Below are 55,078 nucleotides of genomic sequence, written 5' to 3' on the forward strand. Positions count from 1 at the left end.
GACATCTCCCCCACAAGGGGGGAGATCAGCCTTCATCGATATTTCTACCAATCTTCAAGGTTGCAAGGTAAGCGAAACCGTCGATGTCGATGTGATCTCCCCCCTTGTGGGGGAGATGGCTGGCAAGCCAGAGGGGGGTGAATACATAATCACTCACCGGTCGCTCACTTCCCAGCGCGGATTGATCCACGGTTCCTGATTGGAGCGCGGCAGGGGATCGCGGCCAAGAATATGGTCCGATGCCTTTTCGCCGGTCATGATCGATGGACCATTCAGGTTGCCGTTGGTGACGCGCGGAAAAATCGAGGAATCGGCGACACGCAGGCCATCGACACCGATCACCCGGCATTGCGGATCGACCACGGCCATCCGATCGCTTGCCGCGCCCATCTTGCAGGTGCCGCAGGGATGGAATGCGCTTTCCGCGTGCTCGCGCAGGAAGTCGTCGATGGCCTCATCGGATTGAACGTGTGCGCCCGGCGAAATCTCGCGGCCGCGATAGGGAGCAAGTGCCGCCTGGCCGAAAATCTCGCGGGTCAGCCGCACCGCATGGCGGAAGTCCGTCCAGTCATCGGGGTGTGACATGTAGTTGAAGACGATCTTCGGCTTTTCCAGCGGATCGGACGAGCGCAGGGTGACGCTGCCGCGCGACTTCGAGCGCATCGGACCCACATGCGCCTGAAAGCCGTGGCCCTTTGCCGCCGCCTTGCCGTCATAACGGATGGCCGCGGGCAGGAAATGGTACTGGATGTCGGGATAGTCGACACCGGGTTTTGAGCGCACGAAGGCGGCGGATTCAAAATGGTTGGTGGCGCCGTCGCCCGTCTTGAAGAACAGCCACTGCGCGCCGATCCTTGCCTTGGAAAACAGTCCGAGTTTCGAATTGAGCGTGATCGGTTTCAGGCTCTCCTGCTGGATGTAGACTTCCATGTGGTCCTGCAGGTTCTGGCCGACACCGGCGCGGTCGGCCACCACGGCGATGCCATGTTCCTTCAGGTGCTGTGCCGGGCCGATGCCCGACAGCATCAAAAGCTTTGGCGAATTGATCGACGACGCCGCCACGATTACCTCACGCCGCGCGCGCACGATTTCCGTCTTGCCGCGCCGGGTGATTTCCACCCCCGTCGCCCTTTGATTCTCGATGACCACACGCCGCGCGAAGCCATTGACGAGACTCACATTCCGCCGCTTCAGCGCCGGGCGCAGATAGGCATTGGCGGTGGACCAGCGGCGGCCATTGTGGATGGTCTGTTCCATGGCGCCGAAGCCCTCCTGCTTGGCGCCGTTATAATCTTCGGTGACTTCGAAACCGGCCTGCTTTCCGGCCTCCACGAAGGCGTGGAACAGCGGATTGTCGCGCCGCCCGCGCTGCACGTGCAGCGGACCGTTGGTGCCGCGCCATCCGGCCTCGCCGCCATGGGAATGTTCCATGCGCTTGAAATAGGGCAGCACATCCGCATAGGACCAGCCAGCCGCGCCGCTTTCCGCCCAATGGTCGAAATCATGGGCGTGGCCGCGCACATAGACCATGCCGTTGATGGAGGAGGAGCCGCCGATCACCTTGCCGCGCGGCGTGACCAGCGTGCGCCCGCCCAAATGCGGTTCCGGCTCGGACGAAAAGCCCCAATCATAGGTGCTCATGTTCATCGGGAAGGAGAGGGCGGCGGGCATCTGGATGAACGGCCCCATATCCGTGCCGCCGAATTCGATGACGATGACCGAATGCTTGCCATCCTCCGACAGGCGGTAGGCCATGGCGGAACCGGCCGAACCCGAACCGATGATGACGAAATCTGCTTCCATAGCTGGCCCCATTATTCGCCGCGCGGAAAGCGCGCCTTGTCTTCCAGAACATTCAGATCCATGTGATTGCGCATGTAGCGCTCCGAGGCCCTTTGCAGCGGCTGGTAATCCCAGGGGTAGTAGGAGCCGTTGCGCAGGGCTTCGTAGACAACCCAGCGCCGGGCCTGGCTCTCGCGCACGGCGGCGTCATAGGCCGTCATGTCCCAGCGCGCCCTGGCGGCAGCCGTGAACCGGGCCAGCAGCGCGGCATGGGCGGGATCACCGGCAAGATTGGTCAGCTCGTGCGGATCCGATTCAAGATCAAACAGTTGCGGCGGATCGATCTCGCAATGCACGAACTTGTACCGGCCCTCGCGCATGCAGACGAGCGGGGCATTGGAGCCCTCAGCCGCATATTCCATCAGCACCGGGCCCTGCCGCTTGCCGCCCGCGATGACGCCGGTCAGATCCTCGCCGTCGGTCCATGGTTTGACGGCGGCAATGTTGATACCGGCAAGTGCTGCAAGGGTCGGGTTGATATCGAGCGTCGATACCGGCTGGGTGACCAATTGCGGCTGGATGCCGCGACCGGCAATCATCAGCGGCACGCGGGCCGACCCCTCGAAAAAGTTCATCTTGAACCACAGGCCGCGCTCGCCCAACATATCGCCATGGTCTGACGTGAAGACGATGATGGTGTCGTCGAGCATCCGCGTAGCCTGCAGAACGTCCAGAATTTCGCCGATCTTGTCATCGACATAGGAAATATTGGCGAGATAGCCCTGGCGTGCCCGGCGGATGTTTTCCGGGGTAATATCGAATTGCGTGTAGTCGCAGGCCTGCATCAGGCGCTGCGCATGCGGGTCCTGCGCGTTGAACGGGATGGCAGGAACGGCAGGCTCGAGTGCAGGGGAATTCTCGTAGAGATCCCAGTATTTGCGCCGCGCCACGTAGGGGTCGTGCGGATGGGTGAAGGAGACGGTGAGGCACCACGGGCGGCTCGCCGCATCGTCTGACGTGCGCGACAGCTGGTAGAGCTTTTGCGTGGCGTGAAACGCCACCTCGTCGTCATATTCCATCTGGTTGCTGGTTTCGGCGACGCCAGCCCCGGTGACGGAGCCGAGATTGTGATACCACCAGTCGATGCGCTCGCCCGGCTTGCGGTAATCCGGCGTCCAGCCGAAATCGGCGGGATAGATGTCGGTGGTCAGGCGTTCCTCGAAGCCGTGCAACTGGTCGGGACCGACAAAATGCATCTTGCCGGAAAGGCCGGTGTAGTAACCGGCGCGGCGCAGGTGATGCGCATAGGTCGGAATATCGGAGGCGAATTCGGCGGCATTGTCATAGACGCGGGTGCGTGACGGCAGCTGGCCGGACATGAAGGAGGCGCGGGCCGGGGCGCAGAGCGGCGAAGCGGTATAGCTATTGGCAAAGCGGGCCGAACGCTGCGCCAGAGCGCGCAGATGCGGGGCATGGATGAAGTCAGCCGGGCCGTCCGGAAACAGGGTTCCGTTCAGCTGGTCGACCATCAGGATGAGAATGTTCGGTCTTGTCATTGGGATGCTCCGGCGGCGGCTAGTTTCGTCGTCACGTAATCTTCCACGAGCGCGATTGCCGAAGCTGCCTCAGGCGCGCCATTGCGCAGCGCATGGCGGATATAGAGCCCGTCGATCATCGCCCCCGTGCCCTCGGCAACCTGCAGTGCGGTGGCCCGGTCGGTCATGCTGCTGAGGGCAAAGGCGAGGTTGGACTGCATGCGCCGGGCATAGACACGCAGGAGGCGGCGGGTCTCGACCGATTGCTGCGCATGCACGTAAAAGGTCAGCCACGCCGCCACGGTCTGCGGCGCGAACTGCGAGGCGGAGAAGTTGACGGCGATGATGGCGGCAACGCGTTGCGCCGGTGTCTGTGCTGTCGCCAGCGCGGCGAGGAGGTCCTGCCCGAGTTCTTTCAGGAGATGGCGCATGGTGGCGAGCATCAGCTGTTCCTTGCCGCCGAAATAATGATGCGCCAGCGCGGGCGAAACACCCGCTTCATGGGCGATCTCCGCGACGGTCACATCAAGCGAGCCGCGCTGGCCGATGGTGCGGATCGCCGCATCGATCAACTCCCGCTTGCGCAGTGGTTCCATTCCGACTTTGGGCATGCTGAAAACCTCGTTCGGAGCAATTATTATTCTTGATTGACTGGTCAATCAATAAAAATCACGACATTTTGGAGCGGTATTTGATGGGAGTGCGAACCACGCGGGGGTGCGGGATGCAACCACCGGCAAGCAATAAACGACTCTCCACGATGCTCCCAGCCGCACGATAATTGCCAAACCGCAGGCCCCGGTATTGCACTGCAACAAAGCCCTTTACCTTGAAACGATGCGGGTTCATGGTTACGTCAACAAGAATGACATTTTGGAGGAATGACATGACAGCCTGTATCGTTGGATGGTCGCATCTGCCTTTCGGAAAACTGGAAGGCGAGAGCGTTGAAAGCCTGATCGTCAAGGCGGCCGTCGCTGCGCTCGATCATGCAGGCATCGGCCCGCAGGACGTGGACGAGATTGTCCTTGGCCACTTCAATGCCGGATTCTCGCCGCAGGATTTCACCGCCAGCCTCGTCCTGCAGGCCAGCGATGCCTTCCGCTTCAAGCCCGCCACGCGCGTGGAAAATGCCTGCGCCACCGGTTCGGCCGCCGTGCATCAGGGCATCAAGACCATTCGCGCCGGTGCTGCCCGTGTTGTATTGGTGGTGGGTGTCGAGAAGATGACATCGACGCCGGGACCCGAGATCGGCAAGAACCTTCTCAAAGCTTCTTACCTGCCGGAAGAGGGCGATATCCCCGCCGGTTTTGCCGGAGTGTTCGGCCAGATCGCGGCTGCCTATTTTCAGAAATATGGCGACCAGTCCGATGCGCTGGCGACAATTGCCGCCAAGAACCACAAGAACGGCGTGAACAACCCTTACGCGCAGATGCGCAAGGATCTGGGCTATGAGTTCTGCCGGCATGAAAGCGAGAAGAACCCCTTCGTTGCCGGTCCGTTGAAGCGGACGGACTGCTCGCTGGTATCGGACGGCGCGGCGGCGCTGGTTCTCACCGACACGCAGACCGCGCTCAAGATGAGGCGCGCCGTGGCCTTCCGTGGCGCTGCCCATGTGCAGGATTTCCTGCCGATCTCCAAGCGCGACATCCTGTTGTTCGAAGGTTGCGCCGAAGGCTGGAAGCGCGCCCTCGATCAGGCTGGCGTCACCATCGACGATCTGTCCTTTGTCGAAACCCACGATTGCTTCACCATCGCCGAACTCATCGAATATGAGGCCATGGGGCTGGCCAAGCCGGGCGAGGGTGCCAAGGTTGCGCTGGAAGGCCAGACGGCCATGGGCGGGCGCCTGCCGGTCAATCCATCCGGTGGTCTCAAGGCCAAGGGCCATCCGATCGGCGCCAGCGGCGTCTCCATGCATGTGCTCTCGTCCATGCAGTTGACGGGCGAAGCCGGCGGCATTCAGGTGCCGGATGCCAAGCTTGCCGGCATTTTCAACATGGGCGGCGCTGCCGTGGCCAACTACGTGTCGATCCTCGAACGCATCAAGTAAATCGCCCGATAGCGGTTTTTCCGAATCCGGGACTTCAAGTTCCGGATTCGCCGTGTCAAAAGCATCCGGCAAATCCATGAATTGAATCATCTTTTCCGGCGGGGGAAAAAGACATGTCGAACGGATGGAAGGAATCGGCATCCGCCTGGATTGCCGAACAGGCGGAAGACGGTGATTACGGCCGCGTTTATGTTCTCGACAAACCGATGCTGGAGCGCGTCAGCGGCCGCGGTTTTAAAAACGCACTCGATGTCGGCTGCGGCGAGGGCCGCTTCTGCCGCATCCTCAAGGACCTTGGAATCAAGCCGGTCGGTATTGACCCGACCGAGGAATTGCTGGCGCAGGCGCAGGCCCGTGATCCCGAAGGAGACTATCGTTTCGGTTATGCGGAGGCATTGGAGTTTCCCGATGCTTCCTTCGATCTGGTTGTAAGCTACCTCTCGCTCATCGATATTCCCTATCTGCGCAAGGCCATCGCTGAAATGGTCAGGGTACTTGCGCCGGGTGGAACCCTGCTGATTGCCAATCTCAACAGCTTCAACACGGCGGGACAGCCGGCAGGCTGGCAGCCCGATATCAATGGCGATCCGCGCTTCTATGTTGATCATTATCTTGAGGAGCGTGTGGACTGGGTGGAGTGGCGCGGTATCCGCATCCAGAACTGGCATCGGCCGCTGAGCACCTACATGTCGCTACTCCTTGGCCACGGTCTCACCCTGCGCCATTTTGCCGAACCGGCACCGTATGGCGGCGATCCTGACAAGGCTGATCGCTACCGCCGGGTGCCCTATTTCCTTGTCATGGAATGGCAGAAGGGCGGCTGAGCGCAAATCTCCGGTTTTCGCCATTGGAAAGGCAAGCGGGGCATCCTATAAGACCATCAATTCCGGCGGGTGCCGGTCGATTTCCCGAGCAATGTAGGGCGTTATGAGCAATCCGGTTCTGGTTGAAGTTTTTCGCGGCGAAACAGTGGAGAGCCGCCATCGCGGCGCGGTTGTTGTCACAGATGGCGACGGCAGGATTGTCTATTCGGTTGGCGATATCGAACGGCCGACCTTTCCCCGTTCGGCAATCAAGGCAATCCAGGCGCTGCCGCTGGTGGAAAGCGGCGCCGCCGATGCCTATGGCTTCGGTAATGAGGAACTGGCCATGGCCTGCGCGTCGCATTCGGGCGAACCGCTGCATGTGAGCAAGGCCGCCGACATGCTCGGCCGTGCCGGTCTCGACCTCTCCGCGCTGGAATGCGGCGCGCATTGGTCATCCGATCAGTCCGTGCTGATCGCGCAGGCCCGCAGCATGCAGGAGCCGACGGCGCTGCACAACAACTGCTCCGGCAAGCATTCCGGATTTCTCTGCACCTGCGTGCATCTCGGCATCGAGACTGCAGGCTATTCGACCCTGGGATCGCCGACGCAGACCATGGTATGCGAAGCCATGGAGAGCGTAACCGGTGCGGTTCATGCACTGGATCGCTGCGGCACCGATGGCTGCTCCATCCCGACCTATGCCATTCCGCTGAAAAGCCTTGCCCATGGCTTTGCCCGCATGGTGACGGGCACCGGCCTGCCGCCGGTGCGGGCCAAGGCTGCAAAGCGTCTGCTCGATGCCACCATGGCAGCCCCATATTATGTTGCAGGCACCAACCGTGCCTGCACGCGGCTGATGGAAATGGCGCCAGGACGCATCTTCGTCAAGACCGGCGCGGAAGGTGTTTTCGTTGCGGCTCTGCCAGAATTCGGCCTCGGCATCGCAATCAAATGCGACGATGGTGCGACACGCGCCTCCGAAGCGATGGTTGCGGCAGTCCTTGCCCGGATTTTCCGCAATGACGCGGAACTGGAATCGAAGCTCGACCGCTTTGCCGACCGCGAAATGCGCAACTGGAACGGCATCACCTATGGCGTTGTCAGTCCGGCCGATATTCTGACGGAAGCCAATATCAACTGAGAATGTTGCGCTCGACGATCAGCCTGTCATAGCCGCTGGCATTCTGTCGGGCGAGATCCTTGGTCACCGCATCCATCCAGCGGTGGCCGAGAATGCCGCCCCGGACGGCTTTTTCAATGATATTGTCGGTGACGATGGCGGAGCCAACGCCATCAACGACACTGACATAAATGCCGGTGCCCGCCTGCCGGATCACATTGCCCGTCGCCGTGAGGTTGCGCATGTAGGGGCCCCAGCCCAGCTTGATGCCATAGAGGGCCGCGTTCTCGATGACGTTGCCCGTCACGGCAATATCCGCTTCGACGCTGATGCCGATGCCGAAACCCGGCGCATCGGCGGGATAGGGCCCGATGGCCGTGAGGTTGCGCACCACATTGCCGCTGCAGGTGCCCATGCGCCCGCCGCCGTCGAAATTGACCATGGAAATGCCGCTGGCTGCGCCATCGACGATGTTGTTGGCAATCACCGCGCCTTCGAAGGCGAACTCGGAATAAAGCGCCATCTCGCCGCTGCCGGTGCAATTGTTGCCGATGATCTGGACGTTGTTTCCGGCATTGGCGCGGACGGCGGAGAAGGCGCAGTTCTTCAGCACATTGTTGGAAACAAGCACGTTGCCGGCACGGAACACATTGATGCCATTGCCGTTTTGGCCGGTGCCGCCGCCATCGGCGCGGATATTCTCGACGCGGTTGCCGCTGACGATGGTCCCGTCCGGTCCCTGCGCATCGCGAAAGATCAGGATGCCGCCATTGCCGCACGCGCCGACATGGTTGGCAGTGATGTCGAGGCCGGTGGATTGCGACGCGAAAATACCCGCATCGCGTGCGCCGCTGATGCGGTTGTTGCGGATACTGCCGCCGCACTGAGAAAGCGCGATGGCGTTTTTGGCCGATGCCGCGACATCGCAATCCTCGATGACGATCCGGGTGACATTGGCAGCATCGACCAGCGCCTTGGCACCGCCGGCAAGCGGCTGGTTCGCGCCATCGATGACAAGTCCGCTGAGGCGGATCTGCGCGCCGCTGCTGGCCTTGAGAAAGGAACCGCCGCCCCCATAAACGAGGCGGGTTGTGCCGGGAATGCCGGCGAGATTGGTCCGTGCGGGCAAATCCACGCCGGTAACAATATAGGTTCCAGGTTGCAGGAAAATCTGGTCGCCGGTCTGGCTCGCCTTCTGCAGGAGGGCAGTGAGCGCCTTGCCCTGATCATCAGGCGATCCCGGATTTAATCCTGCGGAGGTCGCCGCAAAAGTCCGGGCGGGCAGGAGTGCCCCGGCACCAAGACCGGCCATGCCACCGAGAACAAGACGTCTGTCGATCACGGGCTTTACCTCAGGTTCAGCGTTTGGACAGGCCAGGATTGTGCGTCTTCTGGCCAATCGATTGATGGCACTTGCAGCTTGCTCAGGCAAGGCATACCTTCACCCGATGAGCAGAGCTTTCACCAAGGAAGACGACAGCAATTCATCGATTGATCTGGGCGAGCGCCCCGTCAGTCCGCACCGGAATCTGGTGACCGAAAACGGTCTTGCCATGATCGACGCGGAGATCGCTGCCCTGCACGAGGAACTGGCCAAGGGCAATGCCGAAGCCGATCGCGATCTGATCGCGCGGGCATCGCGCGATCTGCGCTACTGGACGTCGCGGCGCGAGACGGCGGAGGTTTCCCATCCCGACCCCGCCAGCTCCGTGGTGCGCTTCGGCATGACGGTGACCATTGCCGACGAGCATGATACCCGCCACAGCTGGGCCATTGTCGGTGAAGATGAGGCCGATGCCAGCCACGGCAAGATTTCGCATGTCTCGCCCATGGCGCAATTGATGTTCGGCAAATCGCTCGGCGATATTTTCGAACTCAACGGCCGCGAATGGGAAATCATTGCGATCGGACTGCCGCAGGTTGAATCGGAATAACCAGAAAAAGCCTTAAACCATTCGCTTACAACGGCTTTTTGGCCGGTTGCCTCAATTGGGCTGGCAAAGCCAGGCTCAGCTTTGCGGATGCATCATCAGCCATTTCCATCTGCCCCAGCCGCAATAGCAGACGGTATTAGGATCAATCCCTTATCCGTTTCTAAAACCTCAAGTTCGTCACCGATTTTAAGATTGTAACGATCAAGAATTTCATCTGGAATAATGAAACCGACTTCGCCTCCGATCTCGATCAAGGTGACCACATACATGATCTGCGCCCCAGTGTTGCGAATGAATTACAACACCTGCAGTCAAGTGAATCAAGATTGCTGATCTCATCACTTCGTCTTACAGCCAGCCCTTCTTGCGGAAGATCAGCAGCGGGATGACCGCCGAGGCGATCATCATGCCGATGGCCATGGGATAGCCCCACATCGTCTTGAGTTCCGGCATGAACTCAAAATTCATGCCGTAGATCGAGGCCACCAGCGTCGGCGGCATGAAAGCGACGGCCGCCACCGAGAAAATCTTGATGATGGCGTTCTGTTCGATGGAAATGAGGCCAACCACCGTGTCGAGCAGGAAGGTGATCTTGTTGGAAAGGAAATCGACATAGGTGCTCAGCGACTGGGTGTCGCGCTCGAGCGACTTGATCCACGCCTTCGTCTCTTTCTTGTAGCTGTTCTGCTCGGTGATCGCGGCCATATACACGAGCAGACGGCTCACCCCGGCAATGCTTTCACGCACCTTGGACAGAAAGGCACCCTGGCCGCCAATCCGCGTGAGACTGTCGCGGAAATTCTTTGTCGTCATCGGCTTGTCATTGTCGGAACGGCGGAAGATCGTGTGGGAATTCTGATCGATATCCGAAGCGACGCCTTCGAGAATGTCGGCAATGCGATCCGTCACGGCTTCGATGATCCCGAGCAGAATGGTCACGCCGCTGCATTTTTCATTGATCAGCCCGTTGCCGGGCTTCGAGGCCCGGCTGACAAAAAGGCTGAAGGCCCGCGGCTCGGCATAGCGCACCGTCACCAGGAACGAACCCGTCAGGATGAACGAGATCGGGCTGATGGCGTGATGCTTGTCCTGGGTGAAATAGAGGATCGGCGCCGTCAGGTATTGTCCGCCATTTTCCGTATAGAAGCGGCTGGACTCCTCGATCTCCACCATATCCTCGCGGGTAGGGATGGCGGTCTTGGTCCAGGTTTCGGTCTGGATATCCTCGTCATGGGTGGGATTGAGCAGGTCGATCCAGACCGTATTGTCAGGCAGGGCATCGCCGGCCTTGGCCGGGCGTGCGGCCAGATGGTCTGCTTCAAGCGTATAAACAACGATCATGTCACAATAAATCCAGCAAGGTATCAATCAGCTTTTCCGCCGCTTCGCCGATGACAGTACCGGGCGGAAAGATGGCCGTCGCACCGGCCTTGAGCACGGCATCGAAATCCTGGGGCGGGATAACACCGCCGACGATGATCAGGATGTCGTCGTGCTCGCGCCGCTTCAGCGCCTCTTTCAGCTCGGGAACAAGGGTGAGATGCCCGGCGGCCAGCGAGGACACGCCGACAATGTCGACATTGCTCTCAATGGCAAGCTCCGCCACTTCATCGGGTGTCTGGAACATGGCACCGACGATCACGTCGAAGCCGAGATCGCCGAACGCGGTTGCAATCACCTTCTGGCCGCGGTCGTGGCCGTCCTGGCCCATCTTGGCAACGAGGATGCGCGGCTTTTCGCCCGTCCGCTTTTCATAGGCGGCAGCCTTGGCCTGTACCCGGTCGATCACTGCGCTCTTGCCGACCTCCTTGCGGTAGACGCCGGAAATGGTGCGGATATCGGCGACATGGCGGCCATAGGCCTTTTCCAGCGCCAGCGATATTTCGCCAACCGTTGCCCGCGCCCGTGCGGCCTTGATGGCAAAGTCGAGCAGGTTGCCGGTACCGGATTTCGCCGCGCTGGTCAGGGCAGCGAGCGCGCTGTCCACGGCGGTCACATCGCGCGTGCCCTTGAGCTGCTGCAGTTTCGACAGCTGGCGGGCGCGCACTTCGGCATTGTCGATTTTCAGCACATCGATTTCGACGTCCTCGGCCGGCCGGTATGAATTGACCCCGATCACCGGCTGCTGGCCGCTGTCGATACGCGCCTGGGTTCGCGCCGCTGCCGCCTCGATGCGCAGCTTGGGAATGCCCTGCTCGATGGCTTTTGCCATGCCGCCGAGCGTTTCGATTTCCTCGATATGGGCGAGCGCGCGGGTGGCGAGATCATGGGTCAGGCGTTCCACATAGGCCGAACCGCCCCAGGGGTCGATGATGCGCGTGGTGCCGGATTCCTTTTGCAGGATCAGCTGGGTGTTGCGGGCGATGCGGGCCGAATGGTCGGTCGGCAGGGCCAGTGCCTCGTCGAAGGAGTTGGTGTGCAGCGACTGGGTGTGGCCCTGGGTCGACGCCATGGCCTCGATCATGGTGCGCATGATGTTGTTGTAGGGGTCCTGCGCGGTGAGCGACCAGCCTGATGTCTGCGAATGGGTGCGCAGAGAGAGCGAGCGTTCGTCCTTCGGATTGAAGTTCTTCTTCAAAAGCACCGCCCAGAGCAGGCGCGCGGCGCGCATCTTGGCCACTTCCATGAAGAAATTCATGCCGATGGCCCAGAAGAACGACAGGCGCGGCGCGAATGTATCGATGTCGAGCCCGGCGGCGACACCGGCCCGGGCATACTCGATGCCGTCAGCAATGGTGTAGGCAAGCTCGAGATCGGCGGTCGCACCGGCTTCCTGCATGTGGTAGCCGGAAATCGAGATCGAGTTGAATTTCGGCATGTTCTTCGATGTGTAGGAAAATATGTCCGAAATGATGCGCATCGAAGGCTGCGGCGGATAGATATAGGTGTTGCGCACCATGAACTCTTTCAGAATGTCGTTCTGAATGGTTCCGGCGAGCCGTTGCTGGTCGACACCCTGTTCTTCGGCGGCAACGATATAAAGCGCCAGAATTGGCAGGACCGCGCCGTTCATGGTCATCGACACGGTCATCTCGCCGAGTGGAATACCGTCGAACAATTGCTGCATGTCGAGAATGGAATCGATGGCAACGCCCGCCATCCCGACATCGCCTGCCACGCGCGGATGATCGCTGTCATAGCCGCGGTGCGTGGCAAGATCGAAGGCGACGGAAAGGCCCTTTTGACCGGCCGCCAGATTGCGCCGGTAAAAGGCATTGGATTCTTCAGCGGTCGAAAACCCCGCATATTGCCGGATGGTCCAGGGCTGCTGGACATACATGGTGGGGTAGGGCCCGCGGATGAACGGCGCGGAGCCTGGAAACGTGTTGAGATGGGCAAGACCCTTCAGCGCCGCATCGCCATAGGCGCGCTTGACGCGGATGCCCTCCGGCGTTTTCCACACCGCCGCATCCGGTTTGCGGGCCGACGATTTGGGTTCTTGCCAGTCGATCTGGGTAAAATCGGGAACTCTCATTCTGCGGAAGCCTGCAATGTTTCATCGATGCGCGGGAAGGTCAGCGGCTCGCAGTGAACCACGCCATCCGTCGGCAGCGGCATGTGGGGGGCATCAAGCACGGTCACCGGCCGCTCGTCCCTGGCAGGGAAAAGTGTCGTTCCGATGATCGCCCGCTTGCCGGAGCGGTATTCTTCACTGCGCGCCTCGCGCGCCGCGATGATGCGCTGTTGGAAGCGGTCTTCGACCAGGCTCTGCAGGATGCCGCCTTCCTTTTCCAGCACCTGGAATTCCTTCCATGCGGCCTCGCACAGCGCGTCGGTCAGGGCTTCGATCGCGCCCGAACCGGCTCCCGGATCGGCGACGAAGGCAAGATTGCTCTCATCGGCCAGCACGAGCTGGGTGTTGCGGGCAAGCCGCCGCGCAAACGGATCGGGCAGGCCGTGGGTGATGGTGTGCGGCAGGATGGCGAGGCTGTCGGCACCGCCCACTGCCGCCGCGAAAGCGGCGATGGTCGTGCGCAGCGTATTGGTCTCGCAATCCTTCCTGGTCATCATCCGCATGGAGGTTTCCGCATGGATGGTTGCGGCCGAAGGCGGGATGCCGCAGGCCTCCTGCAGACGTGCCCACAGACGGCGCAGCGCCCGCAGCTTGGCAATGGACAGGAACTGATCCTGATCGACAGCGATGGAAAAACCGATATGCGGAGCGGCGTAGACAATCGGCTGGCGCGCTTCCTCGAACAGGCGGAAATGCCCCGATGCGATGGATAGCATGGCGCCCAGTTCCTGCGCCTCCGTTGCACCGGCATTGTGATAGACGCGGCCATCGGCCTCCAGCACGATCCCCGGCAGATCGGTGGAGAAGAACCCGGCCAATGACTGGGGCAGGGATGCCTTGAGCGCCGCCAGCGTCATGCGCAGGCGGCCGGTTCCGGCCAGCGTTGCCGCGGGATCGATCCCCAGCGAGAAACTCAATGTCTTCGGATTGATGTTGCGCGGACGCATGTAGTCGACGAACCAGTCGGCGCAGGCGCGGCTGCGCGGATGCACGTCCATGCGCAGGTGGATCATCTCCAGATGCACGCCGCGCAACACCTGATCGACCGCCTCGCGCGTTGACGGCAAACCGTAGCCAAACGCATTGGGCGCCCCTTCGAACACCAGCGAAATACCGGTCGCACCGTTTTCCAGATCTTCCAGAAGCTGCCTGTTGGCGCGTACCGGGTCCGGATCGTCGATGCGCTGGACGATATGCCATGGCTGCGCCGGATTGCGGCGCGGGGTCAGCCGGGCATTTTTGCGGCGTTCATACAGCGGCTCGATGGCGATATTGTCGTCCGTCCGTGAGACGAGGGCCTCATGGAAATCCGCACCCTTCAGGGCTTTCTGGGCCAGTTTGACCCAGTCCTCGCGGTTTGCCGCGGCAAACGCCGTGTCCTTTAGGATAGACGCGTCCATGCTCACTCCCGGTCGAATCAAACCGGCTTTCCGCGAAATGAGATCATTTCGACTGGAAACCGGCGTCACTGTTGGTTTTCGGTGCGCAAAAACGCAATGTGCGTCAGGCCCGATATTTCCTGCCAACTTTAGGGGGTGTTATGCTGCTTCGCAATAAAACAAAACATGTGGCCCTGAGATATTGGGCCCGGAAATCCCGCTTCGGCTCGTCGAGACAGGTCCACGTATCGGCCCATCGAAGTGACGGGCCGGTGAGTCCCTGATTTCCTCGGGATCGATAAGGCCGGCAGCAGCCTTGATCCGGTTACTGATGCGACCGGCCGGGCCCGCCATCGTTGCTGGTCCGGTAGCGGGGAATAAAGACCCTGCGGCCGTCTGACCGGGTCATTCCGGAACGCCCGTTCCAGCCGTGACGATTGCCGCGGTAGTAGTCCCAGCGGCGTCCGCCATAATAGCGACGGCCGTATCCTCGCCCGTAGTAATCCCGGCTATAATAGCCACGTCCATAGCGCGGACCGCCAAAATAGATCGAATCATAGTAGCCGCCATAGCCGCCGTAGTAACCGCCATAGCCGCTATATCCTCGATAATAGGTGCCTTCCACGCACCCCGACAGTGCCAGGCCTGAAAACCCGATCATGGCGGCGACGAAAAGAGACTTGATAGACATCGGATGTACTCCCGAACATCATTCTTGTTTGCTCAAACAAGTTCAGTGCTGAATGGTTCCTTAAATTCTTCTTCCGTTCCAGTACATTTTGTATGACAACACCCGAAGGACAGTCACAATTCGGCTGTGCTGGTAATCTATTGTGTTCGTTGCAGAAAGTTGGCGTGCGGGCGCTTTATGAAATCAGCGCGCCGCGCGCAGAAAAACGTACTCGATCCCGTCGATCTCATCCATTTCCTCGCCGACCTTGGCAAAGCCCAGGCGCTGCACGATCCGAAGCGACGGCGGGTTTTCAGGCGATACGGATGCGGCAAAAAATTGGACGCCGTGGACATCGCGCGCCCAGTCCATCACGGCCTCTGCCGCTTCGGATGCGTAGCCTTGTCCTCTGTCATCGTTGAAGATGAGATAGCCGAACTCGACCGCATGGCGCGCATAGGACTGCAGATAATCGGGGTCTGGCCGGGTGTGAAACCGGATATGGCCGATCATGCGCCGTTCCCCGGTCAATATGATCGCACGCACCGACCATGGCAGATAGTCCGGGTCTTCGTTGAGGCGCATCTGGCCATATTCGAGGGCGCCGGGGTCTTCCAGCAGTTCGTGCGGTATCGCTGTTCCGGTGATGCGGCTGGCCTCGGCGAGATCACCGGCCAGACAGGCGGTAACCGCTTCGGCGGGCATGAGCCGAAGGGTGAGGCGGGGCGTGACGATATCTTCGATAGCGGGTACGGCGCGGTCTGTGATCATGCGCGGCAACCTATCCGCCGGTTTGGCATGCATCAAGCCGGCAGCTCCGGTCAGGAGCGAATGGCCGGTCCTTTGTCCAGTATGGCGCACAGCTGCACGAATTCGGTCGCCTCGATGGGCGTGTCGCCGTTGATGTAAATTCTCGACACGTCCCGAAGCTGGGGAATGGCCATGCACGCCTGATCGACACTTGGATATTTGTGCTCCGTGGAAGCCAGATTGTTGTCGAGGGTGAGTACGATTGTTTCTGCGTCGCGATTGACATCAGATGGATCGATCACGGTCTGCTCCTGGTGCTCATTGACTTGCGAGCACCGATTTTACGGCAAATGGCAGCAATGCCAAGCGCCGAAAAACCGGCGCTGTGGATAACCTGTTAATCATCCTCCTGGTCAAGGGACCTGTCGCAATGCAGGTCCGGCAACCAGGAAAGGGCGGATTGCCGCCACAGTTCCTCCCGGGGAACAAGGCTGTCGCGCTGCGTCATGCAACCGGTACGCAGCATGTAACGGGCTGGATGCGTATCGGTACCGGTGGAGTAGAGTGGAGTCCCGCAGTCCGCGCAAAATCCCTGAATGCGCTGTCTGCCACTATCGGCTGTCTTTACGTAGGTTTTTGGGGTGCCGCCGACAAACCGCAGTGCGCTCGCAGCTGCAGGCACGGAGACCCGGAATGCGGTGCCTGTGAGCTGCTGGCAGTCGGTGCAGTGACAGATCGTGACCGCAGCAGGGTCCACATCCGCTTCGAATCTGATCTTGCCGCAATGGCAGGAGCCATCCACTTTCATTGCGTTTCTCCCGTTCGGGCACGAACCCGGCAGTCTGGAATTTCCAGAGCTAGGCGCCGAGCGCTTCCGGCTTTTTGATCTCAATTTCGACAAAGGCAATCGCATGCGGGGAGCCGTTCATGACATCGTGTTTGATGCCCGACGGGCGCTGGTAGGACTGGCCTGCCGTCAGCGGCACGTCGGTGACGTCGGTTCCGTTGTGAATGCGCAGGATTCCATCCACCAGCATGACAACGAAATAGGGCCATCCGTGCTCATGCCAGCCGGTGACCGCGCCCGGCTGAAAATCCCAGCGGGTAATGCGCACGGCATCGTCGTCTTGCTGAACGGTCGGTATGGCAGGCAGATCGCACTGGAAGGCCAATTGTCGTGTTCCCGGTTGCAGTGATGTCTCCGGTTGCCGATCCAATCCTGTCCGCAGCAGGAAAGCAAGTGGCTTCGGCCCGGTGTCAGAGCCCGCGGCTGCAGGTCTCCGCCGTGCGGCCCTGCTGCCATTGCTCGCGCACGGCCGCTGCCGCGTTGAGCGCGGCGAACAGGCACAGGGCCGCGCACAGCAGCGCGACGGCCAGACGAAACGGCTTTTGCGGGGGACTGGCATGCAGCGCAAGGCCGGTGCCGTAAATCAGCAGGGCCGGCACCGCATAGAAGAGCACCTGCAGCGGCCCGTCGCAATCCACGCCGTCGATGCCTTGCGCCTTGTATTCATTGACCGGGAGCCCGCCCGCCAGAATCGCCAGTGGCAATGCCGCGATGAGCAAGAGATACCCCAGCCATTTCAGACGCATGCTTGCCATGAACACGATGATCTCAGGGAGCGCGAAGGGGATCCTGCAGGGAATGGGGCGGTATCTGCCCGGGACCGGCTTGTTTTTTCGAGAACAGCGCAAGAGCTCCCAGCAGGGCAAACATAAGAACAAGCACGCCGATCACAAGGCATTTGTGTCTCATCAGGCATCTCCATTGTGACGTCGATGTGACTGTGAAACAGTTTTTTGGCAGCAATCGGGTCGCAGGTCAAATTCCGGGTCTGCGGCGTGGGCCGGATGCCTGGTTCGGGCAGGAAAAAACCCGGCAGGACGACCGTGCCGGGTTTTGCTTCGGGTGGGAATCAGCGGCAGACGCGCACTTTTCTGACAATGATTCGGCCATGGACACGATGCCGTTCCGTGCGCACGAAGCAGTGGCGATTCCACCGGCGATGGTGGCGTCTGTAGCCCGGCCGGTAGTCGACATTCTGGATCAGGCTGCCCGTGGTTCCGGCAGGGCTGGCGGTCTGGGCCGGCGGGACGGAGAGCGGCGCTGCTTCGGACGGAGCATTGAACGCCATCAGGGATGTCAGGGCGATCGCTGTAGCAAGTATCAGGCTTTTCATTTTGAACCTCTGAGCTATTGACGCTAACAACAATACACCCGGGTTGCGCCGTGTTCCCATATTACAAAAATTTTAGGTTGGGCGGTGCGGGAAGACACTGTTGCAACCCTATGGCGAATCGTTGGCTTGCCATCCGGGCAGAGCCTGCTGCTCCTCCTCCGTCAGATCAATCGCAAAGGTGCCAATGGTCCTGTTGCCCTTGGCAAAGGCGAGGACCGACAGCAGGCTTGTCACCAGGGCAGGGTCTTCGGCTTTCGGATAGATGTGCAATGCAAGCGTGGCCATATCGACCCACGCCCGTTCATAGGCGTCCATCAGCCATTCCGGGATCGGCGGATTGCGGTCATTGTTGAGGCGGGCGGCTTCAATGGCGGCAACAAGGGCAAAGGCGTTCCAGTCCTTGAGCTTGAGCTGCCAGGCAATCCGCACGATTTCCGGGACGGCGGCATAGGCGGCGGTGTCCACATCGCCCCGGTGGTGCAGGTTTTCCCACAACTCGTCCCAGGCAAGGGTAAAATCACCCTGCTCAAGCGCCTGCAGCGCATCCGCCGGGTTGTAGAGGTCGCGATAGCCGCTGAGAAGCGTGTACCAGCGCTCATCGGTCCAGGCCAACAAACTCATGACTGCCCCCTGCATGTTCTCACCCGGCCAATCAACCGCGTTGTCACGGGGAAAGCAAGAACGTCTGCTAATCCTGATAAATATAGGATGCGCACATATCGCTGTTGCTGGACGGCGCCTTGCCGCCGGTAAACACGGCCACTTCCGTCAGCCCTTCCCCAGCACCCCAGGTGGCGACATAGGAAACATCGCCGGAACCGCACAGCTTGTTGCCGTTTTCCAGTTCGGGATCCGCAGGGGTTTCGACCTTGTAGACCGATGCGTTGACGCTCTTTCCGTCGACAATGAAGTGGTCGCCGAGCAATGACGAAAAAGCCAGCGCCTCGCCATTGGCAAAGGTGATGCTGAAATCATCCATCGTGATGTCGCCTGTGATGCTCTGGGCGGTGTTGCTGTAGGCCGTGTACGTGTCTCCCTCGGCCCACGCTTGGCCGCCCTGGGCGGCGACAACGAGAAAAGTGGCGGGCACGAGACAACGTAAGGTGTATTTCAAGCGCAGCCCTCCGGTCGAACCTGTTGGGATGGGCGGCGATACTGCCGCACCCCTTTTGGACGATTTTGCCATGATCATCATGATACTGATCTCATGAGGCTTTTCGCTGCCGCGCGCAAGTGCGAACGGCTGTCATCGAGCGCTTTAAAATTCCCTTTCGCGTCTTACTGCCCCGGGGCAGGTGGCTCCCGAAGGCACGACTAAAACCGCCATTTGCCGGGTTATCGCATCGGCAAACGGCTGAGAAACCTGTCAAACTGCCCGGTCACACGGCCGGGCAGGAACGGTCAGCGGCGGATGGCCCGCCCGACACCGACTAGAATGCAGGCACCGATGAATCCGGCGATGAGATAGCCGATCCAGCCGGTCAGAACGATGCCGAACACCGATAGAATGGCATTGGCAAGAACCGCGCCGACGATACCCAGAATGATATTCATGATGATGCCGGTATCGCTCTTCATGAACATCTCGGCCAGCCAGCCGGCCAATCCGCCGATAATGATGGCTGCAATCCAGCCCACGCCTGCAGTTCCCATATCAATACCCTCCGTTGTGAACATTCACGATCATTCAAACGGCCTCATCCGCCGTTTGTTCCGCGCGGCACGATCTATTTCCATTGTTTGGCCGGACGCCAGCCGTCTTCGTCATCCCGTTCACGCAGCCAGCGCCTGATTTCGCGGCAGCTGCGCGGGCGGCCGTCGCTGACCCTGCCATCGGTGCAGGGATCGTAGCGCTCCCGGCGTTGCCGGTAGCGGTCGCGGCGCTCGAGCATGCGCATGATTTCGCGGCAACTGCGCGGTTTGCCGTCGCTGTAGCGGCCATCTGTGCAGGGGTCTGTGTCATATTGGACGAAGCGAGTTAGCGGCTGACCGGTACCGCGCAACGGGTTGATGGCTGGCGGTTCAGCCGCCATGGCCGGGGCCATGCTTGCCAGCAGGGCGGCCGAGAGCAGGATATGGCAGAGGCGTCGCATGGTGGTTCTCCAGAACCGATGCGATGGAATGTGGGGAGAAGCACCGGTCCGCAACAGCAATCGGCGCGTACCATTGCCATAGCATTGCAAGATTGTCGCGGAGGCGACTTATTTGCCCGGTTTGCGGCGGGCGTGCCACCCGCACGCCGTTGCGCCTGGAAATGCTATCAGGGCACCAGATAATGCTGGTCCCATTCGTTCTTGGGGATTTTTTCGCCGATCCGGTATTTGAAGGCGACGATTTCCATATTGTCGTCATTCGTCGTGCATTTGAATGCCAGGTGATACCATTCGCCCCGGCTGCGAAAGGCGGCGCCGCGCGATTTGATCGCATGCGGGTCGACTTTCGGGTCGGCAAAGGCATAGGCCAGCACCTTGTCGGGATTGTAGCCGTTCTGGTCCTTGCGGATGCGCTCCATCGCTTCGACATCGCAGCGCTGTTCCAGCCGGGTCTGCGGATCGAGTTTTTCAAGGCCGGCTTCCATTCTCGTGTCCATGGCAACCGCCGATTGCAGGGACAGGGCAAGAATGGCGAACAGCAGCATTGGCTTTTTCATGGATGGGATCAGCCTTCTCTATCTGCCGTGGGCCAGCCCTTGGCAGCGATGTTGAGGAATCAGGCCGTGCGGCCTGTTTGTCGAATCGCGGGGAGAGGAAATTTGCCCAAAGTGGCGGGAAAGTCAAAACGGGATGGTTCAAGACCGTTGCTGCAACCGGCACACGGGTTGGGTATGGGCGTTTTGCGCGGTATCATTGCACGGTCTGACCAAGGGGAGACACATCAGATGAGCGATGACGAGCAGGCAATACGCGCAGTGGTGGATACCTGGCTTGCCGCCAGCCAGGCAGGAGATACCGCGACGGTTCTCAGCCTGATGACGGACGATGTGGTGTTTACGGTTCCCGGCCGGGAACCGTTCGGCAAGGAGATGTTTGCGGCGGCGTCCGAGAGCCTGAAAGAGATGCGCATGGAAGGCGCGAGTGAAATTGTCGAGCTTCAGATCCTCGGGCAATGGGCCTTCATCCGCAACCATATCCGCATTGCCATCACGCCTCCGGGTGGAAAGGTGCAGCGGCGTTCAGGATACACGCTGACATTGCTGCGCAAGGAAGCGGATGGCAAATGGCGGCTGGCGCGCGATGCCAACATGGTGACGCAAGAGAGCTGACGGCGGTTATGCCCGCCGTGCCGTCACGATCCAGGTGCCCGTGCCGATGAAGACGCCGTCCGGTGTCGCATAATCGGCAAGCTCGCGCCGGATGGCTTCCCAGGCGGCCTCCGCCCTGTCTGGAAACTGCCTGATATGTTCACCGACAAAGCCGATCTTGAGAATGCTCAGCACTTCGTCGATATCGCCGCCGCCGGTCCTCAGATCCAGCGGAGTGGCCTCGATGTCCGAAAAGCCGGCCGCAGTCAGGACAAAGTGAATACGCTCCGGCCTTGCCAGTGAAAATGCACCCGGGCCCTGGCCGGGCAGGTCGGGAGCAGGGAGGTGCCGGCTTGCGACCCGGATCGGCATTTCGAACCATTCCACCTCGCGCCGGTCGCGCCAGCAGGCGAAGGCGAGCCGCCCGCCCGGCTTCAGCGTCTTGGCCAGATTGCTGAAGGCCGCGGCCGGATCGTCAAAGAACATCACGCCGAAGCGCGAGAACAGGCCGTCAAACCGGGCCGGGCCGAAGTCATGCGTCTGCGCGTTGGCCTCGATGAAATGCACATTGCCGAGGCGTTCGGCAGACGCCTCCGCGCGGCCCGCGGCCAGCATTGACGGGGAGAGGTCGGCACCCCTAACGCTGCCATCCGGCCCCGCGGCACGGGCCAGCGCCAGCGATGTGCGACCGCAACCGCAGCCGACGTCAAGGAAGGTCTCGCCCTGCCGCGGTGCCAGCGCCTTGATCGCCGCGTCGCCGATCGGGCCGAGCATCCGTTCCAGTGCATCCTGCAGGACGATCCAGTTGTGCGACCGGCTGTCGTCCCAAACGCCCGGTGTGCCTGTCTCCTGTTGGCTCTTATGGGGATCTGACATGGGAATCCTTGCGGTTGCCCGATCATTCATCCGCGCCGAGATCGAGATCGGCAAGTTCCTTTTCGCCAGCGCTGCGGGCTTCCTGTTCGGTCCTGTACGGGCCGATCTGCGGGCCTGCGTCACCGTCGATCACCAGAACATAATACCAGCTTGTATCATTCTTCTGACTGACGGCGACATGGCAGATCTGTTCGTTGCTCATGGGGATTCTCCCGCCTCGGGCGCATGGATCTCGTAAGCCACATGGCGGCGCAGCGGATGCCCTTCGGGCAAACCGGGGTGATCGAATTCACCCATCTTGTGCATGCCGAGCCGCTGCATCAGGCCCCAGGAGGCGGTATTGGCGGGTGTGGTGAAGCTGACAATGCGGTCAAGCTGCAAGGTCTGGAAGCCGTAGGCGAGCACGGCCTCAGCGGCTTCCCGGGCCAATCCCTTGCCCTGCCACGGCGTGGAAAGCCGCCAGCCGATTTCAACCGCTGGTGTAAAGAATGCCGTCCAGGGAATATGGACAAGCCCGCACATGCCGATCAGCGCCCCGCTCCGGCGGTCTTCCAGCGCCCAGAAGCCCCAGCCATTTTCGGCAAAATGGGCATCGATGCGGTCAAGCATGGCGTCGGAACCCGTGCGTGTCAGCGGGGTCAGATAGCGCTGGACGGCGGGCTCGCTGTTGAGTGCAAAGAACGGCGCGCGATCTTCCGCCCGCCATTGGCGCAGGTAAAGCCGGGGAGTGTCGGGTTGCATGGCGCAATTATGGGAGTGAAGTCATGAGCCGTCAAGGCAAGGGGAACGCCCGCAGGTTTCGGGTGGCGCGGGGCGGGCGTGAAAGCCATGGATGGCCGCGCTGGCGTGTCTGTCACGCCAGCCCTGTTGAAATCCGAGAGGCGATACAATGAACAGTCTGAATGGAAAAACCGCCATTGTCACCGGCGCAAGCTCCGGCATCGGCTACGAAACGGCCAAGCTCTTCGCGCGGGAAGGCGCCCGCGTGGTCGTGGCTGCCCGGCGCGGGAACGAACTGGACAAATTGGTGGCGGAGATTGCCGGCGAGGGCGGCGAGGCCGTGGCGCTCGCGGGCAGCGTCGGCGATGCCGCCTATGCCAAAGCGCTGGTGGAGCTGGCTGAAGAAAAATTCGGCGGATTGGACATTGCCTTCAACAATGCCGGGATCAATGGCGAGATGGGGCCGACGCCGGATGTTTCGCTCGGCGGCTGGCAGGAGACGATCGATATCAATCTGACATCGGCGTTTCTGGCGGCAAAGTATCAATTGCCCGCGATGCAAAGGCGGGGCGGCGGATCGCTGATCTTCACGTCGACCTTTGTCGGTCACACCGCTGGCATGCCCGGCACTGCCGCCTACGCCGCCAGCAAGGCGGGGCTCATCGGCCTGATGCAGACACTGGCGGTGGAATTCGGGCCGCAAGGCATCCGTGTCAATGCGCTGTTGCCCGGCGGCACCGATACGACCATGGCGGAAGCCTGGATCGACACACCTGAAAAGCGCGCCTTTGTCGAGGGAATGCATGCGCTCAAGCGGCTGGCAAAACCGGCGGAAATCGCCCGTTCCGTGCTTTATCTCGCCTCCGATGCCTCCAGCTTTACCACGGGCACGGCTATGCTGGTGGATGGCGGCGTATCGATCAACCGGACGTGAGGCTGGCCGGGCAGGCGCCGCGCGGCTTGCCGGCGCCTGCATGGCTCACGGACATTTCTGGGTACATTTACCTATTCCATTGACACCCCATCTCGTTCAATAAATGTAAGCATGCTGATGGTGAGTGTGCGATCTGTTGAAACTGGTCCCCCAAAGACGAAGGTGCGCAGACCGCATATGGAACGACTGTTGGCAGAGGCTCGGTGCTCTCCATGGTAGTGACATGCAATGGCCGGTGTCGAGCCTCACAACCTCTCCGTTTGTCTTCCCTTGCCGGGCCGCACCCCGGTGATGGGAGGCGGCCCGTTCTCATTGTATCAGGACGCGATGGCTTCGGCGGTCTTGTCACCGATCGCCCGTTCCCGTTCCGCAATCATGTCCCGCGCCTTGTCCACGGCAGGGCCGACATAGGCGATGGGATAACAGGCCTTGGCTTCCCGGATTCGGGGCGAAACGAACTGCAGCACGCCCGGCTCAAGAAACGCATTCTTGTTGCCAAGGTCGAGATAGCTCTCGGCCATCGCTCCCTCCGCCCAGAGCACGTCGTGCTTTTCCAATTCGATATGAAAGTAATCGATCGGCGCCTGGGAAAATTTCTGCGTCACGGTGGTATCATTGATCAGGAGTTTGGCCGGGATCAGGACACCGCCGATGAATATGCAGTGGTCCGGTGACACCAGGAGATCCCGGTGCGGCACGTTTTCCGAAATCGCCCCGGCGCAGAAGCGGATGGGCAGGTCGTTGCGCGGCTTGTCGAGGGTTTTCGGATCGATCGTCCGCTTGCCGACCCAGGTGATTTCCGCAACCTCCTTGACGAGGCTGATCACCAGGTCACCGACTTTCAGCTTCTCGACGGGTACCTCGCCTTCCGGAGTTGCGATCATCGTGCCGCGGACGAAGCATGGTGTGATGAAGGTGAGTGTATCGTCTGTATTGTTGAAGGTGTAGGTGGCACCGGCCGGAATGACATAGGTGGCCAGTGTCCCCAGTCCGAGCAGTCCGCCATGGAACGTGACGATGTTTCCGGACTGCGAAACACTGGTGGCCCCGTTCACGGTGACACGGTCGCCCGCGCTCGCATTGATGATGGTGGGCGTCGGACTGAGCAGGGACAGCCCGATTCCCGGCGGGGTGTAGACGAAATGGCCTGATCCGGTCGATCCGGCAAAATCCACGGTTGTCGTCTGCAGAACATCGATGCCGATGAGTGCCGAATTGAGATTCAGCGTGCTGCCGGCACCGATGATATAGTGGAACGTCGAGCCCGCGCCGACGGCCGCCAGCTGTGCTTCGACGGTGAGCGTGGCGCCATTGATGACATTGAATGTGGTGTTGGAAAGACCGCTGACACCGGCAAAGGACGTCACGTCAGCATTGACGCCATCAACAATCAGCGTCGCGCTCGACACCAGCCCGAGGGCAACCGTATCACCGGTGTGGAAATTGCTGGAATTGATGGTTGTCGTGGTGTTGTTGATAAGGTTCAAATTGATCAAAGCCATGGAAAACCCTTCTTGAATGCATGACATCCCTAGGATTTCCGGTCGGCCGATTGGGTTGTTCAAAGTATCGGACGCACGTCCAGCAAGAATAACCGTTACCGTTATCTACCGTTTGCAAAGACCGCCTCCCTGCTAACGAAGCCGACGGATACTTTTACCTCTTGATGTAAAACCCATCCCGGTATTCAGCATCGGCTACATTGCGGCTTCATTACTACAAATTGTCTTGGCGTCTTATTGCTCGGACAGGTTGTGACCGCCTTGGCCGGTTAACGTCATTCCATGCAAGAAATCGGCACGGGTGCGAAAGGCAGGCACCTTCGCTCTGGCCGCCGCATCGCATTTACGGGTCGTTAAGCATGCAGGCTTATTCTTGTAGTCTTGGAGGGCGTATATTCCATGTTGGATGTGAAGGCTGATCCGATGATAAGCGACAATGACAACGACAGCATCTGGACGGATTTCGTATGCCGCACCTGTGCCCTGGCAATCTTCATGATTGGCGTTGCGATACCCGTTGCGTTCAAGCTGTTCCTGTAGCCGGTCGTTTCATTGCCGATTTGTAATTTGACCCGCGGCGCGCCGGGGATCACCATGGCAGCGCTGGTTTGTCGTGGGGCCAGCATGGGGCTCGATGGCTGCCAGTCCTTCGAAATTAGCTGTTGTCGAGCCTCCTCCCATCTCCTTGATATATGGAAGCCGCAGTGTGGCGGGCACCCCGTGCCGTTAAGGTTACTCACAATAGAGCTATTCTAAAAACAACCGGAAACACGCATAACGAGCATCGCTCATAAATTGTCATGAGACGCTGTGAGGATAGTATGGCTGTGCGTGCTAAAATTACTTACGTCGATCCGCAAAACTACAAGAACAAGATATTTGTCCGGGCGCAGGGGCGCAGTGAAATGGCGCACGCCCATCTTCAGGCCACCATCCGACGCTTGCGCCGGCGGATGCGGATGAAGATGCTGGTTATCAACAGGTAGCCACCGCATCGAGTGCCGCCCGCAGGCGTGCCGTGGCAGGTTCCGCCTCACGGGATGTCAGCGCTGAAAAACCCAGGAGCAGCCCCTGGCGCGGCGCCGCTGAGATATGCATGGGCGAAACCGGCATCACCTTGACCCCTCGATCGGCACAGGCCGATGCAACCGCCTGATCTGCCTGCCACGTTCCGGTGCTGCGGCCGACGAGATGAATGCCCTGATGCGGGACCGTGACCGTCAGATGATCGGCAACCTGCTCCTGCAGCAGGGCCACCAGCAGGTCGCGCGATTTGCGGTAACTCTCCCGCAGCCGCCGCAGATGGCTGGAAAAATAGCCCTCCGCCAGGAAATCAGCCAGGACACTCTGCTGGAACGGGGGCGGGAAGCGGTCCAGGAACGGGCGTATGGCTGCAAAAGCCGGCACGAGGTCATGCGGCACAACCGCATAGCCGACACGGAAACTCGGAAGAAGCGCCTTGCTGAACGTGCCGAGGTAAATGACGCGTTCGTTTTCATCCAGCCCCTGGAGCGAGGCCAGGGGCCGGCCATCATACCGGAATTCGCTGTCGTAATCGTCCTCGATGATCCAGCTGTGATTGTCGCGCGCCCAATTGAGCAAGGCGAGGCGGCGCGGCAATGACATGGCTGCGCCTGCCGGGTATTGATGCGACGGCGTCACGTAGACTGCGCGCACCTGGCCGGATATCGGGGGCAGCAGCGCTGTCTGCAGGCCGTTTTCGTCGACGTCTATACCGGCAAGTTCAGCACCGTGCAGCGCAAACGCGTGACGCGCGCCGGGATAGCACGGGTCTTCCATCAGAACCCGGTCACCCGGCGTGACCAGGGTGCGGGCCACCAGATCGATGGCCTGCTGTGTGCCCGAGGTGATGAAGATCTGGCTGGCGTCGCAGCGGACGCTGCGCGAAGCCGTCAGATACGCCACGATGGCTTCACGCAGTTCTTCCTGGCCCTGAACATGGCGGTAGTGGTCACGGCTGAAACTCAGATGACGGGCCGCAAGCCTGCGCAGCAGCGCGCTCGTCCGTTCGTCGTGCACCACGCGGCCGGTGACGAACGGCATCTGCGCGCTGGTATCGAAGCTGACTGCCCGGGCGAGGGCACTGCGGGCGGCGGCGGAGATGGCGCGCTCCGCCGGTTCCTCGGTGTGCGGTGCTTTCGGCTTCTGCTGCTGCGCCGGAATGCTGGCCGCAACGAACGTGCCCGCACCGTGCACGCCGCGGGCATACCCCTCGGTGATGAGGATGTCATAGGCTTCTGCAATCACGCCGCGTGAAAGCCCCCATTCCATGCTGGCAAGGCGCGTTGACGGCAGGCGCGATGCGGGGCGGATCTGACCGGTCAGAATAGCCCTGCGCAGCGACAGGTACAACTGGCGCACCACGGGGGAGGCCGCGTCCCTGTCAATGAACGGCTGGAACGAATGCACGGGGCTTTCACGCCGGCGCATTTTGCGGGCAACGGCCATGTTCTCTCCCAAGTGGTCCACGCGGGCAGCGTGAAGTGGACCTGTATTTTATACAGGATTGCAGATTTTATGAAGCCACTTATTCCTCCTCCTGCGAGTCAAGACCATGCGCTTCACCACTGCGATTTTTCTGTTCCTGGGCACCTTGCTGACCTCCGCCGGTTACGGCGCCACGTTCCTGCTCAACGATTATTTCCACACGCTCGGCGGTAATGAGGTCGATACGGGCCTGGCGCTGGCGGCGGCCATGGCCGGCACGTTCGTCGGCGTGCCGCTTGTCGGCTGGTTTTCCGGCCGGGCCGGTGCGGCAAATCTGGCGGCCTGCGGCGCCTTGAGCGTGGCAGCGGGTTTTGGTCTCCTAGCGATGCTGACATCCATCACGCCATTGACCGCGGTGGGCGGGTTTCTCATCGGCCTGGGCTGGGGGACTTTCTATCTCGCCGCGCCCATGGCGGTCATTGAAAGAACCGATGATGCGGATCGCGCACTCTGGTTCACCCGGTTCGGCGCGTTCCAGATGGCCGGTATCGGCGGCAGTCCGATTCTGGCGGATTTTGCCATAAGCACGCTGCATTTTTCGACAGTCACGACATTCCTCGTTGTCGGCGGCATCGCCCTTGCCGCCGCAGTCATGCTTGCGGCATTCCAGCGGGCGGCTGTGGCATTGCACCCGGCCAGCGGTTCGCGCCGGTGGCTGCGCGATTTTCCAGCCATCAGCCGCACGGCGGCGATCTATCCCATTATAATGGTGGCCCTTGGCGCTTGTGTCTTCTCCGGCATCCTGACATTTCAGACGGCGCTGGTTGCCGGTACCGCGGCACGGGCAAGCACGTTCTTTGCCATTTATGCGGTTACCGTCGTCCTTTCACGCTGGCTGCTTGCACCGCTGGTCAACCGGGCACCCAGGGAAACCAGCGCGCAAATCCTCCTGTTCATCATGGTTCTTGGCATCCTTGCCATGTTTGCCGTCCCGGCGAGTGCTGTGTTTCACATGCTGGCCGCAGTTCTGCTCGGGATCGGCTACGGGCTTGTCTACTCGATCATTCAGACGCAGGCCGTCAATGACTCGCCTGTCGAGCATCGCCCTGCCGCACTGACTTGGTTCGTCCTGTCCTATTTTGTCGGGGTATTCGGCTTCCCTGCGGTCGGCGGCTGGGTGCTGGTCCATGCGGGTAAGAGCGGGCTTTTGCTGCTGATCCTGGCGTGCGGCCTGGCAGAGCTGGCGATTGCCGTGTGGACGGCAAAACGTGCCTACCGGTCCAACCAGGCTTCCATGCCCCGCGCCGCGGCGCGGCCGGTGGCAAAGCAGGCGGTCAGGAGGTAACCGCCGGTCGGTGCCTCCCAGTCCAGCATCTCCCCGGCGGCGAAAACGCCCGGCAGCGCCTTCAGCATGTATCCGTCATCAATGGCGTCCAGGCGAATACCGCCCGCCGAGGAAATGGCTTCGGCAATGGGGCGCGGGCGCAAGACAGCCAGCGGCAGGGATTTGATCAGCCGCGCCAGCCTTTCCGGATCGGCGAGAGCTGCGGGCGGTGCGAATGCGCGCAGCAGGGCGATTTTGACGCCGTCAATGCCCGCGCCCTTGCGCAGGCGATTGGCGAAGCTGGCCTTGCTGTCCTGCCGTGCCAGGTCCCTTGCCAGCCTTTCCACGCTCCGGCCCGGTGCAAGGTCGAGCATGAGGGCAGCCCTGTCTTCGCTTTCGAGCCGGTCGCGCAGACTGGCCGCATGGGTATAGACCAGACTGCCTTCGATCCCGTTCCGGGTGATGACGAACTCGCCGGGAAATGTACCCGCGCCTGACGTCGCCGTGACCGATTTCACCGGCTGACCGGCAAAGCGCTCCTTGAACCCATCGTCCCACGCGACGTCAAAACCGCAATTGGCCGGACGAAAAGCAGCGATGTCCACGCCTTTCCCGCTCAGCCATGCCGTCCATCCGCCATCGGAACCGAGCCGGGGCCAGCTTGCACCGCCGAGCGCCAGCAGGGCAGCATCGCAGTCGATGATGTTGGGGCCGTCTGGCATGTCGAAGACAAAGCCGTTTTCGGCAAAACCCGCCCAGCGGTGCCGGGTCAGGATACGGACACCGCGTGCCTCCAGCCGCCGCAGCCAGGCCCGCAGCAGCGGCGAGGCCTTCATGGCCGTCGGGAAAACCCGGCCCGATGACCCGGTGAATGTTTCCGTGCCAAGATCTGCTGCCCAGCGCTGCACATCGGCCGGTGTGAACCCGTCCAGTGCCGGGCGCAACCGTGCCGTTGCGGTGCCGTAACGGGTGACAAAGCGGTCATAGTCTTCCGAATGGGTGATGTTGAGGCCGGATTTTCCCGCCAGCAGGAATTTTCGGCTGACGGTCGGCATGGCGTCATAGACGGTCACGGCATGCCCGGTGCCGGACAGCGCGTCCGCCGCCATGAGGCCTGCGGGGCCGCCGCCGATAATCGCTATTTTCTTACCCTGCATGTGTCTATCCGGCACCCGAAACGCTGCGCCCACTCATGGCCTGCGCGCGCCGCAAGTGCAAGGCCATCCGCTCCGGGAACCCGGCTCTGTCGCGCCATTGTAATAAAACAGTTGCAAGTCACGTTAACAGTTTCACGCATATGGGCTTTACGGCTTCCATAAAAAATCGCTACAAGGGTGCGTCGTGCGCTATGCGCGGCACTCGATACATCTGCCCTACGGAGGTTCATTATGGCCACAGGCACAGTTAAATGGTTCAATTCTACAAAGGGCTTCGGCTTCATTCAGCCTGAAGATGGCGGCGCAGATGTATTCGTACATATCTCTGCAGTTGAGCGCGCAGGTCTGCGTGATCTCAATGACGGCCAGAAAATCAATTACGAACTGGTGCGCGACAAGAAGTCGGGCAAGATGTCGGCGGATCAGCTGAGCGCTGCTTAAGGCATCGCCAGCGGGAGCCCGTGACGGCGCTCCGCAATGACAGACCAGAATGAAACAGGCCGGACGAAAGTCCGGCCTGTTTTCGTTTAGAGCGCCGGAAAAGAGCCGCCAAACCAAGAAAAACAACCGCACTCTGGCGCTTTTGGCCATGTTGAGGCATCCTGTCAGGCGAGACTTTGATCGTAGCAGGGGAGGACGCGAATGCGCTGCTTTACGGTACTTGGACCCTCGCAGACCGGAAAATCCACGCTCGTGGAAAAACTCGGCGCGCTGGAGGGCGCGCCCAAAAAGTCGGTCTCGCCCTACGGGCTCAATCTGACGGAATTCACCTTCGGCAAAGAAACATGGTGCGCGCTGGACACGCCGGGCGGCAATGAAGCCGTGGCCCATGCGCAGGATGCATTGATGGCAAGCGATGCCTGTATCCTGTGCGTGTCGCCCGTGCCGGAAGAGGCGGTGCTCGCCGCCCCGTACCTCAGGGTCATAGAGGCGTCGGGAACGCCCTGCATCGTCTTTGTCAATCGCATCGACGAGCCACGGGGGCGGATTCGCGATGTCATTGCCTCGCTGCAGGGCTATTGCAGCCATTCCCTTGTTCTGCGGCAGATTCCCATCCGCGAAGGCGACAAGATCGTCGGGACATGCGACCTGATTTCGGAACGGGCCTGGCGCTATCGCGAAGGCCAGACATCGGCTCTGATCGCCATTCCGGAAAGCGAGCGCGAACGGGAACACGAGGCGCGCGCCGAACTGCTTGAACATCTCTCAGAATTCGATGACTGGCTGCTGGAAGAGCTGATCGAAGACCGCGAGCCGCCCAGTGACGCCGTCTTCGCCATCTCGTCGCGCGTGTTGCGGGAAAACAAGATCATTCCGGTCCTGCTGGGCGCCGCCAGCCACAGCAATGGCATGCTGCGGCTGATGAAAGCCCTGCGCCATGAAGCGCCGCCCGTCGATGCCCTGCGCAAGCGTCTTGCCGCGTCCAACAGCACGCCGGAAAACGCGCTGGCAGCCGTCGGCTTTCATGCCTATCACCGCCAGAACATCGGCAAGACCGTGCTGGTGCGCGCGCTGAAGGAGGGTCTCAAGCAGGGCGCGCTTCTGGGCGGCGGGCGTCTTGGCCCGGTGCAGGACCCCGGAACCGGGCGTCCCACGGCGTCGGGAACCGCAGCGCCTGGCGATGTGTTCAGTACAGTCAAGTCGGATCACCTGCCGGTGCCGTCTCTGCTGACAGTAGATGCAGCCATGGCGGCGCCGGAGTGGACGACACCGCCCACACCCATGCTGGAGCGCATCCTCGTGCCCGAAAGCGAGCGGGACGAAACAAAGCTTTCCGAAACTTTGGCGAAACTGGTGGAAACGGATCGCGGGCTCAAGGTGGCGCAGGAAGAGGGCACCGGTGCCCAGCTTGTCAGCGTGCAGGGGCCAGTGCATCTGCGTGACCTGTGCAAAACCCTGGCGGAGGTCTTCCACGTCAATGTCACCGACCGCATGCCAAGCCCGGTCTACCGCGAGACGATTTCAAAACCCGCCGATGTTCACTACCGCCACCGCAAGCAGACCGGCGGCGCGGGGCAGTTTGCCGACGTGAAACTGAGCGTGCATCCCAACGGGCGCGGCGAGGGCTTTTCCTTCGGCGAAACGGTAAAAGGTGGAGCAGTGCCGCGCAACTACATCCCCGCGGTGGAAGCAGGCTCGCGCGAGGCCATGGAACGGGGGCCCTTGGGCCTTCCGGTCATCGATGTCGGCGTGATGCTGACCGATGGCCAGCACCATTCGGTCGACAGTTCGGAATTTGCCTTCCGCGCTGCGGCCAAGATGGGTGTCCGGCAGGCGCTGTCGGAAGCCTCGGCCGTGCTCATGCAGCCGGTCTTCCGCATCGAGATTCACATACCATCGGTCTACTCAGGCAATCTCGTGCCCATTGTATCCGCCTTCAAGGGGCAGGTTCTGGGCTTTGACCGGGATGACAACACCAAGGGCTGGGACGTTTTCCGGGCGATGATTCCCGGCAGTTCGCTGGACGAGCTGGGGCGGGCCTTGCGCTCGGCCACGCAGGGCATCGGCAGCTTTTCCAAGACCTTTGATCATTTCGAGGAGCTTTACGGCAAGGAGGCCGACGCCATCGTCACCGCGCAGGCTGCGCACGCCCATTGAGCGGGCGCCGGGCCGTCCCGATGGGACAGCCCGGCGTGCAATCAGGATTGTGTGCCGCTGACGGAAGCAAAGAACGCTTCCGGGCTTTCCACCTCGACGAGACGCCGTTTCTCGATCAGCCAGAACCGGTTACCGACCGCCCGAACAAAGCTGCGGTCATGCGAGACCAGCAGGCAGCTGGCCTCATGCGCCATCAGTTCGGACTCCAGCGCTTCCTGCCCGTCAATATCCAGATGGTTGGTCGGTTCATCCAGCAGGAAGAAGTTCGGATTGGCCAGCCGCAGCACCAGCATGCCCAGCCGCGCCTTCTGCCCGCCCGACAGCACGCTGTTGGGCTTGTTCTGGATATCGATGCCAAGTCCGGCCCCGGCCAGAAGGGTGCGCGTGCGCTGGTCGCCGATATCGAACCGCCGGCTGATCGTGTCGAACGGCGTGTCACGGTCCGGCAGGTCGGCCAGCGCCTGGTCGCCATAACCAAGCACCAGCGACGGTGTCGCCTTGACGGTGTCCGGCGATGCCAGCGGATCGGTGATGGCATGCCGGATCATGCCGACGAGACGCGACTTGCCCGTGCCGTTGGCACCCAGAAGCACGATGCGGTCGCCCTGGCATATCCATTTCCTGCCGGTTTTGAACAGCGGCGTACCATCCGGCGTCTCGACGGACGCATCATCGAGCGTCACCAGCACCTTGGCGTGCGTGCCGCTGTTGGCAAGGCGGATCGCCCCGGCCGACCGTTCCTGATGGGCGGGCCGCGCCGCGTCCTCCAGCTTTTCCGCCCGCTGTTTCAACTGCTTCGTTTTCACAACCAGGAGGTCGCTGCCGGAATTGATGCCGATATTGTTGAGCTTGGCCGCCTGCTGGCGCAGCTGTTGCGCCACCTTCATATCCCGCTCGTAACGCCGCGCTTCCGCCGCGTCGATCTCGTCCAGCGCCACCCGGGCCCGCGTGTAGGGCAGGGCGAAGGCATGCGAATTCTCCGGCCGCAGGAACAGGGTTCTGTTGGTCGTCGCGTCAAGAAAAGCCCGGTCGTGGCTGCAGATCACCACCGGCACATCGCGGGGAAGATTGTTCAGCCAGTCTTCCAGCTGCGCAATCTTGGCAAGGTCGAGATGGTTGGTCGGCTCGTCCAGCAGCAGCACGTCGGGGTCGGTCACCCAGACGCGGGCAATCAGCGCAAGCCGCTGCCAGCCGCCGCTGAGCTGGCCGACGGTGCGCTCGCGCAAGACATCCGGCACGTCGAGCGAGGCGAGCACGACATCGACGCGCCAGCTTTCGGTCTCCTGCTGCTCGGCGGACAAGGCCTGCAGGACCATGTCGTAGAAGGTGGTGCTAAGAAGAGCATCCGGTATGGCCTGCTCGACATAGCCGATGCGCAGGCCGCGCGTGCGGGTGATGTCGCCGGTGGTCGAATCGAGCGTTCCCGCGAGACAGCGCAACAGGGTGGACTTGCCGCGGCCATTGGCGGCAACGATGCCGAGCCGGTCACCCGCGCCCACGACAAAACTCAGCTTGGTGAAAAGCGGGGCCCCAAGGGTGACGCCGAGGTTTCTTACATTGATCAGTGCCATTTTATTCTCTGGTCTGCCGGGCCATGTGCTGCGACGCAGTTCTCTGCTGCTGTCGTCTGGTGCACGAAACGGTGGGATAACCGCGTTGGCTCGGTGGGTTGTGAAGAGACGCAAGGCCGCTCAAAAAGCGAGCAGACGCTGCGTGACCACGAAGGGCAGACCTGGAATGGGTATGGAAGATGTTTCCGGTCAGCCCTGCAAACGTATCTGCAGGGCGTTGACGGGGCCACGCTGGCGATGATGCCGGAAGAACGTATTCATGCGCAGCCCTCCTTTCCTGAATTGAGCTAACTGCTCATTAACATCGGTTGCAACAAATGTCTATTGCCTAGGCATAAAACATTAGAGCGGTTTGCGACCATATTGAATCGTTCTGCCGGAGGGAATTTGGTTCAAGGTCGAGGGGTTTGGCGAGACCGATGCCTTTCCATCGGGCGAAGCCGAAGCCCGATGGCATTGGGCCAAATTCACCCGGCCCTTCGGGTTTCCGGCTGGCGGACACCCACTTTGTCAGGCAGCGTCGTCCGATGGATAAACATCGGCCTCGCTACCTTCCGCGTGGATTGTCTCGCCATCCGGGAAACAGAACTGATCCAATATGGCCGCAAACCGCTCTAACGCGTGGCGATGCGCGATGATGATGGCAGGTGTTCCACCACGACAAGGCGCGAGACTTCGCCGCGCTGGAACGCTTTGAGGAAGCGGCGATAATCCTTGAAAACCACGCATCCGTTCGAATCGCCGCGCGGTCCCAGCATGTAGGTATGGGCGAGCAGGCCGTTGCGGCCGAAGGCATTGCGGCCGTCGACCGGCGTCAGGCGGATGGCCGCGACGCCGTGGAAAAGCTGTTCGCGCATGGTCAGATTATAGGTGTGCGGCGGTGTCGGCCCGCGGTTCGATTCGCGCGTGTAGCGGGGATTGTCCAGCATGTGGCCCATGCCCGAATGCGCTTCAAGCCGCTCGCCATTGGGCAGATAAACCGTGCGCGCCGAGATATCATAGACAGCGACGCCATTGCGCGAGCCGCCGAATAGCGATCCGAACAGGCTTTTCGATTTGGGCATGGCTTCGACGGCCGCATCATCCGGGCGGATGGAAGCCATCTTCACGTCAGGCCGCTGTTTTGCCGGAGCGGTAGGGGCTGGCGGAAAGGTTCCGGCTGCCACCTTCGGCCGTTTCGAAGGCAGGGGAACATCAACCGTGTCCTGCGCGTCATCGGATGAGGCCGCGTCGTCCGGTGCCACGCTGGCGGTCTTTCTGTCCGGTGCATCTTCCGGCACGGGTACGGCGACTTCAAGGTCCGGCGCGAGCGGCCCCATCATCGGGTTGCTTTCGGTTGCCGAGGGCGCGTAGCTGGCGAGGATCGGTATTTCCGGTTCGTGGCGGCGCTTGTCCACGAGATCGGGCTGGGCGTTGAACGGATTGTCCGAGGCCGTGGCCAGCGCGGCGCCCGCAGCGGCGATTTCCAGTTTTTCCCGGTCGGGGGCAATGGCAGGCAGCGGTATGGAACCAACCGGCTTGCTGTCGAGCGTGGACCGGCCGTTTGCCGCCAGCGCCAGGGCGCTGTTGGCCATTGCGGCGCGGATTGCGTTCTGCACCTCGGCGTCGACCGGGCCGGACGGCGTATTGAGAAGCGCGGTGACGTCGGATTCGGACAATGGCGCCGTGTCGAGCATCACGAGAGCGGAGGCGGGTTCTGCGAAGGCTTCGTCATGGCTGACGACGACGCGGTCCGCCGTATCGGCATTTTTTGCCTCCGCCAGTGCGCCGTGGGGAATGCGGTGCCGCAATTCGGGATTGAGCGCCGCCAGTGCGGCGCTGTTCGGCCTGCGGACCTTCAGGGTGCCGGGATCGACAAGCGCAATCGTGTCGAGCGCGTGGGAGCCATGGTGCAGCACCGCCGGGCTTGCGGCGAAGGAAGCCACCATTTTTTGGGTCGTGCTGATGGTCGCCAGAACCCATACGGTGGCGGCTATGCCGACGCCGATGGCCAGCGCGCTGACAAGCCCGCCGCGCGGTTTGCCCACGCGAAAGGCTGAAGGGTTAAAGGAACCAGCCTGCCTGAATGTATCGGTCGCGAACGCCATCGTACTCTTTTTCCAAACGCTTACTCAAACCTGCGACTTGCCCCGAAGGGGTTCGCCACGGCCAATACCAACCATCAGGCACGGAACACGCGTGTCTGGCGTCAATTGCCGACTGCCTGGGAGCATGAAGAATCTTGGTTACTAATTTCTTTATGTATCGGGGTCTTGTTGATCACGAATTGCCACAGTGCCGAAAAGAACATTGTTGATAATGCGCGTCCGGAACCATATCCGCGCGCTGCCCGCATCGATCGCGTCTTGCGCAAATGATGGCGGAGCCTATTAATGAAACCCTCGGGTTTCATCTTTCCTCAAAAGTTAATTTCGAGAGGACATATCCATGGAAAAAGGTTCAAAAAGGGCCATATTGTGGCTACTTGCGATTCCCTACATCGGACTTCTCTGGGTTCCCTTCTATAATTCCCGCGAACCGGAACTGCTCGGCTTCCCCTTTTTCTACTGGTATCAGCTGGCTTTCGTGCCGTTGACCGCCCTTGTCACCTGGATCGTCTACCGGAGTGTACGCTATGACGACTAATCTTGATCCGGTTGCCGTTTCGGTTTTTGTCTTCTTTTTCGCTCTCGTCACGGTGCTCGGGTTCGTTGCTTCCCGCTGGCGCGCGCCCAAGACCATGGCGCACATCGATGAGTGGGGCCTGGGCGGGCGCAATTTCGGCACTTGGATCACCTGGTTTCTCGTCGGCGGCGATTTCTATACTGCCTATACGGTGATCGCGGTTCCGGCGCTGGTCTATGCGGTCGGCGCCTACGGTTTCTTTGCGCTGCCCTACACGATCATCGTCTATCCCTTCGTCTTCATGGTCATGCCGCTCCTGTGGAAACGGGCCAAGGACAATGGCTACGTGACTGCCGGCGATGTGGTATTCGGGCAATACGGCTCGCGCGGGCTGGAGCTGGCAGTGGCGCTCACCGGCGTCATCGCGACGATGCCCTATATCGCCCTGCAGCTGGTCGGCATGGCCGCCGTGCTGCAGGCTCTGGGCTTGACCGGCGAGCTGCCGCTCGCGGTCGCCTTCGTCATCCTCGCGCTTTACACCTATTCGGCGGGGTTGCGCGCGCCCGCGCTCATCGCTTTCGTCAAGGACATCATGATCTATATCGCTGTCATTGCCGCGGTAGCGCTCATCCCGGCGAAACTCGGCGGTTATGCCAATGTGTTCGCATCGGCGGATGCGGCCTTCAAAGCCAAGGGCTCGGGCAGTCTGCTGCTCGGCGGCAACCAGTATGTGGCCTATGCAACCCTCGCGCTCGGCTCGGCGCTGGCGGCCTTCATGTATCCGCATACGCTGACCGGCATCTTTGCCTCCAACAGCGGCAACACCATCCGCAAGAACGCGGTGATGCTGCCGGCCTATACGCTGCTCCTCGGCCTGCTTGCTCTCCTGGGCTATATGGGCCACGCCGCCCATCTCAATGTCTCCAGCCCGAACCAGGTGGTTCCGGCGCTGTTCCAGACCCTGTTCCCCAGCTGGTTCGCCGGTTTTGCCTTCGCCGCCATTGCCATCGGCGCGCTGGTTCCCGCCGCGGTCATGAGCATCGGTGCTTCCAACCTCTTCACCCGCAATTTCTGGAAGGCCTATGTCAATCCGCAGGTGACGGATGCGGGGGAGGCGAAGGTCGCCAAGGTGACATCGCTGATCATCAAGATTGGCGCGTTGCTGGTCATTGCCTTCCTGCCGACGCAGTTTGCATTGGACCTGCAGCTGCTCGGCGGCATCTGGATCCTGCAGACCCTTCCGGCGCTGGTGTTCGGGCTCTATTCAAACTGGTTCCGCGCACTGGGCCTGCTGGCCGGATGGCTCGTCGGCTTTGGCGGCGGCACCTATCTGGTGTGGATCAATGGCTTGAAACCGCTGCAGGCCATCAGCCTCGGCGGCGCGCCATTCACGGTCTATATCGGGCTGCTGGCGCTGGCCGCCAATATTGCCGTGGCGGTGCTGGTCAATCTCGTCACGGTTCCGGCGCGCAAGCCTGCGTGAGCCGCGCGCTCACGGAACTGCCAAATAAAAACGCGCGCCGAAAGGCGCGCGTTTGACATGCTGTTGTAATCGGCCGCGCCGCCCGTTTCAGACGAACTGGCTGAGGCCCGGGATCGAATTGACGACTTCGTCCACCACGTCGCTGCCGGCCTTTTCACGGGCAAAGGCAATGGTTTCCTTGGAAATGCCGGAGATTTCGCTCATGCCGAGGCCAGCGCCCATCAGCTTGGAGCCGAGGCCCATGACGCCGGGCATCAGACCGGACAGGAAGCCGCCGCCGGAATTGGCATCGGCAATGGCCGCATCCGCGCCGGGGATGCTGCTGATCAGGTCGGTTGCCTTGGCCGGACCTTCCTTCTGCAGGAAAGCAAGGATGAGGCCGACGGCCTTCTTTGCGGTTTCCGGATCGGTGCCGACATTGGCGGTAATGCGCGCGATAAGTTCGTCCATGAGCCTAATCTCCCGTCTGTCATGAATTACGTTTACGTAATATGCGGATATCATCGGCCTTGCAAGCCACTGCGTCAATCTGGATCAGCGGGCATGACATTCCTTGCGCGGCGAAATGCTGTTGTGGCACGCGAAGATGACACAAAAACGTCAGCAATTTCAGCGCCGCCTTGCAATCTTATGCATGAGTCCCGGCTGCGAGGCATTGTCCCCCGGGCATCCGGCCTTTATATCGGATGGCAGAAACACCACAGTGAAGAGGATCACCCCCCATGGCCGCTGACGACAGTATCTTCCTTGGTGCGAGCCGCAAACCGGATGACAGCTATCAGCAGGCCGAAGCGCTGCTGCTGAAATATGGCAACCGCCACGGGCTCATCACCGGCGCGACAGGGACGGGCAAGACCGTCTCGCTGCAGGTCCTGGCGGAAGGTTTTTCGCGCGCGGGCGTTCCGGTCTTCTGTGCCGACATCAAAGGCGATCTGTCGGGTATCGGCGCGAAGGGCGAGGAAAAGGATTTTCTGGTCAAGCGGGCGGCGGAGGTCAGGCTCGACCCCTATGCGCTTGAGGCGTCGCCGGTCATTTTCTGGGATATTTTCGGCGAACAGGGCCATCCGATCCGCGCCACCATTTCCGAAATGGGGCCGCTGCTGCTCTCGCGCCTGATGAATCTCACCGAGGCGCAGGAAGGCGTGATGAACATTGCCTTCAAGATTGCCGACGAAGAGGGGCTGCTGCTGCTCGACATGAAGGACCTGCAGGCTCTGCTGGTCAATATCGCCGAGCGTGCCGAGGAAATTTCCGCGCGTTACGGCAATGTCACCAAGCCGTCCGTTGGCGCCATCCAACGTTCCCTCCTGGTGCTTGAGCAGCAGGGCGGGACGAAATTCTTTGGCGAGCCGGCCCTGCGCATCGCCGATATCATGCGCACGAGCACCAATGGCCGCGGCGTGGTCAGCGTGCTGGCCGCCGACAAGCTGATGATGAATCCGCGGCTTTATTCCACTTTCCTGCTCTGGCTCCTGTCGGAGCTGTTCGAGGAACTGCCTGAAATCGGCGATCCGGAAAAGCCGCGCCTCGTCTTCTTCTTCGACGAAGCGCATCTTCTGTTCAATGAGGCACCGAAAGCCCTGCTCAACCGGGTGGAGCAGGTGGTGCGCCTTATCCGTTCCAAAGGTGTCGGGGTCTATTTCATTTCGCAGAATCCGCTTGATGTGCCGGAAACCGTGCTGGCGCAGCTTGGCAACCGCGTTCAGCATGCGCTGCGGGCCTATACGCCGCGCGAGCAGAATGCGGTAAAGACGGCGGCCGATACCTTCCGCCCCAATCCGGATTTCAACACCTTCGCCGCGATTACAAACCTGTCCACCGGCGAAGCGCTGGTGTCGACCCTGGCGGAAAAAGGTGTGCCGTCCGTCGTGCAGCGCACGCTGATCCGCCCGCCGGCGGGACGCATCGGCCCGTTGACCGTGGACGAGCGGCAAAAGCTGATCAACGCCAGCCCGGTCGCCGGCCAGTATGACCAGATGATCGATCGCGAATCCGCCTATGAGGTGCTGCAGAAAAAGGCGGCGCAGGGACAGGCGGAGGCCGGTGCCGCGAAGGAACAGGAAGCCGACAGCACCAGCGGCTGGCGCCTGCCGGATATTCTGGGCGGCGGCAGCAGCACGCCGGGCCCGCGCGGCGGCCAGCCCCGTGCCCGCCAGACGGTGGCGGAAGCAGCGATGAAATCGGTCGTCCGTTCGGTTGGCAGCTCGCTCGGCCGCGCGCTGGTGCGCGGCATTCTGGGAAGCCTGAGCAAGCGCTAGAGCGGGAGCATTTCCTGACTCAGTAAGTTTTTCATCGGCTGCCTGTGCAGCCGATCTGCGGTGGTGCGCCCTTTGCCGTGAGCGGATCATCGCGAATAAAATTGGTATTGTTTTTTAATAATTGGTATTTCTTTTCTGATGGGCTTTGTCTCAGAACTTGCAAAAATGTGCAAAAAAACACCAGTTTTAGCGACTTTCGTCGAATTGCGCTCAATTGTCATTGAGGCCAATCTAATACCAGTCATCGCATTGTTTCGAATGATGACGGGGTTGATTTTCAAGCTTGGCTTCTGTGCAAGGGGGGAGCCTCCGGCAACGAAGCCTCTATTTTGGGGGTATTTCGATGAACAAATTCATATTGAAGGCTGTAAGCCTTGCGCTGGTCTCTTCAGTATTCGCCGGATGTAAAGATGACTCAAAGTCTGTTTCGGATATGCCGAACCCGACTTTTTCTGAGATCAATGACAACCTTGCAACGCTGGACACTGCGTCGCAGGCCAACAAACAAACAATCGAAAAGCAGGGCCAATTGCTCGTTCTGGCTGAACTAGCCCAGAAAGAGCACAATTCTGACATTTCCAAGGAGATTGCCAAGATCAATACCTCGCTCGCAGAATTAAAAACCGAGCTTGGCAAAAAGGATGATTCAGAGACGCGTGACAAAGTGCGCCAGGAGTTGGACAATCTCAAAGGCCTGGTGGAAAAGATGCCGAAAATGGAGCCGGATCAACTGAAGGAAGTTCAGGCTGCATTGAATCAATTGAGCGGAATTACTGCGCAGTTGAAACAGGATGCGTTGCCAAAACAGGATGTATTCGACCGTATTGCCAAGTTGGAGGTCGCAGCTGCCGGGCTGGCGGAAAAGACCGCGGGCCCCTTTTTCTGTGCCGCAGAAGAATCGAACGATATTGCTGCCTCCACGCCCGCATCGCTGATCGATAAAAACCCTGTACCGGCAGTTATACCCCGACTGGCGAAATGGCAGGGCGGCGCAGAGAGATTCAGCCTGACACCTAACAGCCGTATTGTTTTTGAATATTCAAATGGGGAATTTTTGAAGCCAGTTGCAGATAAACTTGCAAAGGATATTGCTGAGATAACGGGTATCACCCTCAAAGTCAGTGCAGATATCAAGATAAAAGATGGCGACATTGCACTTAGCCTGTCGCCGTGTAACACATCCGTGGCCAAGAGACTTGGCAGAGACGGTTATACGCTGTTGATAGACAAAGCCGTGGTTCTGCGTGGCAATCCAGCTAGGGAATCTGTAAACAAAGCCAGCAGTGTTTTTTATGCCTCTCGTACAGTGCTGCAAATGCTCGCGCTCGGCCGCCAAGCAGCCGGGGCACAAGGATCTATTCCCAAAGGTTTTGCCATTGACTATTCACGTTATGCAGAACGCAGCGTCATGCTGGATGTGGGCCGTAAGTTTGCGGACAAGGAATTCTTGAAGAACTACATACGCTTTATGGGTTGGTACAAACTCAACAGACTGCATCTTGGCTTGAGTAACAATGCAACGAAGGCAAACGCCGACGGAACGACAAATGGAGCTTTCCGGTTGAAGAGCGACAATGCAACGTTCAAAGGTTTGATTCCAAAAGATAATCAATATTACACCAGACAGGACTGGAACGAATTGGAGGACGTTGCTGCTGAAAATGGCGTGGAAATCGTTCCAGAGATAAATTCACCCGGGCATTCCGTTCCATTTGCCGCTGATAGGTCAGATCTGGCGTTTGCTGACAAATATAAAATGCAAATGCTCGATCCGACGAAGCCTGAGACTCTCGAATACATGAAAAAGGTATTTGCCGAGTTCTTGCCATGGTTCAAGTCGAATACAATACACATTGGTGGTGACGAGCTCTTTGTAAAATCGGACACGAACATCACTACGAAGCACGCAATTTCTTATCTCAATGAGCTGGGAGGTTATCTGATTTCGCAAGGGAAGGCTGTGAGACTCTGGGGTGATGGAGAATATCGTCCCGAACAAGATAAGCGCTTTATCGTTGAGCGTTGGATTAACTGGACTGATGAAGCGAATGTAAGCTGGAAATCTCACGGTTACAATTGGATTGAATCCTATGGAGACTGGTACATCGTCCCTTTTGGGCCAGAATACTTTAATCCGCAGGGTATTCGCGGCGATACACTTTATGCGAAGTGGAATAATAGTCTTCCAAATAAGATAGCTGAAGCTCCTCTTGGCGGGCAGATTTGCGTCTGGAACGATTATGGAATTGGGAGTGATGCGGAGCCAGCGAAAAATTATGCATGGGAAAAAGAGGTTAATGACCTTCTCAAGGATGCGATTCCTGCCGCGGGCCAAGTATTCTGGCAGGGAAATGCTCAAGATACTGCGGGAGAAATTATACCTTATCCAGTGTTGCGTCAAAGCATAGCAGTTTTACAATACGGCCCAGGCGTTACAATGTTCAGCGGGTCACCAATCCGCGACAAGTGACGACGCTGCTTGGTTTTGAGACGCTGAAGCAGTGAAGGCGCGGCCGGTGCAGCGGAGCGGGTACCGGTCTTTGCGTTAGCGGGCTACTGCCCCATATCTGCCGGTATCTGCCCACAAGACAGCACTTCCGATCAGTCTGGACAAGGCGTGATGAACACCACAGGCAAACCCTTGACGCGGCCGCGCCACATGCGGCGACTGATCGCCGCCTTTCTCGCTGCCGTGCTGGCCATGGCCGGAACCGCTTTTGCCAAGGACAGCGAAGCGGTGATCGGCGGCGTGCCGGTCCATGTGTGGGAACCGGACCAGCGGACAATTGCCCGCCAGCCGGTCATTTTCTTCTCGCATGGGTTCCACGGCTGTTCGACCCAATCCAAATTCCTGATGCGGGCTTTTGCCAAGGCGGGCTATATCGTCTTCGCACCCAATCATCACGACGCGACCTGCAACAATGGCGACCAGAGCATTCTCGACAAGCCGCAGGTCTCCTTGCGCAAACCGCTGCGCTGGACGGAGGCGACGTTCAGGAACCGCGCCGAGGATTTCAGGAAAGTGATTACAGCCCTGAAGGGCGACCGGCAATGGAACAGCCGGATCAACTGGAATGAAATGGGGCTCGCGGGCCATTCCCTCGGCGGCTATACCGTGCTGGGCATGAGCGGCGCCTGGCCCGGCTGGCGTATCGATGGCGTCAAGGCAACGCTTGCCCTGTCGCCCTATGTCGGCCCCTATCTGCACCGGGATTCGCTGCGGCATCTCGAAGCCCCGGTCATGTACCAGGGCGGGACGCGCGATATTTTTGTGACCCCGAAGGTGCGGCGGCCCGGCGGTGGCTACGACCTGTCGAAAGGCCCGAAATATTACGTGGAATTTCTGGGCGCGGGTCATCTGACCTGGACCGACCTCGGCCTGTTCACCCGCACGCGCATCAGCGAAGCCAGCGTCGCCTTCATGGACCGCTATGTCAGAGGCAAGACCGGCGATGCGCCGCTCAGCAGCCTTGCCGGGCGGTTCGGCGTGTCGGATTTTCGCTATGAACCCCGGTGATTCGGCGATCGGAAGACGGGTTCTGCGGTCTCACGAATTGTTTATCGCCCGGTGAACGGTGAAGGCATGGCGCGGGCCGCGTTTCTGTTGCGGGAGGGCAACAGTTCGCCGCCCGCCTTGTTTGTGCCATATTGCCAACGGTCCGCTGCCACATTTTATGTGCGTTTAGAGCTGGTAAACCCGATCCATGCTATCTCACAACCCATCTCCCACCGCTAAATTGGTTCAATGATGCAAAACACGATTTCCCGCCGCGGTTTCCTGACTGCATTGACCGCAACAGCGGCCGCCGGCCTCGCCGGTTGCGCCGCAATCCCGGATATGCCGGTTATCAAGGTCGACGATAACGGCCAGCCGCTTGCACCGCAGGCGGATGTCGATTCGGCTTTCGGCTCCTACGAAGCCATGTATGCGGCGCGCGAGGACGACGGCTATCAGCTGCCCGCGATTCCGATCAAGAGGATGAACAAGCGCTATCTGCGTCAGATCGTGCAGGATCCGACCGGCGAACAGCCCGGCACCATCGTCGTCGATACCCAGAACAAGTTCCTCTATCTGGTGCGCGAAGGCGGTCAGGCGATCCGCTACGGTGTCGGCATCGGCCGCGAAGGCTTTGCCTGGTCCGGCCGCGCGGTCATCCAGTGGAAGCGCCACTGGCCGACCTGGACTCCGCCGGATGAGATGGTCGCCCGCCAGCCGGAGCTGGTGCAGTACAGCGCCCGCAATGGCGGCATGCAGCCCGGCCTGACCAATCCGCTCGGCGCCCGCGCCCTCTATATCTTCCAGAACGGCCAGGACACGCTCTACCGTCTGCATGGCTCACCGGAATGGTGGTCCATCGGCAAGGCGGTTTCGTCGGGCTGCGTGCGCCTGATCAACCAGGACATTATCGATCTCTATGATCGCGTGCCGAACAAGACGCCGATCCTGGTGATGTAATCCATCGCCTCTATCCGCATGGGAAGGCCGGTAACCCCAGGGTTGCCGGCCTTTTCTATGCGTCCAAAGAAAAGCAGACCCGGCAAGGGGTCCGCCAAGGAGCCGTATCCTGAGGGGAGCGGGGGGAAATGATACGGTGCGTTTTCTCACAACATTTGAAGTCCGGAACTGACAAACGGCTCAATGCTGCCGTGTCATAGTGGACCGGCGATATTCCGATGTGCAATTCATCAAAAGTATGAGAAGCCCTGGTTTGACGCGGAAAAGTGCTGGTTATGGCGGTCCGTTTGTCGCAATTTGCGTTCCGCAGTGTCTGAACCATTGACCTTGCGGTCGAATAACCCTTCGATAGGCGACCTATTCTCAGCGACGGAATCACTCTCATGGCAGTCAATACAGCAGCGCAATCAACCACCTGGACCTATGTCGACGGTGACTGGCACGAGGGCAACGTGCCCCTGATCGGGCCGCGCAGCCACGCCATGTGGCTGGGCTCGACGGTTTTTGACGGCGGGCGCTGGTTTGAGGGCGTCTCGCCCGATCTTGACCGCCATTGCGCCCGGGTGAATGCCTCCGCCGCCGCGCTTGGTCTCCAGCCGACCATGAGCGCGGAAGACATCGTCGGGCTCGCCCGCGACGGGTTGAAAAAATTCGATGGCCGGATCGCCGTCTATATCCGGCCGATGTACTGGGCCGAGCACGGCGGCTATATGGGTGTGCCTGCCGATCCCGATTCAACCCGCTTCTGTCTCAGCCTGTACGAATCGCCGATGCAGGAGCCCACGGGCTTCTCCGTCACCGTTTCACCCTTCCGCCGCCCGAGCTTCGAGACCATGCCGACCAACGCCAAGGCCGGTTGCCTCTACCCCAACAATGGCCGCGCCATTCTCGAGGCCAAATCCCGCGGTTTCGACAATGCGCTGGTGCTCGATATGCTGGGCAATGTCGCCGAAACCGGCAGCTCGAACATTTTCATGGTCAAGGACGGGCACATTTTCACGCCCGCGCCCAATGGCACGTTCCTGTCCGGCATCACCCGCGCCCGCACGATCGACGTGCTGGCCGACTACGGTTTCCGCACGACGCAGGCGACGCTGACGGTGCAGGATTTCCTCAACGCCGACGAGATTTTCTCCACGGGGAACCATTCGAAGGTCGTGCCCGTTACCCGTATTGAAGGCCGCGACCTTCAGCCGGGTCCGATCACCAAGAAGGCGAGGGAGCTCTACTGGGAATTCGCCCACTCCACGCCGAAAATTTAACGCTGAAACCGGATCAAACCGAAATATTGATCCATTCCGCATTGCCCCCGGGGAAATACGGACCGAGAGCCTTTCTCGCCTAAATAGAAACAGTTCTGTTTCTCGGATGGCGAGACAATCCACGCGGAAGGTAGCGAGGCCGATGTTTACCCATCGGACGAAGCTGCCTGACAAAGTGGGTGTCCGCCAGCCGGAAACCCGAAGGGCCGGATGAATTTGGTTCAAATCCATCGGGGTTTGACTTCGCCCGATGGGTAAACATCGGTCTCGTCAACCCCCTCGACCTTGAACCAAATTCTTTCCGGCAGAACTATTCTATTTAGGTGAGAAAGGCTCTATGTAAACAGCGCAGGTTTTGTCAGGATTGGCCATCACCCCGCAACGGGGAACACCCGGTGCCAATCCCGATCACAGATTGAATCGAAGAGGAGACTTCCATGGCTTTCGAACTGCCCGCACTGCCGTATGATTACGACGCGCTCGCCCCCTTCATGTCGCGCGAGACGTTGGAATATCATCATGACAAGCACCACAAGGCTTATGTTGACAACGGCAACAAACTGGCTGCCGAAGCCGGTCTTGAAAATCTCTCGCTTGAAGAGATCGTCAAGCAGTCCTATGGCAAGAATGCCGGCCTTTTCAACAATGCCGGCCAGCATTACAACCACCTGCATTTCTGGCATTGGCTGAAAAAGAACGGCGGCGGCAAGAAGCTTCCGGGCGCTCTGGAAAAGGCCATTGACTCGGATCTCGGCGGCTACGACAAGTTCCGCACCGATTTCATCGCTGCCGGTACCACGCAGTTCGGCTCCGGCTGGGCATGGCTCTCCGTCAAGAACGGCAAGCTTGAAATTTCCAAGACACCAAACGGCGAAAACCCGCTGGTTCATGGCGCAACGCCGATCCTCGGCGTCGACGTATGGGAACACTCCTATTACATCGACTACCGCAATGCCCGTCCAAAATACCTCGAAGCTTTTGTCGACAGTCTCATCAACTGGGATTACGTCCTCGAACTCTATGAAAAAGCCAAATAAGCTTTTTCCCGCGTGATGTTGATGAAAGGGCCCCGTCATGGATGGGGCCTTTTTATATTGTCCGCCCGGCCAGCCGGAGCCAGTGTCCCTACAAGCGCCATCACAGAATACGAATAATCCAGCTGTCGTCAAGTCTTATTGCAAATGATTTTCATTTGCATATAGTGGGCATAGCCCTGGCGAACACCGCAAGGAGGTGTCCGCCAAGGCGAGGGCAGGAAAATCTAGTGTCCGACAACCACCGTATCGTCTGGCCCGAGCAGGCGCCCGTCATCGGAGCGCAGCTCCAGCCGCCGCACCGGTTTACCCGTTTCGCGGTCGACCAGTTGAACCTTCGCCTGATAGCTGTCGGAGTAGTATTCTTCACCCCATTGCCGCAGGGCGACAAGCAGCGGGAAGAGATCGCGGCCTTTCTCGGTCAGCACATATTCATTGTAGGCGCTGCCGTCGGCGCAGGGTGCGATTGTGAAAATGTCGTGGGCAACGAGATTGCGCAGCCGCGTCGACAAAATATTCTTGGCCAGGCCAAGACTTCTCTGGAATTCCCCGAAACGCCGCGATCCCTCAAACGCGTCGCGTATTATCAGCAGTGACCACCAGTCCCCTATCGCATCCAGTGGCCTTGCCACCGGGCATGGATCATCCTTGTGGCTCGTTCGCTTGACCATTGTAGTCCCCCTTTTTTTGGTCGCAGAGCAGTGCCCATCTTATCGTTCCCTCTGCGAAGGGTGGTTGCAATGTAAAACCAATGGAGCTATGACGCAACAGGTTTTAATTTGCAACCAAATTCGCAGAGGGACGCGATGAAGCTTGAACAGGACGATAATCTGGTCATTGGCGGTGGACAAGCGGTCTATGCAGATGAAATTGCTGAAAAAACGCCTTTCAGCGGGTCGCAGGCCATAGAATTCTCCCGATCGCTGGCACTTTTGTTTGCCGTTGCCTGCGGACTGGCCGTGGCGAACGTCTATTTTGCCCCGCCGCTGCTCGATGCCATGGCCGATAGTTTTGGCATGAGCCATGCCACCATCGGCATGATCGTCTCGATTTCACAGGTCGGTTACGGGCTTGGCCTGCTGCTGATCGTGCCGCTGGGCGATCTGATCGACCGCCGCCGGCTGATTGCCGGCCAGTCAATCCTCTCCGCACTGGCGCTGTTGGCGGTTTGCTTCGCCCCGACATCCCTGGCCTTGCTGGTGGCGATGGCCGCCATCGGCCTGTTTGCCGTTGTCACGCAGGCGCTCGTTGCCTATGCCGCCAGCCTGGCGAAGCCGCATGAGCGCGGGCAGGTGGTTGGGATCGTCACCAGCGGCATCGTCATCGGTATTCTGCTTGCCCGCACCATTGCCGGCGGCATGGCCGATCTGGCGGGCTGGCGCTCGGTCTATGCCGTCTCCGCCGTGCTGACGCTGATCATTGCGGCGCTGCTGTTCCACTTCCTGCCGCGCAACGAAGTGCGGCGGACGAAAATCGCCTATCCGAAGCTGATCGGATCGGTTTTCCGCCTGTTCGTCGAAGAGCCGGTGCTGCGCATCCGCGCCATCATTGCCATGTTCATCTTCGCCGACATCACCATGCTGCTGACGCCGCTGGTGCTGCCGCTGAGCGCGCCGCCCTTTTCGCTGTCGCATACCGAAATCGGGCTGTTCGGTCTTGCCGGTGCTGCCGGAGCCCTGGCGGCCTCGCGGGCAGGGCGCTGGGCCGACCGGGGTCATGCGCAGCGTACCACGGGCATTGCCCTGGCCATCATGCTCCTGTCGTGGATACCGGTCGCTTTCATGCAGGTGTCGCTGTGGTTCCTGATCATCGGCGTTATCACCATCGATTTCGCCCTGCAGGCCGTGCATGTCTCCAACCAGAGCCTGATCTACCGCGTGCGCCCGGAAGCACAGAGCCGCCTGACGGCGGGCTATATGATCTTCTATTCGATCGGCAGTGCGGCGGGGTCGCTCGGTTCCACGCTGATTTATGCCTATGCGGGCTGGGCGGGCGTGACTCTGGCCGGTGCCGGCATCAGCACCATGGCCCTGATATTCTGGGCGCTGACCCGCCGCCTGACGCCGGCCGGTGCGATGGATCAGCATTGACGATCAGGCCATATGCGGCACGCGGGCATGCATGGCCCCGGCGATGACATCAAAATCCTCCGGATTGATGGCAAGCACGCCGAAGCGGAACTGGTAGCCCCAGTTCTGCCTGCCGCTGGTGAAGCTGAGCCTGTCGAGCAGCGGGCGGATCTCCGCTTCCGTCGCATCGAACCAGCTGATGTTGCGGCGCCATGGCACGAATCCTTCGCCCATGTCGAAGCGGTAAGCATCTTCCGCCTGCACCATGCCGATGGCGGTGAAGGCCTGCAGCCGGTCCTTGCCGCCCAAAATCTCGGTCGGTGAATAATAGATCACACCGTCGCCGGGCTTGATGCGCTTCAGCGGGCCTTCCTTGCCATGGCACACCTGCATGAAGCCGTCCTGCAGGCCGCGGCGGACATGTTCCGCCGAAGCAACCGCGATCCAGTGGCCGTTCATTGCGCTGTTCCCTGTTCCGGGGTAGCGGCAAACATCCGCAACCGGTGGCCGTCCGGATCGAGGGCGACAAAGGTGTAGCCGAAATCCATGTGCACCGGCGCCTGAACGATCGGCAGGCCGCGTGCCGCCCAGTCCTTATGGGTTGCTTCGACATCGCTGTCCGTATCCACGCTGAACACGAGTTCACTGCCCGAACCAATGCTGGCAACGGCGGGTTGAACCTTATCGTGTGCCCAGATGCCGAGCAGCAGGCCGGAATCGAGCGCAAACATGGCGAAATTGACTGTTTCTTCAAGCGGTTCGCGCTTGAGCAGGCCCGCATAGAAAGCACGGCTGGCGGGTGCATTGGCAACATAAAGAATCATGAGATTGGGGTTGGCCATAATGTGTCTCCTCTGCTTGTGACGGGAGCAGCATAGAACGGCATACTGCCAGTTTCTGGCAGTAGCGGTCAGCTTGGCTGGGCTATGCCTTGCGTCTCGCGCCATTCCTTCAAAAGGACCTGCCGCCGCCTGGGATAACGAATGTCCGTTGCGTCGAGCCGCGACAGTCGGTCGGTGCGGAAATGCCGGAAATCCTGGCGCAATTCGCACCAGGCGACGATGACGCGCACCTTGTCGAAAAAACCCAGCGCAAAGGGCCAGATCAGACGGCTGGATGGACTGCCATTGCCGTCGCGGTAGGTGATATCGAGCTTGCGCTCGCTGCGGATTGCTTTGCGCACGGCGGCGAGGTCGATGCCATCGCTTGCCGGTCCCTCTGCGGGACCCACGAGCAGGGCAGAGGTATCGACGCTGTCGCGCAGATCATCCGGCAGCACCGCTGCGATCTTGTTGAGGGCATCGCGCGCCGCCGTGGAAAGCCGGTTGTCCGGCTGTTTGGCCACCCAGCGCGAGCCGAGCACCAGCGCTTCGATCTCCTCCTCGGTAAACATCAGGGGCGGCAACATGAAACCGGGGCGCAGCACATAGCCGATGCCGGGCTCGCCCTCGATATGGGCGCCCTGCGCCTGCAGGGTGGCGATGTCACGATAGAGCGTGCGGATGCTGATGCCGGTCTCCTCCGCCAGCACCTTGCCGCTGACCGGACGGCGATAGCGGCGCATGGTCTGGATCAGGTCGAGAAGGCGCTGGGATCGGGACACGGTTGCTCACCTGCGGGGTTGCATTGTCACATCATGCCATATTTTGGCAGTGGTTGCGAATTCAGAGTCTCGGCCGTTCGTTGATGACGTTCTGCAATCTGGACAGTTGTTTTGAAAGCCAGCAGGTGTTGGCGCATACAAGGCCGGTGATGTGGATCATGTTCTGAAATTCTTTTTGCGGAGAACGGTCGAAAATTGCTGCGTGATGGGCAATGTCATTGCGGAAGCGCCGCATGCTATCCAGACGGGCACGGATATATTCACGGTTTTCTCGTGGACCCGCATGCGGAAATGCAGCCTTGACCCCATCTGCCCACAACTGCTTGTCGTAGGCGGCGGTCATGAGAGAGACCCAAAAGCCCAGTGACAAACCGGCGACAATGTGGTCCTGGCTGAGCATTGCGGCATGCTTCTTTCTCTCCCTTCGCACGGTATCGATCAACTCATCCTTCATTCGCGCCGGAAGAAGATGGATGAACCGGGGATTCTCGTACCAGCGGCTGTGAAATCGTCCGACGACCGGCTTTTGAATGGCGTTACGCGCAGCAACTTCCGCGAATTGCATCGGCAGGTACAAGGATTCGCAAAGACGTGCGTTCCAGATATAGAGTCTGAGTGCCAGATGCCGGTCACCGCCGGCGGCTGGCATATAACGAGTGAGACGGGCAGGAGACAGGGTGCTTTCGATATCGGAATGGACGGCTGGCAGGCACGAAAACGGATATTGCATTCCTTTCCACCCTATCTTAAATTTCGAGTGTGGGCTGCGGATGTGATCACTGCGCCGAGCGTAAATCTGCTGCAGACAAAAAGGAGGGCGGGCCGGAAGGCGCCGCCTTCATCTTTTCAGGCCTTTCAAATCTGCATATTGAACGCCGGGAAGCTATAGGATTTTGGTCGTAGCCACGCTAGGCCTTGTTGGCTTCCAGATAGGGCGCATAGAGGCTGCCGTCGCTGGCCGAACGCCGGAATTCCAGCACTCGCTGGCAAAAGGCGTCGAGTTCCGGATCGTCGGTCAGCATATTCAGGATGAAACCGGTTTCGTCCCGCGCCGCGCTGCCGCCGTGGTGACCGGTGCGCTCGATCCAGAAGCTGGGGAAATTCTGCTGCGGGCGGCATGAATTGGATGAACTGACGGCATATTGGTAAAGCCAGGCATAGCCCTGGATCAGCGGCTGGATCGTGTGAGCCTCGATCCGGTCGCGCGATACATTGTCCGTGTAGCAGGAATGGAAAACCAGTTCGACCTTGCCGGCATGTTCCTGCCAGAGTTCGGGAAAGGCCCAGTCAAGGCAAATGAGAAAGCCGCAGCGCACGCCCTTGATATCAAGGCTGAGCGGTGTGTCGCCCGGGGCAAAGGCGCGCAGATCGTTGATCGAGCAGCGCCGCTTGTCATAGCGCCCGGCAATCGCGCCCGTATCGTCAAACACGAACAGCGCATTGGTGGGCCGGGTGTGCGCATGATCCCAATGCACCGAACCCGTAACGATCCAGATCGCGTGGGCGCGGGCCGCCCCGGCAATCCTGTCCATGGCGGCGTTGAGCGTTGCCCATTCGAACTCATCCCAGGATGGCCATGTCGCCGCGCCATAGCCGGAGAGGGCGCATTCGGGAAAATGCACGACGTCAGCACCGGCAGAGGCGGTGCGGGCGATGAGATCGAGCATGTGGGTCAGATTGGCGTTGATGTCATGCGAAACGGGGAACTGGCAGGTGGCAACAGTCAGCCGGGCAGGCCTGCCGCGCGCGGAAGGCGGGACATCCCAGACGTGGTCGGCGCGTTTTTTCTTCACGGGCTCTTCCTTCGACTCACCAGCACCACGGAGTTTACCCGATTGCCGCCAATGCAAGAACCGGCGCGATGGACGCGGAGCGGACATTTCGGGTGGCAAAATGGTTAAGTCATCAATTAAGTATTGGTTGCATCGCCGGCAATCGCATGATACTTAAGTATTCACTTAATGAAACGATACAACGGAGGAAGCCATGACTGTACGTTCCGTCAACCATGCGACCATCAGGGTCGAGCGCACCTATGATGCCTCGCCGGAGCGCGTCTTTGCCGCCTGGTCCAGCGTCGAGGCGCTTTTGCGCTGGAACGCCATGGGTGATGACTGGCACATGGCCTATGATCACTTCGATTTTCGTGTCGGCGGCGGTGAAGTCTTCCGTTTCGGCAAGACCGGTGGTGAAACCTATATCAGCACCGGTTCCTATCAGGATATCGTGCCGAACGAACGGATCATTTCCGCAGGCACGATGAGACGCGAAACGACACCCATTTCCAGCAGCATCGTGACCGTCGACCTTGCGCCGGCAGGCAAAGGCTGCCGCCTTGTCCTCACCGAACAGGCGGCCTTTCTTGATGATGAAGACAAGCCGGAATACCGCCAGGCCGGCTGGAGCGCCATGCTCGACAATCTCGGAGAGGCATTGAAAAACCAGGGCGCACCGGTCTGATCAGGGCGCTGAAACGATCCATTCGGCAAAGGCGGTCATGGCTGGCGTCGGCGTGCGCGATTGCAGCCGCGTCAGCCAGTAGCTTCCCAGCGAGATCGAGGTCTGGAACGGCTGCTCAATGGCGCCTGCGGCCAGGTGGCGTGAAAACATCATCGGCGGTGCGAGAGCAACGCCGATCCCCTGCAGGGCGGCTTCCATCATGGCCAGGGACGAGTCAAACACGATGGCTTTGTTCAATTGCGGCGAGGCGGGAACGTTGGCCGCGGCGAACCAGTTGTTCCACTCATCCATGCGGTAGCTTCTGAGCAGAGTGTGACTGGCGAGATCGGCGGGCTCCAGCAGCGTCTCGGCCAGCTGCGGCACGCACAGCGGAGAAAGCGGCGCTTCGAACAGGCGGGTCGCATCCGTGCCGTGCCAGGCGCCGTTGCCAAACCGGATGGCAAAATCCAGCCCTTCCGCCGCCATGTCGACGCGATTATTATTGGTCGACAGCCGGACCTCGATAAAGGGAAATTGCCGCTGGAAATCCGGCAGTCTTGGCAGGAGCCAGCCGACGGCGAATGTGCCGACCGCCCCCAGAAGCAGCAGCTCGCGGACCTGCCCGCCTTCGATCCGGTCGAGCGTATCGGCCATCCGGTCGAAGGAGCCTGTCACCACGGGCAATAGCGCTTCGCCTTCCGCCGTTATCTTCAGGCCGCGCGGAAGGCGCAGGAAAAGCGGCACTCCGAGGCGCATTTCCAGGCTTTTCACCTGTTGGCTGACCGCCGCCTGCGTCACGCACAATTCGATGGCCGCGCGGGTGAAACTCAAATGCCGCGCGGAAGCTTCAAAGGCTCTGAGGCCGTTGAGGGGGAGAAATGGCCGAACCATGTGTGCCCTAATTTTTCTTATGTCTGCCCCGAGATATCATGTTTTGACAGGGCTTCCCAGCCGGTTAGATAGATGCGGCTCAGCAGGTCTGCGGCGCGGAGCGGAAGCCGGTCTTATGGCTGGCAATCTCCCTGACCAGCACCTGCGGGGTTTCGAACCGGCACGCAATTCCCGCCGGTCGCAAACCCGTCCGCAATGCCGAACCAGCAAAGGAAGTCAAAGAAATGCTACCGAAAGCCACCAGAGTTCTGGTCTCCATTCTGCTTGCCGCCTGTGCACCAGCCACCATCGGTCACGCGGCCGGCAAACCGGCGGCGACAGTCAGGGCCGTCGTGGACGCGGCAATCCGGCCGATTATGGAAAAATACAATATTCCCGGAATGGCCGTCGCCATCACGATCAAGGGAAAGCCCTATCTGTTTGACTACGGCGTTTCTTCCCGGGAGACCGGCAAGCCGGTCAATGCGCAGACGCTGTTCGAGATCGGGTCGATCAGCAAGACATTCGTGGTCACGCTGGCGGCCTATGCGCAGGCGGGCGGCCAGCTTTCCCTGTCCGACAAGACCAGCAAATATCTGCCATCCATGCGGGATACGGCGTTCGGCAATGTCAGCCTGATGCACCTTGGCACCCATACGCCGGGCGGCTTTCCCATACAGGTTCCCGCGGAGGTGAAGAATGACGGCCAGCTGATGACCTATCTGCAGAACTGGAAGCCGGCCTATGCCGCCGGGACCTACCGGACCTATGCCAATCCCAGCATTGGCATGCTGGGTTACATCACGGCAAAGGCAATGAACCGGGATTTCGCCGCATTGATGGAAGGCCAGCTGTTTCCGGCCCTTGGCCTGAAGAGCACGTATATCGACGTACCGGGCACCAAAA

The 55,078-nt window shown here is 60.2% G+C and carries 58 protein-coding genes (1 of these 58 only partly in view); 22 read left to right on the forward strand and 36 right to left on the reverse strand.

From position 1 onward, the window contains the following. Window positions 1-153: 153 nt before the first annotated feature. Genes betA through betI form a run of 3 tightly spaced genes read right to left on the reverse strand, consistent with a single transcriptional unit; the run spans window position 154 to window position 3,928 of the window. Window positions 154-1,803, reverse strand: a complete 1,650-nt coding sequence (betA, locus tag C5750_RS23085) for a choline dehydrogenase (protein ID WP_105737174.1) — start codon at window positions 1,801-1,803, stop codon at window positions 154-156. A gap of 11 nt (window positions 1,804-1,814) precedes the next feature. Next, the gene (betC, locus tag C5750_RS23090; RefSeq protein ID WP_105737176.1) at window positions 1,815-3,338 is read right to left on the reverse strand and encodes a choline-sulfatase; all 1,524 of its coding nucleotides are present in this window, start codon (window positions 3,336-3,338) and stop codon (window positions 1,815-1,817) included. After that, on the reverse strand, window positions 3,335-3,928 hold the full coding sequence (betI, locus tag C5750_RS23095) for a transcriptional regulator BetI (RefSeq protein ID WP_105737178.1): 594 nt from the start codon (window positions 3,926-3,928) through the stop codon (window positions 3,335-3,337). Before betI ends, betC begins: the two co-directional genes overlap by 4 nt. Before the next feature lie 275 nt (window positions 3,929-4,203). Between betI and C5750_RS23100 the strand changes: the two genes are divergently transcribed. The 3 genes from C5750_RS23100 (at window position 4,204) to C5750_RS23110 (ending at window position 7,317) form a co-directional block, all read left to right on the forward strand. Next, a complete protein-coding gene (locus tag C5750_RS23100; RefSeq protein WP_105737180.1) occupies window positions 4,204-5,370 on the forward strand; it encodes an acetyl-CoA acetyltransferase in 1,167 nt (388 codons plus the stop codon). Window positions 5,371-5,483: 113 nt separating this feature from the next. Then, the gene (locus tag C5750_RS23105; RefSeq protein WP_105737182.1) at window positions 5,484-6,194 is read left to right on the forward strand and encodes a class I SAM-dependent methyltransferase; all 711 of its coding nucleotides are present in this window, start codon (window positions 5,484-5,486) and stop codon (window positions 6,192-6,194) included. A gap of 103 nt (window positions 6,195-6,297) precedes the next feature. After that, on the forward strand, window positions 6,298-7,317 hold the full coding sequence (locus C5750_RS23110) for an asparaginase (RefSeq protein WP_105737184.1): 1,020 nt from the start codon (window positions 6,298-6,300) through the stop codon (window positions 7,315-7,317). On the opposite strand, the gene C5750_RS23115 is transcribed toward C5750_RS23110, so the two are convergent. Next, entirely contained in the window at window positions 7,310-8,638 is a 1,329-nt protein-coding gene (locus tag C5750_RS23115) for a TIGR03808 family TAT-translocated repetitive protein (RefSeq protein ID WP_245421217.1), read from the reverse strand. The two genes, C5750_RS23110 and C5750_RS23115, sit on opposite strands and share 8 nt — an antisense overlap. A gap of 106 nt (window positions 8,639-8,744) precedes the next feature. Here C5750_RS23115 and C5750_RS23120 point away from each other — a divergent pair, with 106 nt between their 5' ends. Beyond that, window positions 8,745-9,230 carry a GreA/GreB family elongation factor gene (locus tag C5750_RS23120; protein ID WP_105737186.1) on the forward strand — a complete coding sequence of 162 codons (486 nt, stop codon included), beginning with the start codon at window positions 8,745-8,747 and terminating at the stop codon, window positions 9,228-9,230. Between the two features lie 95 nt (window positions 9,231-9,325). Here C5750_RS23120 and C5750_RS26690 read toward each other — a convergent pair whose 3' ends face one another. From C5750_RS26690 to C5750_RS23195, 16 genes are all read right to left on the reverse strand, one after another. Next, complete coding sequence (locus C5750_RS26690; RefSeq protein ID WP_158531297.1) at window positions 9,326-9,499, reverse strand: AbrB/MazE/SpoVT family DNA-binding domain-containing protein; 174 nt, start codon at window positions 9,497-9,499, stop codon at window positions 9,326-9,328. 79 nt (window positions 9,500-9,578) lie between these two features. Then, entirely contained in the window at window positions 9,579-10,571 is a 993-nt protein-coding gene (gene corA, locus C5750_RS23125) for a magnesium/cobalt transporter CorA (protein WP_105737188.1), read from the reverse strand. 1 nt (window position 10,572) lies between these two features. Further along, a complete protein-coding gene (gene scpA / locus C5750_RS23130; protein WP_105737190.1) occupies window positions 10,573-12,705 on the reverse strand; it encodes a methylmalonyl-CoA mutase in 2,133 nt (710 codons plus the stop codon). After that, complete coding sequence (locus tag C5750_RS23135; protein ID WP_105737192.1) at window positions 12,702-14,144, reverse strand: methylmalonyl-CoA mutase subunit beta; 1,443 nt, start codon at window positions 14,142-14,144, stop codon at window positions 12,702-12,704. Before C5750_RS23135 ends, scpA begins: the two co-directional genes overlap by 4 nt. Window positions 14,145-14,448: 304 nt before the next feature. After that, a complete protein-coding gene (locus C5750_RS26755) occupies window positions 14,449-14,814 on the reverse strand; it encodes a hypothetical protein (RefSeq protein WP_199538015.1) in 366 nt (121 codons plus the stop codon). 183 nt (window positions 14,815-14,997) lie between these two features. Next, entirely contained in the window at window positions 14,998-15,564 is a 567-nt protein-coding gene (locus C5750_RS23145; protein ID WP_158531296.1) for a GNAT family N-acetyltransferase, read from the reverse strand. A gap of 50 nt (window positions 15,565-15,614) precedes the next feature. Continuing rightward, window positions 15,615-15,845, reverse strand: coding sequence for a hypothetical protein (locus C5750_RS23150; RefSeq protein ID WP_105737196.1), 231 nt, complete (start codon window positions 15,843-15,845; stop codon window positions 15,615-15,617). Between the two features lie 95 nt (window positions 15,846-15,940). After that, complete coding sequence (locus tag C5750_RS23155; RefSeq protein ID WP_105737198.1) at window positions 15,941-16,351, reverse strand: GFA family protein; 411 nt, start codon at window positions 16,349-16,351, stop codon at window positions 15,941-15,943. Window positions 16,352-16,400: 49 nt separating this feature from the next. Further along, the gene (locus C5750_RS23160; protein WP_105737200.1) at window positions 16,401-16,715 is read right to left on the reverse strand and encodes a cupin domain-containing protein; all 315 of its coding nucleotides are present in this window, start codon (window positions 16,713-16,715) and stop codon (window positions 16,401-16,403) included. Window positions 16,716-16,800: 85 nt separating this feature from the next. Then, window positions 16,801-17,145, reverse strand: coding sequence for a hypothetical protein (locus C5750_RS23165; RefSeq protein WP_425350512.1), 345 nt, complete (start codon window positions 17,143-17,145; stop codon window positions 16,801-16,803). A 314-nt stretch (window positions 17,146-17,459) separates the two neighbouring features. Beyond that, window positions 17,460-17,723 (reverse strand): hypothetical protein, encoded by a 264-nt coding sequence (locus C5750_RS23170; RefSeq protein ID WP_105737202.1) that lies wholly within the window; start codon window positions 17,721-17,723, stop codon window positions 17,460-17,462. 108 nt (window positions 17,724-17,831) lie between these two features. Next, complete coding sequence (locus tag C5750_RS23175) at window positions 17,832-18,344, reverse strand: hypothetical protein (RefSeq protein WP_105737204.1); 513 nt, start codon at window positions 18,342-18,344, stop codon at window positions 17,832-17,834. 67 nt (window positions 18,345-18,411) lie between these two features. Beyond that, complete coding sequence (locus tag C5750_RS23180; protein WP_245421218.1) at window positions 18,412-18,837, reverse strand: hypothetical protein; 426 nt, start codon at window positions 18,835-18,837, stop codon at window positions 18,412-18,414. Between the two features lie 287 nt (window positions 18,838-19,124). Beyond that, a complete protein-coding gene (locus C5750_RS23185; protein WP_105737370.1) occupies window positions 19,125-19,376 on the reverse strand; it encodes a GlsB/YeaQ/YmgE family stress response membrane protein in 252 nt (83 codons plus the stop codon). 74 nt (window positions 19,377-19,450) lie between these two features. Further along, window positions 19,451-19,816, reverse strand: a complete 366-nt coding sequence (locus C5750_RS23190) for a hypothetical protein (RefSeq protein WP_105737208.1) — start codon at window positions 19,814-19,816, stop codon at window positions 19,451-19,453. A gap of 167 nt (window positions 19,817-19,983) precedes the next feature. Further along, window positions 19,984-20,373 carry a DUF930 domain-containing protein gene (locus C5750_RS23195; protein WP_105737210.1) on the reverse strand — a complete coding sequence of 130 codons (390 nt, stop codon included), beginning with the start codon at window positions 20,371-20,373 and terminating at the stop codon, window positions 19,984-19,986. Window positions 20,374-20,601: 228 nt separating this feature from the next. Between C5750_RS23195 and C5750_RS23200 the strand changes: the two genes are divergently transcribed. Next, on the forward strand, window positions 20,602-20,985 hold the full coding sequence (locus tag C5750_RS23200) for an SgcJ/EcaC family oxidoreductase (protein ID WP_105737212.1): 384 nt from the start codon (window positions 20,602-20,604) through the stop codon (window positions 20,983-20,985). A 6-nt stretch (window positions 20,986-20,991) separates the two neighbouring features. Here C5750_RS23200 and C5750_RS23205 read toward each other — a convergent pair whose 3' ends face one another. The 3 genes from C5750_RS23205 to C5750_RS23215 are packed head-to-tail and all read right to left on the reverse strand — an operon-like array spanning window position 20,992 to window position 22,581. Beyond that, window positions 20,992-21,840 (reverse strand): class I SAM-dependent methyltransferase, encoded by an 849-nt coding sequence (locus C5750_RS23205; RefSeq protein ID WP_158531295.1) that lies wholly within the window; start codon window positions 21,838-21,840, stop codon window positions 20,992-20,994. Window positions 21,841-21,862: 22 nt separating this feature from the next. Then, window positions 21,863-22,042, reverse strand: coding sequence for a hypothetical protein (locus tag C5750_RS23210; RefSeq protein WP_105737216.1), 180 nt, complete (start codon window positions 22,040-22,042; stop codon window positions 21,863-21,865). Next, window positions 22,039-22,581: a GNAT family N-acetyltransferase gene (locus C5750_RS23215; protein ID WP_105737218.1), complete on the reverse strand. Its 543-nt coding sequence runs from the start codon at window positions 22,579-22,581 to the stop codon at window positions 22,039-22,041. The genes C5750_RS23210 and C5750_RS23215 overlap by 4 nt, the downstream gene beginning before the upstream one ends. Before the next feature lie 148 nt (window positions 22,582-22,729). Here C5750_RS23215 and C5750_RS23220 point away from each other — a divergent pair, with 148 nt between their 5' ends. Further along, window positions 22,730-23,494, forward strand: coding sequence for an SDR family oxidoreductase (locus C5750_RS23220; RefSeq protein WP_105737220.1), 765 nt, complete (start codon window positions 22,730-22,732; stop codon window positions 23,492-23,494). Between the two features lie 317 nt (window positions 23,495-23,811). Here the strand turns inward: C5750_RS23220 and C5750_RS23225 are convergent, their stop codons facing one another. After that, the gene (locus tag C5750_RS23225; protein ID WP_105737222.1) at window positions 23,812-24,996 is read right to left on the reverse strand and encodes a Hint domain-containing protein; all 1,185 of its coding nucleotides are present in this window, start codon (window positions 24,994-24,996) and stop codon (window positions 23,812-23,814) included. A gap of 399 nt (window positions 24,997-25,395) precedes the next feature. Between C5750_RS23225 and C5750_RS26695 the strand changes: the two genes are divergently transcribed. Continuing rightward, entirely contained in the window at window positions 25,396-25,536 is a 141-nt protein-coding gene (locus C5750_RS26695) for a hypothetical protein (RefSeq protein WP_158531294.1), read from the forward strand. Between the two features lie 281 nt (window positions 25,537-25,817). Continuing rightward, on the forward strand, window positions 25,818-25,982 hold the full coding sequence (locus C5750_RS26700) for a hypothetical protein (RefSeq protein WP_158531293.1): 165 nt from the start codon (window positions 25,818-25,820) through the stop codon (window positions 25,980-25,982). Here the strand turns inward: C5750_RS26700 and pdxR are convergent. Then, entirely contained in the window at window positions 25,972-27,465 is a 1,494-nt protein-coding gene (gene pdxR, locus C5750_RS23230; RefSeq protein ID WP_105737224.1) for a MocR-like pyridoxine biosynthesis transcription factor PdxR, read from the reverse strand. The genes C5750_RS26700 and pdxR overlap by 11 nt on opposite strands. A 106-nt stretch (window positions 27,466-27,571) precedes the next feature. Between pdxR and C5750_RS23235 the strand changes: the two genes are divergently transcribed. Beyond that, on the forward strand, window positions 27,572-28,789 hold the full coding sequence (locus tag C5750_RS23235) for an MFS transporter (RefSeq protein WP_105737226.1): 1,218 nt from the start codon (window positions 27,572-27,574) through the stop codon (window positions 28,787-28,789). On the opposite strand, the gene C5750_RS23240 is transcribed toward C5750_RS23235, so the two are convergent. Continuing rightward, the gene (locus C5750_RS23240) at window positions 28,717-29,925 is read right to left on the reverse strand and encodes a TIGR03862 family flavoprotein (protein WP_105737228.1); all 1,209 of its coding nucleotides are present in this window, start codon (window positions 29,923-29,925) and stop codon (window positions 28,717-28,719) included. The genes C5750_RS23235 and C5750_RS23240 overlap by 73 nt on opposite strands. A gap of 231 nt (window positions 29,926-30,156) precedes the next feature. Here C5750_RS23240 and C5750_RS23245 point away from each other — a divergent pair, with 231 nt between their 5' ends. Then, window positions 30,157-30,366 carry a cold-shock protein gene (locus C5750_RS23245; RefSeq protein WP_162700345.1) on the forward strand — a complete coding sequence of 70 codons (210 nt, stop codon included), beginning with the start codon at window positions 30,157-30,159 and terminating at the stop codon, window positions 30,364-30,366. A gap of 201 nt (window positions 30,367-30,567) precedes the next feature. Then, window positions 30,568-32,523 carry an elongation factor G gene (locus C5750_RS23250; RefSeq protein ID WP_105737230.1) on the forward strand — a complete coding sequence of 652 codons (1,956 nt, stop codon included), beginning with the start codon at window positions 30,568-30,570 and terminating at the stop codon, window positions 32,521-32,523. Window positions 32,524-32,564: 41 nt separating this feature from the next. Here C5750_RS23250 and C5750_RS23255 read toward each other — a convergent pair whose 3' ends face one another. Continuing rightward, window positions 32,565-34,094 (reverse strand): ABC-F family ATP-binding cassette domain-containing protein, encoded by a 1,530-nt coding sequence (locus C5750_RS23255; RefSeq protein ID WP_105737232.1) that lies wholly within the window; start codon window positions 34,092-34,094, stop codon window positions 32,565-32,567. A gap of 614 nt (window positions 34,095-34,708) precedes the next feature. Continuing rightward, a complete protein-coding gene (locus tag C5750_RS23260; protein WP_245421219.1) occupies window positions 34,709-36,181 on the reverse strand; it encodes a tlde1 domain-containing protein in 1,473 nt (490 codons plus the stop codon). Window positions 36,182-36,521: 340 nt separating this feature from the next. On the opposite strand from C5750_RS23260, the gene C5750_RS23265 reads away from it, so the two are divergent. Then, window positions 36,522-36,719, forward strand: a complete 198-nt coding sequence (locus C5750_RS23265) for a DUF3311 domain-containing protein (protein WP_105737234.1) — start codon at window positions 36,522-36,524, stop codon at window positions 36,717-36,719. After that, a complete protein-coding gene (gene mctP / locus C5750_RS23270) occupies window positions 36,709-38,181 on the forward strand; it encodes a monocarboxylate uptake permease MctP (protein WP_105737236.1) in 1,473 nt (490 codons plus the stop codon). Before C5750_RS23265 ends, mctP begins: the two co-directional genes overlap by 11 nt. A gap of 87 nt (window positions 38,182-38,268) precedes the next feature. Here the strand turns inward: mctP and C5750_RS23275 are convergent, their stop codons facing one another. Then, window positions 38,269-38,631, reverse strand: a complete 363-nt coding sequence (locus C5750_RS23275; RefSeq protein WP_105737238.1) for a hypothetical protein — start codon at window positions 38,629-38,631, stop codon at window positions 38,269-38,271. Between the two features lie 272 nt (window positions 38,632-38,903). On the opposite strand from C5750_RS23275, the gene C5750_RS23280 reads away from it, so the two are divergent. The 6 genes from C5750_RS23280 (at window position 38,904) to C5750_RS23305 (ending at window position 47,194) form a co-directional block, all read left to right on the forward strand. Then, entirely contained in the window at window positions 38,904-40,439 is a 1,536-nt protein-coding gene (locus tag C5750_RS23280; protein WP_105737240.1) for a helicase HerA-like C-terminal domain-containing protein, read from the forward strand. Between the two features lie 343 nt (window positions 40,440-40,782). Further along, the gene (locus C5750_RS23285; RefSeq protein ID WP_105737242.1) at window positions 40,783-42,909 is read left to right on the forward strand and encodes a family 20 glycosylhydrolase; all 2,127 of its coding nucleotides are present in this window, start codon (window positions 40,783-40,785) and stop codon (window positions 42,907-42,909) included. Between the two features lie 150 nt (window positions 42,910-43,059). Continuing rightward, window positions 43,060-43,956 carry an alpha/beta hydrolase family protein gene (locus tag C5750_RS23290; RefSeq protein ID WP_105737244.1) on the forward strand — a complete coding sequence of 299 codons (897 nt, stop codon included), beginning with the start codon at window positions 43,060-43,062 and terminating at the stop codon, window positions 43,954-43,956. Between the two features lie 231 nt (window positions 43,957-44,187). Next, complete coding sequence (locus C5750_RS23295) at window positions 44,188-44,895, forward strand: L,D-transpeptidase (protein WP_105737374.1); 708 nt, start codon at window positions 44,188-44,190, stop codon at window positions 44,893-44,895. Between the two features lie 383 nt (window positions 44,896-45,278). Beyond that, the gene (locus C5750_RS23300; protein ID WP_105737246.1) at window positions 45,279-46,157 is read left to right on the forward strand and encodes a branched-chain amino acid aminotransferase; all 879 of its coding nucleotides are present in this window, start codon (window positions 45,279-45,281) and stop codon (window positions 46,155-46,157) included. A 437-nt stretch (window positions 46,158-46,594) separates the two neighbouring features. After that, on the forward strand, window positions 46,595-47,194 hold the full coding sequence (locus C5750_RS23305; RefSeq protein ID WP_105737248.1) for a superoxide dismutase: 600 nt from the start codon (window positions 46,595-46,597) through the stop codon (window positions 47,192-47,194). Between the two features lie 224 nt (window positions 47,195-47,418). Here C5750_RS23305 and C5750_RS23310 read toward each other — a convergent pair whose 3' ends face one another. Beyond that, a complete protein-coding gene (locus C5750_RS23310) occupies window positions 47,419-47,862 on the reverse strand; it encodes a winged helix-turn-helix transcriptional regulator (protein ID WP_105737250.1) in 444 nt (147 codons plus the stop codon). 135 nt (window positions 47,863-47,997) lie between these two features. On the opposite strand from C5750_RS23310, the gene C5750_RS23315 reads away from it, so the two are divergent. Then, entirely contained in the window at window positions 47,998-49,281 is a 1,284-nt protein-coding gene (locus C5750_RS23315) for an MFS transporter (protein ID WP_105737252.1), read from the forward strand. Window positions 49,282-49,284: 3 nt separating this feature from the next. Here C5750_RS23315 and C5750_RS23320 read toward each other — a convergent pair whose 3' ends face one another. From C5750_RS23320 to C5750_RS23345, 5 genes are all read right to left on the reverse strand, one after another. Continuing rightward, entirely contained in the window at window positions 49,285-49,719 is a 435-nt protein-coding gene (locus C5750_RS23320; RefSeq protein WP_105737254.1) for an EVE domain-containing protein, read from the reverse strand. After that, window positions 49,716-50,102 carry a VOC family protein gene (locus C5750_RS23325; RefSeq protein ID WP_105737256.1) on the reverse strand — a complete coding sequence of 129 codons (387 nt, stop codon included), beginning with the start codon at window positions 50,100-50,102 and terminating at the stop codon, window positions 49,716-49,718. Before C5750_RS23325 ends, C5750_RS23320 begins: the two co-directional genes overlap by 4 nt. A gap of 68 nt (window positions 50,103-50,170) precedes the next feature. Further along, the gene (locus C5750_RS23330; RefSeq protein ID WP_105737258.1) at window positions 50,171-50,863 is read right to left on the reverse strand and encodes a helix-turn-helix transcriptional regulator; all 693 of its coding nucleotides are present in this window, start codon (window positions 50,861-50,863) and stop codon (window positions 50,171-50,173) included. A gap of 61 nt (window positions 50,864-50,924) precedes the next feature. Next, window positions 50,925-51,593: an Abi family protein gene (locus C5750_RS26415; protein ID WP_110003314.1), complete on the reverse strand. Its 669-nt coding sequence runs from the start codon at window positions 51,591-51,593 to the stop codon at window positions 50,925-50,927. 178 nt (window positions 51,594-51,771) lie between these two features. Then, entirely contained in the window at window positions 51,772-52,656 is an 885-nt protein-coding gene (locus C5750_RS23345) for a carbon-nitrogen hydrolase family protein (RefSeq protein WP_158531292.1), read from the reverse strand. A gap of 193 nt (window positions 52,657-52,849) precedes the next feature. On the opposite strand from C5750_RS23345, the gene C5750_RS23350 reads away from it, so the two are divergent. Then, a complete protein-coding gene (locus C5750_RS23350) occupies window positions 52,850-53,323 on the forward strand; it encodes an SRPBCC family protein (protein WP_105737266.1) in 474 nt (157 codons plus the stop codon). Here C5750_RS23350 and C5750_RS23355 read toward each other — a convergent pair whose 3' ends face one another. Then, window positions 53,324-54,193, reverse strand: a complete 870-nt coding sequence (locus tag C5750_RS23355) for a LysR family transcriptional regulator (protein ID WP_105737268.1) — start codon at window positions 54,191-54,193, stop codon at window positions 53,324-53,326. A 224-nt stretch (window positions 54,194-54,417) separates the two neighbouring features. Here C5750_RS23355 and ampC point away from each other — a divergent pair, with 224 nt between their 5' ends. Further along, on the forward strand, window positions 54,418-55,078 hold the 5' portion of the coding sequence (gene ampC / locus C5750_RS23360) for a class C beta-lactamase (RefSeq protein ID WP_105737270.1). It continues 518 nt past the right edge of the window; the window shows 661 of its 1,179 coding nt (coding positions 1-661); the start codon lies at window positions 54,418-54,420; the stop codon falls past the right edge of the window.

It is taken from the genome of Phyllobacterium myrsinacearum (genome assembly GCF_002980555.1).
GTDB lineage: Bacteria > Pseudomonadota > Alphaproteobacteria > Rhizobiales > Rhizobiaceae > Phyllobacterium > Phyllobacterium myrsinacearum.

Excerpts from the sequence above, each read along its gene's own strand:
- betA (WP_105737174.1), bottom strand. The coding sequence starts at position 1,803 with ATGGAAGCAGATTTCGTCATCATCGGTTCGGGTTCGGCCGGTTCCGCC.
- betC (WP_105737176.1), bottom strand. The coding sequence starts at position 3,338 with ATGACAAGACCGAACATTCTCATCCTGATGGTCGACCAGCTGAACGGA.
- betI (WP_105737178.1), bottom strand. The coding sequence starts at position 3,928 with ATGCCCAAAGTCGGAATGGAACCACTGCGCAAGCGGGAGTTGATCGAT.
- C5750_RS23100 (WP_105737180.1), top strand. The coding sequence starts at position 4,204 with ATGACAGCCTGTATCGTTGGATGGTCGCATCTGCCTTTCGGAAAACTG.
- C5750_RS23105 (WP_105737182.1), top strand. The coding sequence starts at position 5,484 with ATGTCGAACGGATGGAAGGAATCGGCATCCGCCTGGATTGCCGAACAG.
- C5750_RS23110 (WP_105737184.1), top strand. The coding sequence starts at position 6,298 with ATGAGCAATCCGGTTCTGGTTGAAGTTTTTCGCGGCGAAACAGTGGAG.
- C5750_RS23120 (WP_105737186.1), top strand. The coding sequence starts at position 8,745 with ATGAGCAGAGCTTTCACCAAGGAAGACGACAGCAATTCATCGATTGAT.
- C5750_RS26690 (WP_158531297.1), bottom strand. The coding sequence starts at position 9,499 with ATGTATGTGGTCACCTTGATCGAGATCGGAGGCGAAGTCGGTTTCATT.
- corA (WP_105737188.1), bottom strand. The coding sequence starts at position 10,571 with ATGATCGTTGTTTATACGCTTGAAGCAGACCATCTGGCCGCACGCCCG.
- scpA (WP_105737190.1), bottom strand. The coding sequence starts at position 12,705 with ATGAGAGTTCCCGATTTTACCCAGATCGACTGGCAAGAACCCAAATCG.
- C5750_RS23135 (WP_105737192.1), bottom strand. The coding sequence starts at position 14,144 with ATGGACGCGTCTATCCTAAAGGACACGGCGTTTGCCGCGGCAAACCGC.
- C5750_RS26755 (WP_199538015.1), bottom strand. The coding sequence starts at position 14,814 with ATGTCTATCAAGTCTCTTTTCGTCGCCGCCATGATCGGGTTTTCAGGC.
- C5750_RS23145 (WP_158531296.1), bottom strand. The coding sequence starts at position 15,564 with ATGATCACAGACCGCGCCGTACCCGCTATCGAAGATATCGTCACGCCC.
- C5750_RS23155 (WP_105737198.1), bottom strand. The coding sequence starts at position 16,351 with ATGAAAGTGGATGGCTCCTGCCATTGCGGCAAGATCAGATTCGAAGCG.
- C5750_RS23165 (WP_425350512.1), bottom strand. The coding sequence starts at position 17,145 with ATGGCAAGCATGCGTCTGAAATGGCTGGGGTATCTCTTGCTCATCGCG.
- C5750_RS23170 (WP_105737202.1), bottom strand. The coding sequence starts at position 17,723 with ATGAAAAGCCTGATACTTGCTACAGCGATCGCCCTGACATCCCTGATG.
- C5750_RS23175 (WP_105737204.1), bottom strand. The coding sequence starts at position 18,344 with ATGAGTTTGTTGGCCTGGACCGATGAGCGCTGGTACACGCTTCTCAGC.
- C5750_RS23185 (WP_105737370.1), bottom strand. The coding sequence starts at position 19,376 with ATGGGAACTGCAGGCGTGGGCTGGATTGCAGCCATCATTATCGGCGGA.
- C5750_RS23190 (WP_105737208.1), bottom strand. The coding sequence starts at position 19,816 with ATGCGACGCCTCTGCCATATCCTGCTCTCGGCCGCCCTGCTGGCAAGC.
- C5750_RS23195 (WP_105737210.1), bottom strand. The coding sequence starts at position 20,373 with ATGAAAAAGCCAATGCTGCTGTTCGCCATTCTTGCCCTGTCCCTGCAA.
- C5750_RS23200 (WP_105737212.1), top strand. The coding sequence starts at position 20,602 with ATGAGCGATGACGAGCAGGCAATACGCGCAGTGGTGGATACCTGGCTT.
- C5750_RS23205 (WP_158531295.1), bottom strand. The coding sequence starts at position 21,840 with ATGTCAGATCCCCATAAGAGCCAACAGGAGACAGGCACACCGGGCGTT.
- C5750_RS23210 (WP_105737216.1), bottom strand. The coding sequence starts at position 22,042 with ATGAGCAACGAACAGATCTGCCATGTCGCCGTCAGTCAGAAGAATGAT.
- C5750_RS23215 (WP_105737218.1), bottom strand. The coding sequence starts at position 22,581 with ATGCAACCCGACACTCCCCGGCTTTACCTGCGCCAATGGCGGGCGGAA.
- C5750_RS23220 (WP_105737220.1), top strand. The coding sequence starts at position 22,730 with ATGAACAGTCTGAATGGAAAAACCGCCATTGTCACCGGCGCAAGCTCC.
- C5750_RS23225 (WP_105737222.1), bottom strand. The coding sequence starts at position 24,996 with ATGGCTTTGATCAATTTGAACCTTATCAACAACACCACGACAACCATC.
- C5750_RS26695 (WP_158531294.1), top strand. The coding sequence starts at position 25,396 with ATGTTGGATGTGAAGGCTGATCCGATGATAAGCGACAATGACAACGAC.
- C5750_RS26700 (WP_158531293.1), top strand. The coding sequence starts at position 25,818 with ATGGCTGTGCGTGCTAAAATTACTTACGTCGATCCGCAAAACTACAAG.
- pdxR (WP_105737224.1), bottom strand. The coding sequence starts at position 27,465 with ATGGCCGTTGCCCGCAAAATGCGCCGGCGTGAAAGCCCCGTGCATTCG.
- C5750_RS23235 (WP_105737226.1), top strand. The coding sequence starts at position 27,572 with ATGCGCTTCACCACTGCGATTTTTCTGTTCCTGGGCACCTTGCTGACC.
- C5750_RS23240 (WP_105737228.1), bottom strand. The coding sequence starts at position 29,925 with ATGCAGGGTAAGAAAATAGCGATTATCGGCGGCGGCCCCGCAGGCCTC.
- C5750_RS23245 (WP_162700345.1), top strand. The coding sequence starts at position 30,157 with ATGGCCACAGGCACAGTTAAATGGTTCAATTCTACAAAGGGCTTCGGC.
- C5750_RS23250 (WP_105737230.1), top strand. The coding sequence starts at position 30,568 with ATGCGCTGCTTTACGGTACTTGGACCCTCGCAGACCGGAAAATCCACG.
- C5750_RS23255 (WP_105737232.1), bottom strand. The coding sequence starts at position 34,094 with ATGGCACTGATCAATGTAAGAAACCTCGGCGTCACCCTTGGGGCCCCG.
- C5750_RS23260 (WP_245421219.1), bottom strand. The coding sequence starts at position 36,181 with ATGGCGTTCGCGACCGATACATTCAGGCAGGCTGGTTCCTTTAACCCT.
- C5750_RS23265 (WP_105737234.1), top strand. The coding sequence starts at position 36,522 with ATGGAAAAAGGTTCAAAAAGGGCCATATTGTGGCTACTTGCGATTCCC.
- mctP (WP_105737236.1), top strand. The coding sequence starts at position 36,709 with ATGACGACTAATCTTGATCCGGTTGCCGTTTCGGTTTTTGTCTTCTTT.
- C5750_RS23275 (WP_105737238.1), bottom strand. The coding sequence starts at position 38,631 with ATGGACGAACTTATCGCGCGCATTACCGCCAATGTCGGCACCGATCCG.
- C5750_RS23280 (WP_105737240.1), top strand. The coding sequence starts at position 38,904 with ATGGCCGCTGACGACAGTATCTTCCTTGGTGCGAGCCGCAAACCGGAT.
- C5750_RS23285 (WP_105737242.1), top strand. The coding sequence starts at position 40,783 with ATGAACAAATTCATATTGAAGGCTGTAAGCCTTGCGCTGGTCTCTTCA.
- C5750_RS23290 (WP_105737244.1), top strand. The coding sequence starts at position 43,060 with ATGAACACCACAGGCAAACCCTTGACGCGGCCGCGCCACATGCGGCGA.
- C5750_RS23295 (WP_105737374.1), top strand. The coding sequence starts at position 44,188 with ATGCAAAACACGATTTCCCGCCGCGGTTTCCTGACTGCATTGACCGCA.
- C5750_RS23300 (WP_105737246.1), top strand. The coding sequence starts at position 45,279 with ATGGCAGTCAATACAGCAGCGCAATCAACCACCTGGACCTATGTCGAC.
- C5750_RS23305 (WP_105737248.1), top strand. The coding sequence starts at position 46,595 with ATGGCTTTCGAACTGCCCGCACTGCCGTATGATTACGACGCGCTCGCC.
- C5750_RS23310 (WP_105737250.1), bottom strand. The coding sequence starts at position 47,862 with ATGGTCAAGCGAACGAGCCACAAGGATGATCCATGCCCGGTGGCAAGG.
- C5750_RS23315 (WP_105737252.1), top strand. The coding sequence starts at position 47,998 with ATGAAGCTTGAACAGGACGATAATCTGGTCATTGGCGGTGGACAAGCG.
- C5750_RS23320 (WP_105737254.1), bottom strand. The coding sequence starts at position 49,719 with ATGAACGGCCACTGGATCGCGGTTGCTTCGGCGGAACATGTCCGCCGC.
- C5750_RS23325 (WP_105737256.1), bottom strand. The coding sequence starts at position 50,102 with ATGGCCAACCCCAATCTCATGATTCTTTATGTTGCCAATGCACCCGCC.
- C5750_RS26415 (WP_110003314.1), bottom strand. The coding sequence starts at position 51,593 with ATGCAATATCCGTTTTCGTGCCTGCCAGCCGTCCATTCCGATATCGAA.
- C5750_RS23350 (WP_105737266.1), top strand. The coding sequence starts at position 52,850 with ATGACTGTACGTTCCGTCAACCATGCGACCATCAGGGTCGAGCGCACC.
- C5750_RS23355 (WP_105737268.1), bottom strand. The coding sequence starts at position 54,193 with ATGGTTCGGCCATTTCTCCCCCTCAACGGCCTCAGAGCCTTTGAAGCT.